Genomic DNA, 44,252 nt, shown 5'->3' with positions numbered 1-44,252 from the left:
CGTGGTGCCCACCGGGGTTGTCGTGTGGCTGTCCACCGTGGTGGTCGGCATGCTGCTGCGCAAGGCGTCCTCAGCGGGCGTGGCGGCAAGCTTCGTGGTGGTGGCGACCACGGTCACCGCGCTGTTGTTGCTCGGCTGGCGGGTGGCCGCCGGGGTGGCCCTCCGGCGTCGCTCCGGCGTCTGAAACGACCATGGCGCACACGGCCGATGTTGCGGTGACCGCGACCTTCGGTGCGGCCGCGCGGGCGGTGGCCACCAACAAGGGGTTGCTCCACGATCCGTTCGCCGAGCCGCTGCTGTCCGCCGTCGGAATCGACTACCTCACCCGGGCGATCCAGGATCACGTGTTCGCGGCCGACGACGGCGACGACCCGGCGATGACCGCGCTGATGGATGCACTCGCAGCGCATACGCGGTTCGTGGACGAGTTTCTTGCCGACGCGGCCCGCGCGGGCATTCGGCAGGTGGTGATCCTGGCGTCGGGTCTGGACACTCGGCCCTACCGGCTGTGGTGGCCGCGGGGGACCACGGTCTACGAGATCGATCAGCCTCAGGTGCTCGATTTCAAGTCCGAAGTGCTGGGCGGGCTGGACGCCGAATTGGCCACCCACCGGTGTGCGGTCGGCATTGACCTGCGCCAGGATTGGCCGGCGGCGCTGCGCCGGGTCGGATTCGACGCCACCCAGCCCACCGTCTGGGTGGCCGAACAATTGCTGGTCGGGTATCTACCGCCCGACGAGCAGAATCAATTGCTGCACGGCGTCACCACCGCGAGCGCACCGGGCAGCCGGTTCACCGCCGATCACATGCCCACCTGGAATCCGTTGCAGCTCGGGGCCGAGCGCGCCTTCGTCGACGGCTGGCGGCAGCGCGGACTGGACGTCGATCTGGCCAGCCTGACCTACCCCGGTGAATACCATTATGTACCAGAGTATTTGGCGTCGAACGGCTGGAAAACTGCTGGGCGCAGCATCACCGAGCTACTGGGTGCGATGGGGCTGGGCAGGCGGCGACGGAGCGGGCCGGGCGACTCGGAGTTCATTCCGGAATACGTCACCGCGACACGCGTTTGAGTGTTGGTGATGCCGCAATCAAGCCCGCCACCCGGTGAACTGCGGTTCGTGTCGGCGACTCACGACGATCCGCTGGCCCAACCGCTGCTGGCCGAGCTGGCCGTCGAGTATGCGCAGCGATACGGCGGCACACCGAGCACCCACCTGACTTGGCTGCCCGTACCCGCGGCCGAGTTGGCGGCGCCGGACGGCGGACTGCTGATCGGTGTGGTGGACGGCGTGCCGGTGACCGGCGGGGCGTTTCGCCGCTACGACGCCGACACCGCCGAGCTCAAGCGGATCTGGACCCACGGCGCTCATCGGCGTCGCGGTTACGCCCGGGCGCTGCTGGCCGCGCTGGAGGCCGAAACCCTGGCGCGTGGCTACCGGCGGCTCTACCTGATCACCGGCAATCGGCAGCCCGAGGCCGAGGCCCTCTACGACGCGACGGGATATGTCCGGGTCCCGCCGGATCCGCTGCCGTCCTGGGGGCCGTTTATTCCGATAGCCTTCGAGAAGTGGCTGGTGTGATTTAACCGCCGTTGGCTTCGCGCTTCGCGACGATGCGGCCTCTCACGTCAGCTAGCGGATGTGCTAACACGTTTGAGAGTCACACAATAGGAGCCTACGCGTTGCCAATGTGGTTGATGTGGCACTGATTTCGGTTGAGACTACCCGCTAGCCAAGGAGATCGCCCGCGCGGTTGCTTCCCGGATCGGGCCGCGCCACACGGCGCCGTGGCCGGGCAGCAGGATCTCGGTGTCGAGCAGGGCCAGCGCATCCAGGCTGCGCAGCGAATTCTGCTGGCTGTGGCTGAACACCGCCGGCAGCAACTGCGGCCCGCCACGGCGCAGCAGTGGATGCCCGGTGATCAGCGCGTCGCCGCTGACCAGCACACCGTCGACCACATATGAGCAGTGCCCGCTGGTATGTCCGGGGGTGAACACCGCGCTCGGGTGACCGGGTAGCCCGGCGGCAACGTCGGCGGTCAGCGGCCGGGTGGACGGGATACCGTCGCGGATCAGGCCGCCGCTGCGCAGCACGTGCAGGCCCCACGCCGCCCAGCGCGGCCGCCAAAAGCGCAGGGCCACATCGAAAACCGATGCCTGCTCCAGGTACTCGCGCTTGGCGTGGCCCACCTCCTCGGCATGGCAGTACACGTCGGTGCCGTACTCGTTGGCGAACCAGATCGCCGAACCCAGGTGGTCGATGTGGGCGTGCGTCAGCAGGATGGCGCGCACGTCGCCGGGGCCGTAACCCAGCTCCCGCAGCGACGACAGCACATCCTCGCGGTCCCCCGGATATCCGGCGTCGATGAGCAGCACGCCGGTGCCGTCGACCACCAGCGTCCAGTTAACGGCTTCGCCCTGGGCGAGGTACACCGTGTCGGTCACTTGAACAAGAGTCGCCGCCGATCCCATGCCCGCGAGTGTAGAAGCGGCGACAGGAGCGATCGCAAGCGCGGCGTAGCCGGGCGCGGCGGGTCGCGACCATCAAGACAGGAGCGATCGCAAGCGCGGCGTAGCCGGGTGCGGCGGGTCGCGACCATCAAGACAGGAGCGATCGCAAGCGCGGCGTAGCCGGGCGCGGCGGGTCGCGACCATCAAGACAGGAGCGATCGCAAGCGCGGCGTAGCCGGGCGCGGCGGGTCGCGACCGTCAAGACAGGAGTAGAAAGAACGAGTGGCTGAACTGAAACTCGGATACAAAGCGTCCGCCGAACAATTTGCACCGCGCGAGCTCGTCGAACTCGCTGTCACCGCCGAAGGGCACGGCATGGACAGCGCCACCGTCAGTGACCACTTCCAGCCGTGGCGGCACGAGGGCGGACACGCCCCGTTCTCGCTGGCCTGGATGACCGCCGTCGGCGAGCGCACCAAGCGGTTGGTGCTGGGCACCTCGGTGCTCACCCCGACTTTCCGGTACAACCCCGCCGTCATCGCGCAGGCGTTTGCCACCATGGGGTGCCTTTACCCGGACCGCATTTTTCTGGGCGTCGGCACCGGGGAGTCGCTCAACGAGATAGCCACCGGATACGAGGGCGAGTGGCCGGAGTTCAAAGAACGCTATGCCCGGCTGCGCGAATCGGTGCGGCTGATGCGTGAACTGTGGCTGGGCGACCGGGTCGACTTCGAGGGCGAGTACTACCACACCAAGGGCGCCTCCATCTACGACGTGCCCGAAGGCGGCATCCCGATCTACATCGCGGCCGGGGGTCCGCAGGTGGCCAAGTACGCGGGTCGCGCCGGCGACGGTTTCATCTGTACCTCCGGCAAGGGCGAGGAGTTGTATAAGGACAAGCTGATGCCCGCCATGAAGGAGGGCGCGGAAGCGGCCGGTAAGAATCCCGACGACATCGACAGGATGATCGAAATCAAGATCTCCTACGACACCGACCCGGACAAGGCGCTGGAGAACACCCGCTTCTGGGCGCCGCTGTCGCTGACGGCCGAACAGAAGACCAGCATTCATGACCCGCTGGAGATGGAGAAGGCCGCCGACGAGCTGCCCATCGAGCAGGTGGCCAAGCGTTGGATCGTGGCGTCCGACCCCGATGAGGCGGTCGAAAAGGTCGGCCAGTACGTGAAATGGGGCCTCAACCACCTGGTGTTCCACGCTCCCGGCCACGATCAGCGGCGGTTCTTGGAGCTTTTCGAAAAGGACCTGGCGCCGCGGCTGCGGCGGCTGGCCTGAGGGGCGGGCGAATGGTTTCCGGCTCCGCGTTTGTCCAGTGACAGCGATCTACGTTGCCGCCCCTGAGCCGGAGACCGGCAAGTCGACGATCGCGCTGGGGCTGCTGCACCGGCTGACCGCGACGGTCGCCAAAGTTGGTGTGTTCCGGCCGATTACGCGGGCCAATGAGGATCGCGACCACATCCTGGAACTGCTCCTGACGCGAACCACCGCGGGGCTGTCGTATGAGCAATGCGTTGGTGTCACTTACCAGCAGTTGCACGCCGACAGTGATGCGGCGATCGCCGGCATCGTTGAGGCCTATCAGACGGTGGCCGAGGCGTGCGACGTGGTGGTGATCGTCGGCAGCGACTACACGGACGTGACTACGCCCGCAGAGCTTTCGACCAACGCACGGATCGCGGTCAACCTCGGGGCGCCGCTGCTGCTGGCGGTCAGCGGCAAGGGGCGCACGGCCGCCGAGATCGCCAGCGTCGTCGAGGTCTGTCTGGCCGAACTGCGCGCCCAGCACGCCCACACCGCGGCTGTGGTGGCCAACCGCTGCGAACCGGGCGAGATGGCCGACGTGGCCGAGGCGCTGCGCAAGTTCACTCAGCGCAGCTACGTGCTGCCCGACGAGCCGCTACTGTCCGCGCCGACGGTGGCCGAACTGGAAAAGGCGGTCGGTGGAACGCCGGTCAGCGGCGAACAGTCCCTGCGCGAACGCGAGGTCACCGGTGTGATGGTTGCCGGCATGACCGCTGACCATGTGCTGGAACGGCTGCGCGACGGCATGGCGGTCATCACCCCCGGTGATCGTTCGGATGTGGTCCTCGCCGTTGCCAGTGCCCATGCTGCGCAAGGCTTTCCGTCGCTGTCCTGCATTGTGCTCAACGGCGGCTTCGAGCTGCATCCGTCGATCGCGGCCCTGGTCGCCGGACTGCGGCTGCGGCTGCCCATCGTCGCCACCGCACTGGGTACCTATGACACCGCCAGCGCGGCGGCATCGGCCAGGGGCTGGGTCACGGCGACCTCGCAGCGCAAGATCGACACCGCGCTGGAGCTGATGGACAAGCACGTCGATGTGACCGATCTGCTGGCGCAGCTTGCCATTCCGATTCCCACCGTCACTACGCCGCAGATGTTCATCCACCAGCTGACGCTGCGGGCCCGTTCGGATCGCAAGCACATCGTGCTGCCCGAAGGCGACGACGACCGCATCCTCAGGTCGGCCGGACGGGTGTTGCAACGACGCGTCGCCGACCTGACCATCCTGGGCGACGAAGCGCAAATCCGGCAGCGTTCCGGAGAACTCGGGGTGGACCTGGACGGCGCGCGGATCGATCCGCGCGCCAGCGAGCTGCGCTCCGAGTTCGCCGAGCAGTACGCCGAATTGCGCAGGGCCAAGGGCGTTACCGCGGAGCAGGCCCGTGAGGTCATGTGCGACGCAACCTATTTCGGCACCATGCTGGTGTACAACGGCGCCGTCGACGGCATGGTGTCCGGCGCCGCACACACCACCGCGCACACCGTTCGGCCGGCATTCGAGATCATCAAGACGGTCCCGGACGTCTCGACGGTGTCCAGCATCTTTCTGATGTGCCTTCCCGATCGGGTGCTCGCATACGGTGACTGCGCGATCATCCCGAACCCCACGCCCGAGCAGTTGGCCGACATCGCGATCTCGTCGGCGCGCACCGCAGAGCAGTTCGGCATCGAACCGCGGGTGGCGATGCTGTCGTACTCCACCGGTGATTCGGGCACCGGTGCCGACGTCGAGAAGGTAAGGACTGCAACGGAATTGGTGCGCAAGCGAAACCCCGACCTGCCGGTCGAGGGGCCCATCCAATACGACGCCGCGATCGAACCGTCGGTCGCCGCCACCAAGTTGCGTGACTCGCCGGTGGCCGGTCGCGCCACGGTGCTGATCTTCCCCGACCTCAATACCGGCAACAACACCTACAAAGCGGTACAGCGTAGTGCCGGCGTGCTGGCCATCGGGCCCGTGCTGCAGGGATTGCGCAAGCCGGTGAACGACCTGTCCAGGGGTGCGCTGGTCGAAGACATCGTGAACACTATTGCCATTACCGCGATCCAGGCGCAGGGATAGCCGTGACGGGAACTCGCGGCGCGCGGCTGGTGCTGGTGATCAACTCCGGTTCGTCGTCTCTGAAGTATCAACTGGTCGACCCCGATTCGGGTACTGCCCGAGCGACGGGTCTGGTGGAGCGGATCGGAGAGGAGTCCTCTCCGGTTCCCGACCATGATGCCGCCTTGCGCCGCGCGTTCGATGCGCTGGCCGACGACGGTATCGACCTGGAGACCAGCGGCATCGTCGCGGTGGGCCATCGAGTGGTGCACGGCGGCAACGCTTTTTATCAGCCCACACTGCTCGACGACGCGGTGATCGGCCAGCTGCACGAATTGTCGGAGTTGGCCCCGCTGCACAATCCGCCGGCGCTCAAGGGAATCGAGGTCGCGCGAAAACTGCTGCCGGACATCGCCCACATCGCGGTGTTCGACACCGGATTCTTCCACGACCTGCCCGCCGCGGCGGCCACCTATGCCATCGATCGCGAGCTGGCCCAGCAGTATCAGATCCGCCGGTACGGTTTCCACGGCACGTCGCATCGCTACGTGAGCGAGCAGGCCGCCGCATTCCTGGATCGACCCGTGGAGGGTCTGAAACAGATTGTGCTGCACCTGGGTAACGGCTGCTCCGCCTCGGCGATCGCCGGGACCAGGCCGCTGGACACCTCGATGGGGTTGACACCGCTGGAAGGGCTGGTGATGGGGACCCGCAGCGGCGATATCGACCCTAGTATCGTCGGGTATCTGTCGCACGCGGCCGACATGGGCGTCGACGACATCGAGTCGATGCTCAACTCGCGGTCCGGGGTGCTGGGACTGTCCGGAGAGCGCGACTTTCGCCGGCTGCGGACGATGATCGAATCCGGTGACGAGTCAGCCCAATTGGCGTACAGCGTGTTCACCCATCGGCTGCGCAAGTACGTCGGCGCCTACCTTGCGGTGCTGGGGCACACCGATGTCATCAGCTTCACCGCGGGGATCGGCGAGAACGACCCGGCGGTGCGTCGTGACGCGGTGACGGGCATGGAGGAACTGGGCATTGTGCTCGATGAGCGCCGCAACCTCGGCGGCGGCAAGGGTGCGCGTCAGATCTCCGCCGACGATTCACCGATCGCCGTGCTGGTGGTTCCGACCAACGAGGAATTGGCCATTGCCCGTGACTGCGTGAACGTGCTGGCGTCGTAGCCGATAGCCCGACGAGTCGGGCCCTGTGCACAGATGCACTCGGTTACCGTGTTCGCCGTGCGATGGTCGCGGCATGGGAGACGTGCCGTTGATCGGAAGCGAGGCGCTGTCGTCCGGACGGCTGAGCCGCCATCGGCTGAGAATGGCCTACCGTCCGGTGTTTCCGGACGTCTACGTGCCTGAGCACGCGCAGCTCTCGCTTGAGATGCGTATCCGGCTGCCTGGTGATGGTCGAGGCGAAGGGCGGTCATCGGGGGAGCGGCCGCGGCGGCGCCGCACGGTGCCGAGTGGATTCCCGATGGCGTTCCGGTCGAGTTGATACACAACAACGCTCGTCCTCCCGACGGGGTTCTGACGCGTCGGGAAACATTGTGTAGCGGCGAGACTCAGCTCCACGATGGCCTTGTTGTCACCACACCGGAACAAACCGCCTTCGACATCGGGCGGCGGGGTGCCATCCGCTCGGCTGCCGTCCGACTCGATTCGCTCGCCCGGGCAACGGGTTCAAGGTAGATGACATGCTGCGTGTCGCCATGGTGCATCCACGCTCGCCCGGATCGCTGCGATTAGAGGCCGCGCTCGAGTTGGTCGACCCCGGTGCGCAGTCGCCCCGCGAAAGCTATCTGCGGCTGCTTCTCATTGACGCGGGTCTGCCTCGCTCCCAGACCCAGATTCCGGTGTTGGCGGCGGATGGTCTTCCGCTCGCATACCTCGACTTGGGCTGGCAGGCGTCTATGGTCGCCGTGGAGTATGACGGGGACCAACACCGCAGCGACCGACGTCAATACGTCAAAGACATTCAGCGTATGGAGATGCTCGAGCAGCTGGGGCGGACCATCGTCCGAGTCGTCGCGGAGGACCGGCCGGAACGCATCATCCAGCGGGGGTGCGGGCGGCGCTCACGAAATCGGCTGTGAATTCACGGCTTCGAGTGTGAGTCGACGGAAACGAGGCGCGCGAAACGCCCGTAACGCAAATCGTTAGAACGTGCTGGTGGGCCGCACCGCGTTCGCCATGTCCACCAGCGCGTAGCGGTGCCGCTGGGTCGGGGCAACGCGGGCCAGGTTGCGCAGCGATGCCTCGACGCCCAACCGTAGACCGTGGTCGGTGAACGGGAAACCGAGGATGTGGTTGGTGCTGGCCTTGTTGTCTTCCAGCCAGTCCATCGCACAACCCAGCACCAGGGCGCGGATCTGCAGCACGCGTGGCTCGGTGGGCGGCAGCGCCTCCACCCGCCGGGCCGCGTCGCGGATGTCCTCCTCGGTGATCTCGCTCTTGGTCCGTCCGGACAGCAGCGTCACCGCGCTGGTCAGTCGCGCGGTGGTGAAGTGCCGGGAGGTGGCCGGCACCTCGTCCAGCGTGCGCACCGCGGCTGCCCGATCTCCTTCCGCGGACAGCGTTCTGGCCAATCCGAACGCCGCCGAGATCACCCCGTCGTTGGTCTTCCACACCGTCTCGTAGAACCTGTGGTCGTCGACATCGCCGGCCAGTTCGGCGGTGGCGGCGAGCGCCAGCTTGGGTGCCAGCTCGCCGGGGAACGTATCCAGCACTTCGGTGAAATGCACTGTGGCCGAATCGTAGTCGCCGGTGAGCAGCTCGGCGACGGCCTTGTACCAGACCAATCGCCATTGCCAACCGACCCGCTCGGCCAGGTCGTCGAGCTTGCGGGTGGCCTTGGCGACGTCGCCGAGATCCAGCAGCGCGCGGACCTCCATCAGCGGCAACTCCACCGACTCGGACACCTCGACGCCGTCGGCGTCCAGCGTCCCGTGCCGGGCCGCGCGCAACGAGTCCAGGGTCTGCACCGGCTGCGACAACACCGTCGCCTGCAGAACCGGGGCCGCGACATCGGTCGGATCGACCAGCGGCACTTGCAATGCCGTCACGATCTCGCGGGCGGTCAGCTTCTCCGAGTGCACCTGCCCGTCCAGGTACACGTCGGTGTGCGCGACCAGCAGGTCCACCCCGAACGTCGAGCGGCTGGGACTGAAGATGGTCGACAGGCCGGGCCGGGGCACCCCGCTGTCGCGGGCGACCACCTCGCGCAGCACACCCATCAATTGGGCGGACATCTCCTCGGTGCTGGAGAACCGGCGCCGCGGGTCGGGGTCGGTGGCGCGGCGCAACAATCGGTGGAAAGAGTCGTAGGTGGTCAACACCGGGTCGTCTGCGGGCAGGCCGTCGACGTAGCGGCCGTTGCGGGTCTGCAAGTTGAGCGTGAGTGCGGCCAGCGTGCGGCCCACCGTGTAGATGTCGGTGGCGACGGTCGGTCCGGTCCGCACGATCTCGGGCGCCTGGAAACCCGGTGTGCCATAGAGATATCCGAACGAATTGATCCGCGACACCGCGCCCAGGTCGATCAACTTGAGCTGCTCTTCGGTGCGCATGATGTTCTCCGGCTTCAGGTCGTTGTAGACCAGGCCGATGGAATGCAGATAGCCCAGCGCGGGCAGGATTTCCAGCAGGTACGCGACGGCCTCGGCGACGGGGAGCTTTTCGCCCTTCCCGTGCTTGAGCGGCTGCCCGCCGACGTACTCCATGACGATGAGGCCGACCGGATTCCCGTGCTGGTCGACATGCTCGACGAAGTTGAAGATCTGCACGATCTGCGGGTGGACCACCTCGGCCAAAAACTGACGCTCCGCCATCGCGATGGCCTGGGCCTCCGCATCGCCGGAGTGCACCAAACCCTTGAGCACCACCGGCCGGTCGTTGACGTTGTGGTCGACGGCCAGATACACCCAGCCCAGACCGCCGTGCGCGATGCAGCCCTTCACCTCGTACTGATTGGCGACGATATCGCCTGGATTAAGCTGCGGCAGAAAGGAATACGGGCTGCCACAGGACGGGCACCAACCCTCCGACGTGCCCTTGGCTTTCTTGCTGGAACGGCCCACCGGTTTTCCGCAGTTCCAGCAGAATCGCTTGGACTCCGGCACCACCGGACTGGTCATCAGGGCTTCGCGCGGATCGATATCCCGTCCCCGCGGAATCTCGACCAGGCCGCCGCCGAGTTGCCGGACCGCCGGCAGCGCCCGCGTCGCAACCGTCAAGCGGTCCTGAGAGTCGGTATCCAGGGCATCCAGCGAGATATGCGGAAAGTCATCGTCATCGTCATCGTCGTCGAAGTCGGGCCGGAACAGTGCCTGGGTGGCCTGCAGACGCCCCGTCGCCGCACCGCTTTGGACGTCGGCCGGCTGGGTGCCCGGGCCAACGTCTTCCGAGCCGGCTTCCGGCTGCTCGATGTGCTTATCCGGCTCGGCCATCAGTCCAGATACCTCGGCGTGGGCGGGGCAGGCGCGGGACCCAACACCGTCAACCACTTGCGGTACAACGTGTTCCACGTACCGTCCCGGCGGATGCGTTCCAGGGTGCCGTTGACGAACCGCACTAGTCCAGGGTTGTTCAGGTTGATCCCGATGCCATAGGGCTGGGTGGCCATATTGGGTCCGACGATGTGCAAGTAGGGGTCCTCTTCGACCAGCCCGGCCAGGATCGAATCGTCCGTGCTGACGGCGTCGATCTCGCGCTGTTGCATCGCCACCAGGCAATCGGCCCAGTTCACCACCGACACCACGATCGGTGGCGGATCGATCTGCTGGATGCGGTGTAGCGACGTCGTGCCCTTGGCCACGCACACCCGCTTGCCGGACAGGTCGGCGACCTTGGTGATCGGCGAGTCGCGTGGGGCCAGGATGCGCTGATTGGCGTCGAGGTAGACGGTCGAGAAGTTCACCTGCTTGCGCCGGTCGCAGGTGATGGTCATGGTCTTGACCACCACGTCGACCTCGGAGCGCTCCAGCGCGGTGACCCGCTCGTCCGACGACAGGATCCGGTACTCGACGTGGGACGGCGCCCCGAAGATGTCGCGCGCGATCTCGCCGGCGATGTCGACGTCGAAACCGGTTATCTCGCCGGTGATCGGGTCGCGGAAGCTGAACAGGTTGCTGCCGATGTCGAGTCCGACGATCAGCCGGCCGCGGGCGCGGATGTCGGCAACCGCGGCGTCCGCCTCCGCCTTGGTGGCAAAGGGCCGCAGGCTGGCCGTCAGGTCGCAGTTCTGGTTGGGACCGTCGGGCGGCAGCGGCCGCTGGGGCGGCAACTGCTCCATGCCCACCGGTGTCGGCGGCGGCAACGTCGGCACGCTGGCCACCCGCAGCGATTCCGTGTGCCCGCAGCCTGCCAGTGCGACAACCGCGGCCACGGCGCACGCCCGGCGAAGCAGAGGCAGGCGGGTCATTATCGATACTCTTTCAGCCTCGGCCACAGGCCCAGCGCCACCGCGATGGCGGCACCGAGACTGAGCACCACCCCGCCCACCTGGGCGCCGGAGAGCCCGCTGCGCGCGTTGATGACGTCGTTGCGCAACCGGATTCGGCCCTGGTCCATGGCTTTGGCCAGCTCGTCTTCCAGCTTGTCGAACGCCGGGGTGGAATCTTCTTCGCTGCTGCCCAGCGCCACCTGGGTGGCGGCCCGGTAGTTACCCACCGAGATGTATGAAGTGATCCGGTCGTTCGCCTGCCGCCAGCGCAGCAACAGCTGATCGGCGCCTTCCAGGTCCGGTTTGTCCACCGCATCGCTGCGGGACATGTACTGGTCGAGCTGGCGGTGCATCGAATCGATGCGCTGATAAAACGACTGCTTGCGCTTCTCTTCGTCGCCGCGACGGATCAGCGACAGCGTCTCGTCGGCGCGCGCCTGCTGGGCGGTGATCGCCACATTGGTGACGGTCTTGAGGGATTCCGCGGCGGTGTCCTTCGCACTACGACTCGCTGTCGTAGAGATGGTTAGCGCAGTTCCGACCCAGACCACCATGACGAGAATAGCGAGTGCGCCCACCACCAGGCCCGGGTTGATTCGGCGCCGGGTGCGCCGCGCCAGCCAGCGGTGCGAGAACGCGCCGAAGATGACGGTGGCGCCGACCACCGTGATGACCGGCGCCGGAATCTGGGTCGACGCCGTGGTTTCTGCGTCCACCCGCTCCGACGTCGCCTGATAGAGCCGCGCCGCGTCGGGCAGGATCGTCGATTGCATCAGCCCCGATGCCTCGGACAGATACGACGAGCCGACCGGGTTGCCTTCCCGGTTGTTGGTTCGGGCGATTTCGATCAGGCCGGTGTAGACGGCCAACTCGGCGTTGAGCCGGCCGAGCAGCTGCACCAATGGTTCGTCGGTAAGCCCGCTCGAGGCTCGGGTCACGGCCACCGACGCATCGGTGATGGCCTGCTCGTAGCGCTGCCGAACGGGTTGCGGCTCGGCCTCGGCGATGAATGCGGTGGCCGCTGCGGCGTCGGCCACCGAGAGCGTGGTGTAAAGCCGGCCGGCGGCGAACGACAGCGGCTCGGTGTGGTTGAGCACCGTGGTGAGCACTTGCTGCCGATGGTTGATGGTGGTCGAGGTGGCGAAGGCGCTGATCCCGCCGAGCACCGCCAGCACGATGCCGATGGTCAGGATGCGGCCCGGTGTGGTCGAGATGAACCACCAGCGTGGATGGGCTGGTTCGGCCGGTGACCGCGATCCTTGCGGCTCGGTCGACGGGTGCGCCAGCTCAACCGTCACGTCTGATCAGCCCTCATCTCTCGGCCACTTGATTCGCTGCACGGACCTCTATAAGCGAAGTCTAAGAGCATGTTCGGGTGGATGGGTGGAGGCAGACGCAATTGACGACGCCCCGAAGAACCAAGTCTGCATATCCTGATTCCGTGCGGGGCGACGGTGACGGGTGGGTGATCTCCGACAGCGGCGCCCATTATTGGGGTCGCTACGGCGCGGCCGGATTGCTGCTGCGGGCGCCGCGAGCCGACGGTACGCCCGCGGTGCTGCTGCAGCATCGGGCGGTGTGGAGTCATCAGGGCGGCACCTGGGGGCTGCCGGGCGGCGCCCGGGACAGCCACGAAACCCCGGAGGAGACGGCGGTCCGCGAAGCGAACGAGGAGGCCGGACTGTCCGCCGAGCGGGTCGCGGTGCGCGCGACCGTGGTCACGGCCGAGGTCGCCGGCATCGCCGGCACCCATTGGAGCTACACCACCGTCGTCGCGGACGCCGATGAGCTGCTGCACACCGTGCCCAACCGGGAAAGCGCCGAGATGCGCTGGGTGGCCGAGCACGAGGTGGCCGAGCTGCCCCTGCATCCCGGCTTCGCGGCCAGCTGGCAGCGGCTGCGCACTGCGCCGGCCCTGTTGCCGCTCGATCACGGGGACGAACGGCGGCAATACCTGCCGCGCACCATCGAGATCGAGACCGGGGTCTTCGTCTGGTGCATGCCCGGCCCGGGCGACGAGGAGCCGTCGCAGCTGACCCGCCGGATCAGCTCGCTGCTGCCAGCGCCGAACTGAGCCGCTGGGCCGCGGCCCGCGGATCGGCGGCCGCGGTGATGGCCCGCACCACCACGATCCTGCGGGCACCGGCGTCCAGCACCTCGGGCAGCCGTTGCTCGTCGATGCCGCCGATCGCGAACCACGGCTTGTCGCCGCCGTGCTCGGTGTCCAAGCCCGCGGCCACCCGCACCAGCGGCAGGCCCGGTGCCTCGCGATCCGGTTTGGTGGGCGTGGGCCAGCACGGGCCGACGCAGAAGTAGTCCGCTTCGCTGAGTGCCGCCGCTTTGGCCTGATCAGCGCTGTGGGTGGACGAGCCGAGCAGCACGTCCGGCCCGACGATGTCGCGGGCGATCGCCAGCGGTAGGTCGCCCTGGCCGAGGTGCAGTACGTCGGCGCTGGCCGCACGGGCGATGTCGGCGCGGTCGTTGACGGCGAACAGGGCGCCGTGCCGGCGGGCCGCGTCGGCCAGGATCTGGCACGCCGCCAGCTCGTCGCGTGCCTCGAGCGGCCCGAACCGCTGCTCACCGGCCGAACCCTTGTCGCGCAGCTGGATGATGTCCACCCCGCCGGCCAGGGCGGCGTCGGCGAACTCGGCCAGGTCCCCCCGTTCACGGCGCGCGTCGGTGCACAGATACAGCCGTGCGGCGGCCAGAGCGGCGAGTCGTCTATCAAAGGAGCGCTGCACACCGAGACGCTAGCGCGCTAGCGTGGAGCCGAAGAAAACTACTAGACACGGGAGTCCCGGGTAGTCGAATGACTGCGGGGCTGAGAGTGGGCACAGCCGGAGCCAACCGGACCTGCCCTTACCGTCACACCTGATCCGGATCATGCCGGCGAAGGGAGGCTTGCGAATGACCGGGATGCTGTCGGAGCCACCCCTTGGGTCTCTGGCCGTCATCGGTGGCGGCGTCATCGGGCTTGCGGTGGCACGCCGCGCGGCGCAGGCCGGGTGGTCGGTGTGGGTGCATCGTGGTGACCAGAAGGGCGCGTCCTGGGTCGCCGGGGGCATGCTGGCGCCGCACAGCGAAGGCTGGCCCGGCGAAGAGCAATTGTTGCGGCTGGGCCTGGAATCGCTGCGGCTGTGGCGCGAGGGCGGTTTCTTGGACGGGCTGCCAGCCGAGGTGGTCACCGCGCGCGAGTCGTTGGTGGTGGCCGTCGACCGCGCCGATGTCGCCGACCTGCACACCGTCGCGGAGTGGTTGTCCGCCCAAGGTCATCCGGTGGTCTGGGAGTCGGCCGCCCGCGACGTCGAGCCCCTGTTGGCGCAGGGCATCCGGCACGGGTTTCGGGCGCCCACCGAACTGGCCGTGGACAACCGGGCGGTGCTGGACGCGCTGAGCGCGGAGTGTGAGCGCCTCGGAGTGCGCTGGGCGCCGCCGGTGCACGACCTGTCGCGCGTCGAGGCGGACGCGGTGGTGATTGCCAACGGTATTGACGCACCGACGTTATGGCCCGGCCTGCCGGTGCGCCCGGTGAAGGGTGAAGTGCTGCGGCTGCGGTGGCGAAAAGGTTGTATGCCGCTGCCGCAGCGTGTTGTTCGTGCCCGCGTACACGGACGGCAGGTGTACCTGGTCCCGCGAGCGGACGGCGTGGTCGTCGGTGCCACCCAGTACGAACACGGCCGCGACACCGCCCCGGTCGTGACAGGAGTGCGTGACCTGCTCGACGACGCGTGCGCGGTGCTGCCCGCGCTGGGTGAGTACGAGCTGGCCGAGTGCGCCGCCGGGCTGCGCCCGATGACTCCCGACAATCTGCCGTTGGTGCACCGCCTGGACGAGCGCACGCTCGTCGCCGCCGGGCACGGCCGATCGGGTTTTCTGTTGGCGCCCTGGACGGCAGAACAGATCGTTTCCGAACTGGCCCCGGTTGGAGTACACCAATGATCGTCGTGGTCAACGAGAAAAAAGTCGACGTCGACGCACCCATCACGGTCGCCGCGCTGCTGGATTCCCTGGGTTTTCCGGACCGCGGCGTAGCAGTTGCCATGGACGACGCGTTGCTGCCGCGATCTCGTTGGGCCACTGAGCTTTCCGACGGTGCCCGGCTCGAGGTAGTGACGGCGGTGCAAGGTGGCTGACTCGAAACTGACCATCGCGGACCGCAGCTTCGCGTCCCGGCTGATCATGGGGACCGGGGGAGCGAGCAACCTCGCGGTGCTCGAAGAGGCGCTGGTGGCCTCCGGCACCGAACTGACCACCGTCGCGATCCGCCGGGTGGACGTCGAGGGCGGCACCGGATTGCTCGATCTGCTCAACCGGCTGGGTATCACGCCGCTGCCCAACACCGCGGGGTGCCGCGGCGCGGCCGAGGCGGTGCTCACCGCACAGTTGGCTCGGGAGGCGCTGAACACCAACTGGATTAAGCTCGAGGTGATCGCCGACGAACGCACACTGCTGCCCGATGCGGTCGAATTGGTGCGAGCCGCAGAGCAATTGGTCGATGACGGGTTTGTCGTCCTGCCCTACACCAACGACGATCCGGTTCTGGCGCGGCGGCTCGAGGACGCCGGATGCGCAGCGGTCATGCCGCTGGGTTCGCCGATCGGCACCGGACTTGGCATCACCAATCCACACAACATCGAGATGATTGTCGCCGGGGCCGAAGTCCCGGTGGTGCTCGACGCCGGCATCGGAACCGCCAGCGACGCCGCCCTGGCAATGGAATTAGGCTGCGACGCCGTGCTTTTGGCCACCGCGGTGACCCGGGCCGCCGATCCGGCCGCGATGGCCGCCGCGATGGCGGCCGCCGTCACCGCCGGGTATCTGGCCCGGCGGGCCGGACGGATCCCGAAGCGGTTCTGGGCGCAGGCTTCGAGCCCGCAACGATGAGTCGTTATGTCGCGCTGGGCAGTTCGATGGCCGCCGGCCCCGGCATCCGGCCCCGCGCCCCGGGGGCTCCGCGCTGGTCGGGCCGATCCGCACGCAACTATGCGCACCTGATCGCGCAGCGCTACCACTACGACCTGGTCGATGTCACCTTCTCCGGGGCGACGACCGCGAACGTGCTGGCCGAGGAGCAACACGGCGCACCACCGCAGATCACCGCGCTGGACGGTACCGAGAGCCTGGTCACCGTCACCATCGGCGGCAACGACGTCGGCTACATTCCGCTGTTGATGGCCGCGTCGCTGCCGCGTTCACTGCGTCACCTGCCGATGCTGGGGAATCGCATCGGCGAACTGCTGGATCGCGACGCGCGGGATCGGGCCCTGGACTCGGTGTTCGAATCGCTGTGCGAACTCGGCCGTACAGTGCGGCAACGGGCCACGCGCGCACGGATTTTCTTCGTCGACTACCTGACCGTGCTGCCGCCCGCCGGTGTACCGGCCGAACCGCTGTCGGCCCGCGATGCCGACCTGGGTCGGCACGTGGCCGCCACGCTGGAAAGGATGACGGCCGACGCCGCTGCGGCGACCGGCTGTGAAATCATTCGCGCCGGTGCGGCCGGTCGCGAACACCACGCATGGTCGGCAGAGCCCTGGACGACGCGGCCGGCCCGCTTCGGCGTACCGCTGCCGGGACGTCCCGCCCCGTTGCACCCGAACGCCGCCGGGATGCGCGCGGTAGCGGATTTGATTGCGGCCGCGCTGTAGACGTCAGCCGTTGGTGCGCCACCACTGGTAGAGCGCATTGACATCGGTATTGGCCGAGGTGAGGTGTCCCAGCACGTTCTTGGCGTCGGTGGTCCAGGTCAATGTCGCGTAGTTCTTGTAAGTGCCGCAGGCGATCTGGCCGCCGGTCTGGCCGTTCTGCTTCCACGTTCCCGGTGACTGCCCGGCGTCCCCACACGCGGCCAGCGACACGTCTTTGATGGTGGCACTGAACGCGGAGGCCAGATTCGTGCTGTCGGAGAACAGGGCGTAGACGCCGGAGCCTGGTCCGCTGGAGTCGGGGTTCTGCCCGCAGATGAGTTCGGCCAGTTCCCCGGCCTCGGTCAGCTCTTGCGACTTGCAGTTGTTCAGGCCGTAGCCCTTCGACAGTGAGGCGGCCAGCCTGTTCATGTCTGCCGCGTTACCGGTGTTGGGTTCGGCGTTCGCGGTCGCACTACCCGCGAAAGCCAAACCGCATGTGAAAGCCGCAGCCGACGCGACTCGCAGTGCGGTGTTGAAATATGACATTTTCCTGACTCCCTGCGGTTGTTGGAATTAAAGAGGGGCGAACGTCTTTGGGCTGCCTGTTGAGGAATCTGTCGCGGCTGGTGCGGAAAGGTCACCCGTTGGCGCGCCACCATTGGTAAAGCGCCGCAACGTCGGTGTTGGACGCGCGCAGGTAACTCAGCGTGTTCTTGGCGTCAGTGGTCCAGATGATCTCGGCACGGTTTTGGTACGTGCCGCACGCTGCCTGCCCGGCGCTGGCGTCCGAACCTTCCTTGTGCCAGTTGGAAGGCGACTGGTTGGCATCGCCGCACGGGGTCAGCACGTCTTCTTTGATGGTGGCCCTGAACGCGGTGGCCAAGTTGCCGGCATTGGTGTACAGGACGTACTTAGCCTGAGCCGGTCCCTTCGGATCGGGGCTCTGTCCGCAGCTGAGCACCGCCAGTTGGGTGCTGGGGTCGATGTTCTGGGCGGTGCAGTTGTTCAGGCCGTAACCCTTCGACAGCGAGGCCGCAAGCGCGTTGATATCCGATGGGCTGCCCGTGGTGGCTGGATCCGCGCTCGCGGTGACGCCGCCCGCTAAAACCAACCTGCCCGCGAGTACCGCTGCCGTCGCCGCCTTCAGCATGTTGCTGAAATCGGACATGAATGGCTCCTTAACGGCGACCGCTAAATACGGATAGTAGGGCTATGTCGTGGTAATGCAATACGTTCCGCGGGCAATTATCTGTGTGGGCATCGTTTTTGGATCAATCCACAGCGTCCCAGGCAAATCGTAATGCTGCGCCGCTTGTTGCGTCGGAAATCGAATTATGTTGACGCTCGGCCCTAATCCGGCGTTCAAGGAACGTGCTGGTACGGCCGAGAGATGCACGGCAGCCGGCCCAAAGAGGATTTTTTCATTGCTGGTGCCGATCAGAGTCCACTCGGGTATGGTTAGCACCGCTTTACGTCAGCTAACTTCTCTTGACTGGAGAATCCATGACACAACCCCCTCCGCCCCCGCCTGGTTATCCACCTTCGACTCCGCCCGGATATCCGCCGCAGCCGCCGGCCGGCCAAGCGCCGAATAACTATCTGGTGTGGTCGATTTTGGTGACGCTCTTTTGCTGTCTTCCGTTCGGGATCGTGGCGATCGTCAAATCCAGCCAGGTCAATGGGTTGTGGGCGCAGGGGCGCTACGCCGAGGCGCAAGCGTCGGCCGACAGCGCCAAGAAATGGGTAATCTGGTCGGCGGTCATCGGCATCGTCGTGGGCGTCATCTACGGCATCTTGATGGCGTCCGGTGCGCTGAACACGAACACCAACGCGGCACTTGCCGCGATGTTCTAATCGCAGGTCTCAATGATGGTGACCCGCTGGGGGGCGGCACACGCGAATCTCGGTGCACCACTGGTGGTGGCTGCATCCACGACACTGATGTGCGCCGCCGTCTGGGCGGGTGACCCGACCACTCCGAACGGCCCGCTGCCGGTATGCCCCACCAAGGCTTTGTTGGGGATCGACTGTCCCGGATGCGGCAGCTTACGCATGGTGTATTCGCTCATGCACGGCAATCTGTTGGCGGCCGCCAGGTTCAATGCGTTGGGCCTGGCGGCTGTCGTGCTGTTGGCGTGGGCGTACTTCTCCTGGACCTACGGGCGGTTGGTCGGTCGGCGCGTGCGCAGTTGGCAACACCGACGCTGGGCGGCGCCGGTGACGCTTGCGCTGGTGCTGGCCTGGTTCGTGGTGCGCAACATTCCCGTTGCGCCCTTCAGCGCGCTGTATGTCTGATACCGCCGTGTCCTGATCCCGGCCGGTTGGGCCGCGGTCTAACCTGGGGCGCGATGGCGAACAAATCCACGACGATTCCGGCGGTGCTGGTGGTGATCACCCTGACCGCATTCTCAACCGGCTGCTTCCATCGATCATCTGACTCGCAGCAAGCAGCTGGTAACCCGGCCGCGGACAAGTTTGCTTCCGCGTTGCGCGACAAGGTCACCACCGACGCGATGATGGCCCACCTGGTCAAGCTGCAAGACATCGCCAACGCGAATAACGGCACCCGTGCGGTGGGTACGCCCGGATACGAAGCCAGCGTCGACTACGTGGTGAACGTCTTGCGCGGCAGTGGATTTGACGTGCAGACTCCCGAATTTTCGGCACGGGTGTTTCATGCGGAAAAGCCGGTGGTCACTGTCGGCGGCAATGCGGTGGAGGCGCGCGCACTGGACTTCAGTCTGGCCACCCCGCCGGACGGGGTGAGCGGGCCGCTGGTCGCCGCACCGTCGAACAACTTGGGTTGTGCGGCCTCCGACTACGCCAGCCTGCCCGTGCAGGGCGCCGTGGTGCTGGTGGACCGCGGCACCTGCCCGTTCGCGCAGAAGGAGGAGGCCGCGGCACAGCGCGGCGCCGTGGCGATGATCATCGCCGACAACGTCGACGAACAACAGATGGGCGGCACGCTCGGGCCCGACACCGAGGTGAAGATTCCGGTGCTGAGCGTGACCAAGTCGGTGGGAGTGCAGTTGCGCGGGCAGCCAGGACCTACCACGATCAAGCTCGATGCCAGCGCCCGAAGCTTTCGGGCCCGCAACGTCATCGCGCAAACCAAGACCGGGTCGGGAACCGACGTGGTGATGGCCGGGGCGCACCTGGACAGCGTGCCCGATGGGCCAGGAATCAACGACAACGGATCGGGCGTAGCAGCGGTGCTGGAAACCGCTGCGCGGCTGGGGAGTTCGCCACAAGTGCACAACGCGGTGCGATTCGGCTTCTGGGGTGCAGAGGAGCTCGGATTGATCGGGTCGCGCAACTACGTCGAGTCGCTGGATCTGACCGCGCTGAAAAACCTTGCGCTGTACCTGAACTTCGACATGCTCGCATCGCCGAACCCCGGCTACTTCACCTATGACGGCGACCAATCACTGCCCATGGAAGCCCGCGGCCAGCCGGTGGTGCCCGAGGGATCGGCCGGTATCGAACGCACACTGGTCGCCTACCTGAAGTCGGCCGGCAAGACCGCGCAGGACACTTCGTTCGACGGCCGGTCCGACTACGACGGATTCACCTTGGCGGGCATTCCCTCCGGTGGCCTGTTCTCCGGCGCCGAGGCCAAGATGTCGGCCGATCAGGCCAAGTTGTGGGGCGGAACCGCCGATCAACCGTTCGACCCCAACTACCACCAGAAGACCGACACGCTTGACCACATTGACCGCACCGCGCTCGGAATCCACGGTCGCGGTGTGGCTTACGCCATCGGCCTGTACGCGCAAGACATCGGCGGGCATAACGGCGTTCCCGCCATGGCAGACCGCACCCGGCACGTGCTCACCAAGTCATGATCTCGCGGCCGAGCGCGACACTGCTGCTGATCGCCGCGCTGGTGGCCGGCTGTTCGGCCACCCGTCCGGGGCCGCCGACAGCGACCCCGGACCTTGGACACAGCCTGGCCAAAAAAGTGAACGCCGAGGGCATGCTGACCCACCTGCGCGCCTTGCAGAAGATCGCCAACGCCAATGGCGGCAACCGGGCGGACGGGACGCCAGGGTTCAACGCCAGCGTGGACTACGTTGCTAAAGCTCTGCGCGACAAAGGGTTCGACGTACAGACACCACAGTTCGACCGGCTCTACACCGTGTCTTTGGGTAAGCCGGCACTGACTGTTTCGGGCCGCACCTACCCCGTTGACCAAGCCTCGCTGCTGGTTCATACGCCGCCCGGCGGATTGACCGGACAGCCGATCCGGCCGACACAGCCGTCGGGGTGTGCACCCAACGATTACCCGGCGACCGTGCCCAAGGGTGCGATCGCCGTCGTCGACGATGCGCACTGTTCGGTGGTCGACAAACAGAACAGCGCGGTGGCCAGGGGCGCGAGCGCCGTGATCGTGCTCAGCTCCCCGACCGGGCGCGGGGCTCCGCCCACGCTGTTCACCACCGGCTATTTCAAGCAATTGACCGTGCCCGTCGCCGTGCTGGGTTCGGCCGGCGCCGCCGCGCTGACCGGCTCCACCGCACCGATACGTCTGGTGCTGGACGCGCAAAACGTCAAGATCACTTCCCGAAACATCGTGGCGCAGACTAAAACCGGGTCGTCCCATGAGGTCGTCGTGGTCGGTGCGCATCTGGACGGCCCGCGGGCCGGGCCGGGGATCAACGACGACGGTTCCGGTGTTGCCGCGGTGCTGGAGACGGCGCTGCAGCTGGGTCCGCTGGCGCCGGTGACCAACGCGGTGCGGTTCGTGTTCTGGGGTGCCGAAGAGGACGGCCGCAACGGCGTCATGGATTACGTGTTCGGCATGGACCGTGAACAACTCAACGACATCGCGATGTACTTGAACTTCACCATGCTGGGTTCGCCCAATGCCGGATTCTTCACCGACGACGGCGATCAGTCCGGCCCGCCCGGGGCCGGTGTCTCCGCCGCCGATGTGCCCGAGGGCTCGGCTGGGATCGAACGCACCCTGGCCGGTTATCTGAACCTGGCCGGCAAGCGGGCCGCCGACATGCCGTTGGATACCAGGGCCGACTACCACCCCTTCATGGTGGCCGGCGTACCCGTCGGGGGAATGACCACCGGAGCCTCGCAACCGAAAACCCCGGTGCAGGCTCGGTTATGGGGCGGTCAGGCAGGTGTGGCGTTCGACCCGAACTTCCAAAGCCCTCGCGACACCGTCGACAACATCAACCGGGAAGCCTTGGCGGTCATGGGTTCTGGCGTCGGATTCGCCGTTGGCAGCTACGCGGAGTCCATCGGTGGGGTCAACGGTGTGCCGCCGCACAACAAGAGGCATCGCACCCGGGTGCCGTGACGGTGGTCGCGGCCTCTCGAGGCTGGCGATCAGCAAGCCGAACAGGTCGGTGCGACGCTCACCGCGTTCGTACTCAATCCAGATGACCTGCTTGCCCTGTCGGCTATCAAGGACACTGTTGACTGGGAGCAGCCCTTGCTTGGCAGGGCAATTGTCAATACCTGTGGACTAGGTATTCCTGATGGGGAATTCCTGGGGCCCGAGGGCTGGTGCTGCTAAGCATGAGCGCAGCCGGCGGTGACGTGGCGTGGTTCGGTCCGAACGCACCGGGATACACATGGAAATCGTTGTGCGAGGTTGAGCCTGTTGAAATCTTTCCCGGGATCACCGTTCAACGGCTGTGGCGAGGTGAAAACGGCGCCAATGCGATTGTCACGACCATTGCTGCCGGCGCGGTCTGGGGCGACGAAGACCACCACAGTCCGGGGCCTGAGGAGATCTACGTCGTCTCCGGTGTGCTCAACGACGGCGTAAATAACTATCCTGCGGGGACCTTCCTGCACGCTCCGGCAGGGTCATGGCACATTCCGCAATCGCCGACGGGCTGTGTGTTGTTTCTTTTCTATCCAGAGGGCTAGGACTGGGTCCGCGCGTGCATGGCCCCGCCCGTGAAGAATCCCCGGGCTGCCGGCCTTGCCGGGCCAACCGGTCTGTCACGACCGGACGAAGAGCCGCCGCCCTTTTCGTTGTTTGCTGGCTCGCCCGATTGCTGCTGCCGGGTACCGGAATGCCTTTAGAATGAGTTTCCTTGCTTGCTGCCCTGTAGCCGGATGAGGTGGTTATGAATCGCCATGCGCTCAGGTCGGCACTCATATGGGCGACCACCGTCCTGGTGGTGGCGGGGTGCTCGACGTTGGTCGAGGGACGCGCGCTGTCGATGCTCAACGACCCGTTCCTGGTCGGCGGTCTGCCCGCGACCAACGGGCCCAGCGGGATACGTTCGAACGCGCCCAGTCCCACCGGCAAAGTGCTCAACACCGACAACGGACCCATCGACACTTTGGCGCTGCTCTCTCTCAACGACATCGAGGACTACTGGCAATCGGTGTACAGCCAGTCGCTGCAGGGCAAGTTCGTCCCGGTCAGCAAGATGGTGTCTTACGACTCCACCGACCCGAGCAGCCCGATCGTGTGCCACAACGAGACCTACAAGCTCGTCAACGCCTTCTATACCTCCCGCTGCAACCTGATCGCTTGGGACCGCGGGGTATTCATGCCGATGGCGCAGAAGTATTTCGGCGACATGTCCGTCACCGGTGTGCTGGCACACGAATTCGGGCATGCGCTGCAACAGATGGCGAAGCTGGTGACCAAACGAGACGCGACCATCATTCGCGAGCAGCAGGCCGATTGCTTCGCGGGTGTCTATCTGTTCTGGGTCGCTGACGGCAAGTCGCCGCGTTTCACGCTGAGCACCGCAGATGGACTCGACCACGTGCTGGCCGGGATCATCACCACGCGTGACCCGGTGATGGACAGCGAGACCGAGAGCGACGATGCGCACGGGTCTGCCCTGGACCGTATCAGCGCGTTCCAAATGGGTTTCCTCAGCGGCGCCTCGGCCTGCGCGACGATCAACCGCAACGAAATGGAGCGGCGTCGTGGCGATCTGCCCAACGCCTTGCGGGTCGACAGCAGTGGACGAGCGGAGACCGGTGAGGTGCCGATCAACCAGGACACGTTGTCGAACCTGATGGAGCTGCTGGGAAAGATCTTCGCCCCTAGCAGCCCGCCGGCCCTGTCCTACCAGCCGGGCCACTGCCCGGACGCCAAGGCCACTCCGCCGGCGTCCTATTGCCCGGGCACCAACACCATTACCATCGACCTGCCCGGACTCGCCGCCATGGGCGCGCTCGCCGACGAGAAGGAACACGCGCTGCCGCAAGGCGATGACACCGCCCTATCCGTCGTGATATCGCGGTACGCGCTGGCGGTGCAGCATGAACGCGGGCTGCCGATGCAAAGCCCGTGGACCGCGCTGCGAACCGCATGCCTGACCGGTGTGGCGCATCGCAAGATGGCCGAGCCGATCGATCTGCCGTCGCACAACCAATTGTTGCTGACCGCAGGCGATCTCGACGAAACGGTCGCCGGCCTGCTCACCAACCGTCTGGTGGCCAGCGACGCGGACGGCACCAGCGTGCCGGCCGGTTTCACCCGGATCGCGGCGTTTCGCGGTGGGGTGACGGGCAACGCGGACGCCTGTTATTCGCGCTATCCCGGATAGCGACACCGGGTCAGCCTATCTCGGCGAGCCGGGGGATCACCTCGTCGCCCAGGCGGCGAACGAAACCGACCGGGTCCGGATTGCCCGGGAACGGGCCGGCGTTGACCAACTCGATGCCGAGCTCGGCGTAGCCCTCCACGGTCTTGAAATATCCGTCCAGATCCTCGAACGGATCGACGAAATAGCCGACCGTCTTGCGGATCTCGCCGGGGTCGCGTCCGACCGCCTCGCAATGACGGTGCAGCACCTCGATCTTGTGCTTGATCGCGTCGACTTCGGTCACCGTCGAATTCCAGATGTCGGCGTATTGCGCGACCAGGCGTAGCGTCTTCTTCTCACCGTCGCCACCGATCAGCACCGGGGGACGCCGAATTGGTTGTGGCACACAGATTGTCTCGGCCAGCTGATAGTGCTTGCCCTCGTAAGGGCCGTTGTTGTCGCTCCACATCTGCCGGCAGATCTGCAGCGTTTCCTCGAGCATCTCGAAGCGCCGGCTCACCGGCGGATATGGAAAGCCAAGGGCGGCGTGTTCCCGCTCATACCAGGCCGCGCCGAGTCCCAACATCGACCGGCCCTGCGACACGACGTCCAGCGTCGTGACCGCCTTGGCCAGCAGGCCCGGATACCGGTAGGTGACGCCGGTGACCAACAGGCTCAAGTCGATTCTCGCCGTCTGTCCGGCCAGAAAGCCCAATGACGTGTACCCCTCGAGGAACGGATCCTCCGCCCGTCCCATGGCTTCCATCTGGAAGAAGTGGTCAGCCAGGGTGAATAGCGTGGCGCCGCCCTGCTCGGCTGCCTTGGCCGCGTCGGTGAGCGTCGGGCCCAGCCTGGCCGGGTCTCCCGGTAGGAAGTCGATGAAGTGCAGTCCCAATTCCATTGCTGATCAGGTCCTTTCGTGTCCTCATTGCTCGGTCAAGCGCTCGAGTAGCGACAATGCGTCGACGATGACGCGCCGCTCGGCCTCGGTATAGCGCTCCTGAATGGCTCGGGCCAGCCACTCCTCGCGGGCGCGCCGGTCGCTCTCGGCACGCCGTTTACCCGCCAGGGTCAGGGAGACCACTTGGCGCCGGCCGTCATTCGGGTCGGGCGCGCGCTCGATGAGCCCGCGTTGGCCCAGGGCGGCCAGGATGGTGGCCATCGACTGCGGCCGCACCTGCTCGGCACCGGCCAATGCGCTGGCCGACGACGGCCCCTCTTTCCACAGCCGGGTGAGCACCGCGGTCTGCGACGGCGTCAGACCGTCGCCTGCGATGTCCTTGAGCCGGCGCCGCAACCGGCTGAACACCACCCGAATATCGCGGGCCGCCGCCACGGCGTTGTCGCTGATGCCATCCACGACACCACCCTAAATTAGACAGCTGAGGCTGTCCAGTTTTGGCTGTCTATTTCCGCCCGAGCAGCTGTAGCGCCGCATCGACGGCCAGCGCCGCTACGTTCAACGTCTTGGACCGCAGATCGTGGCGGGCACTGGCGATCTCGACGACGGCTGTCGTTCCGGTGATCAACGCGGCCGCGGCGCGCAGTTCGTCGGGTGTGCCGAAGGGATCCGAAGTCCCATGGGTGAACACCGTCGGCACCGTGATGTCGGGCAGGTGCTCGGTACGGGGGCGTTCGGGTTTTCCCGGGGGATGGACCGGATAGGAGAACAACGTCAAAACGTCCACGGCGGCGTCGCCCGCGGCAACCACCATGGACGTCTGCCGGCCGCCATAGGAATGCCCACCGGCGATCAGTGGGCCGTCGGCAAGGCCCCGGCACAATGTGATCGCCTCGACGATGCCGGCCCGGTCGGCCGTGGCGGAGCCGGAGGGCGGGCCGGTCGGCCGGCGTCGCCGGTAGGGCAGGTTGTAGCGCACCGCAAGCCATCCGCGTTGTGCCCACTCGTCGCAGACCTGTTGCAACAGAGGCGAATCCCGGTTGCCTCCGGCGCCGTGAGTCAACACCACTATTCCGTTTGGGTCGCCCCTGTGGTCACCCGCCGGTTCGTGCGCGATGCCGGCAATCTGATCGAGATTCATGACAACCGAAACAGCGGAGAGACGGGACCGTGGCCACGGCCCAATGGGTAGGCGGCGCGCAGACATTCGGTGACCCACCGCTTACCGAACTCGACGGCGTCCGGCACGGTGAAGTCGTGCGCCAGCGCGCACGCGATGGCGCTGGCGAGCGTGTCGCCACCGCCGTGGTCGTTGCCGGTGGGCAGCCGCTCGGAGTCGAACTCGTAGCAGGCGGCGCCGTCATACAGCAGGTCGCAGCTGCGATCCGACGACCGCAGGTGACCGCCCTTGACCAGCACCCACTGCGGGCCCAGCGCATGCAGCGCCTTGGCCGCCGCGCGCTGCGACTCGGCGTCCACCACATCGATGCCGACCAGCAGCCGCACTTCGTCCAGGTTAGGTGTCACCAGCGTCGCCAATGGAAACAATTGCGTCCGAAGGGTTTCCAGAGCCTCTGTGGCCAGCAGCTGATCGCCGTGCATGGATGCGCACACCGGATCGACCACGAGTGGAACGCTCAACTGCAGCTTCCGCCAGCTGGCCGCCACTGCCGCGATGATGGCCGACGATGCGAGCATCCCGGTCTTGGCGGACTGGATGCCGATATCGCTGACCACGGCTTCCATCTGACCGGCGACAACCTCACCGGGCACTTCGTGAAAGCTCTGCACGCCCAACGTGTTCTGCACGGTGACCGCGGTCACCGCAACGCACGCGTGGACGCCCAACAGCGCCATCGTGCGCATATCGGCTTCGATGCCCGCGCCGCCGCCGGAGTCCGACCCGGCGATGGACAGCACGCGGCGCGGCGTCGTGCCCGGCGCGGGCAGCGGCAGGAACGTCACTGGGCCAGCGGCAGATACACCCGGTTGCCGTGCTCGGCGAACTCGCGCGACTTCTCCGCCATGCCCTCGGTCATGGCCGCCTCGATCGCTTCTTCGCTGTCCAGGCCGTGTTTGGCGGCGTAGTCGCGGACATCTTGGGTGATGCGCATCGAGCAGAACTTCGGCCCGCACATCGAGCAGAAGTGCGCGGTCTTGGCCGGTTCGGCCGGCAGTGTCTCGTCGTGGTAGGCCCGTGCGGTGTCCGGATCGAGCGACAGCGCGAACTGGTCGTTCCACCGGAACTCGAACCGGGCGGTGCTCAAGGCGTTGTCGCGCTCCTGCGCGTGCGGATGTCCCTTGGCCAGATCGCCTGCGTGCGCGGCGATCTTGTAGGCGATCACCCCGTCCTTGACGTCCTTGCGGTCCGGCAGCCCCAGATGCTCCTTGGGGGTCACGTAGCACAGCATCGCGGTACCGGCCTGGGCGATGATGGCCGCGCCGATCGCCGAGGTGATGTGGTCGTAGGCCGGTGCGATGTCGGTGGCCAGCGGACCCAACGTGTAGAACGGGGCCTCCTCGCACCACTCCTCTTCCAGCCGCACGTTCTCGACGATCTTGTGCATCGGGATGTGGCCTGGGCCTTCGATCATCACCTGTACGCCATGGGATTTCGCGATCTTGGTCAACTCGCCCAGGGTGCGCAGCTCGGCGAACTGCGCCGCGTCGTTGGCGTCGGCGATCGAGCCCGGCCGCAGGCCGTCACCCAGGGAGAAGGTGACGTCGTAACGGGCGAAGATTTCGCAGAGTTCGTCGAAGTTGGTGTACAGGAACGACTCCCGGTGATGCGCCAGGCACCACGCGGCCATGATCGAGCCGCCGCGCGACACGATGCCGGTGACCCGCTTGGCGGTCAGCGGCACGTAGCGCAGCAGCACGCCGGCGTGCACGGTCATGTAGTCCACGCCTTGCTCGCACTGCTCGATCACGGTGTCGCGGTAGAGCTCCCAGGTCAGCTCGGTCGGGTCGCCCTTGGTCTTTTCCAGCGCCTGATAGATGGGCACGGTGCCGACCGGCACCGGCGAGTTGCGCAGGATCCACTCACGAGTTTCGTGGATGTTCTTGCCGGTGGACAGGTCCATGATGGTGTCGGCGCCCCATCGGGTGGCCCACACCATCTTGTCGACCTCCTCGGCGATCGACGACGTCACCGCCGAGTTCCCGATGTTGGCGTTGACCTTGGTCGCAAATGCCTTGCCGATGATCATCGGCTCGATCTCGGGGTGGTTGTGGTTGGCCGGGATGACGGCGCGCCCGCGGGCCACCTCGTCACGCACCAACTCGGCAGGCATGCCCTCACGGGCGGCGATGAACGCCATCTCCGCGGTGATCTCACCGGCGCGGGCACGCTGCAGCTGGGTGCCGCGGTCGCGCACCAGCCCGGCACGCGCGGGCAGTCCGGCGGCGAGGTCGATCGTCGCGTCCGGATCGGTGTAGGGCCCCGAGGTGTCGTACAGGTCGAAGTCCTCGCCGTTGGACAGATGCACCCGGCGTAGCGGCACCCGCAGGGACACCCCGTCGGGACCCTCGATGTCGCGATAGGCCTTGCTGCTGCCCCAGATCGGTCCGGTGGTGACGGATGGTTCGACGGTTACGGTCATCTTTTTTCATCTCCCTACGCCGGCATTACCCGGTCAGGTTCGTACGGTCGACGGCCCCGAGCCGTCCTCTCAGCACACTCGGCGTGCGCTCCCGCGTCGTATGGATGGGTCCGCACGCGACGTTACCCCCACCCGGGACCGCATGGCAGAGTGACGGGCTATTCCCCGGGGCGGTGGCCGAGGGCATTCCCCGAGTGGAAAAATGCAAACGTGCAACAGCGCAGGCGAACAGGTGGTGAATCCGATGGGGGCGGCGCGCGATTTTCCGAGCCGACAGAGCCGACCCCTGGATACCTGAATATCGGCGACTTCAGGTTCTGGTTCGTGGGCCAACGCTGGGAATGGTCCGACGAAGTCGCCAGGATGCACGGCTACGAACCGGGCGAGGTGGTCCCGACGACCGAACTGCTCTTGTCGCACAAGCATCCCGACGACCGCGCGCACGTCCAGGAGCTGCTCGACCACGCCCTGCAGTCCGAAGAGTCGTTCTCCAGCCGGCACCGGTTCATGGATACCGCGGGCAGGGTGCACGACGCGATCGTGGTAGCCGACCGCATGCTGGACGAGTCGGGCGCCGTGCTGGGCACCGAGGGTTATTACATCGACCTCACCGACACCTTCGACGAAACCCGGCAAGAGGTGCTCGACACCGCATTGCCGGACCTGTTCGAGAGCCGCGCCGCCATCGAACAGGCCAAGGGCGTGCTGATGTTCGTGTACCGGGTCAGCGCCGAGCAGGCGTTTCGGGTGCTGCAGTGGCGGTCTCAGGAAACGAACGTGAAGCTGCGTTCGCTGGCGAAGCAGCTACTCATCGAAGTGGCGACCCTGCCGTCACCGGCAGCCACTCTGCAGAGTCAGTTCGACCATTTGCTGTTGACCGTGCACGAGAAGATTCCTCCCGAGCCCATCGGGTAACCCACCAATCGGTAAACGAGCAGTTCGGGAACGGGTTAATCTCTGGTGATCTGCGATGCGCGAGCGCGCATCCCCGCCGCTCATCGGGCTTAGCGGCCGCAGATCTCAACATTGGCTGTGGCGAAAGGCATGAAGTTGTTGGCGGTCGAACACGAGGCCCACGAAGATGCAGTGATCGTGAGCGTCAAAGGCGATATCGACTCCCGTACCGTCGGTGAGCTCGCCGCTCACCTGAACACCGCTCTCGAGCTTGCGACAGCGCAGCCGGCCCGACCGGTGGTGATCGACTTGCAAGCGGTTGATTTCTTCGGAAGCGCGGCGTTGAACGCGGTGCTCGACTGTCACGAGGACGGAAAAGCCGCCGGCACATCGGTTCGAGTGGTCGCCGACCATGACCAAGTGCTTCGACCGATCCAGGTCACCGAATTGGATCGGGTCTTCGACGTTTATCCGACGCTGTCCGCGGCGTTGCAACGCAGACGACAGCCATGAACGCGCGCCTGCCGGCTGACCTGGCCGCCGCGGTTTCCTTGGGCGGAGAGATGGGCCGGCGGTTCGCCGAATACGACTGGGACGCTCATCCGCTGGGATCGCCCAGCGGCTGGTCCAGCGCGATGCGCGCTGCGGTGCAACCTGCGGTTCGATCACGCGGTCGTGGGCGACTCAGCGGCGAGCTGAGCGGCTAGGCATCCTCCATCGCTTCGCCCAGCTCCTCGAGGAGCTTGTTGTGATGGTTGCTGGCCAGGAAGTGTCCGGCGGCGATCACCACTGCCACCGGCCAGTCGATGAGTTCAAGGGCGGCCAGGGCGGCCAGCCCGCCGAAATAGGCCAACTGCTCTGGTCGGGGGATTTCCACCTGGCCCATGACCGGCAGGTTCACCGCGAAGGTTTCGCCCTCCCGGATTTTTTGTACCGCCTCGCGCTGGGACGTCCCGCGCCGCGTCTTCTTTTCGGCCATCATTTGCCTTTCGGTAACGAAGGGTTTCCCGTCTCGCTGGGTCGCGCGTTCACCGTCGGACTTATGTCGACGATGACCCACGCCGGGGGCGATCCGCTAGTTTCATCGGTTGCTTCGGTGCTGAGGGTGCCGCTAGTCGAACTCTATGCGCTGTTGTGGCGGGTCGGAGTTGTCGAGATTCGGCAAAATGACCGGGCGCCTCATCGGAGCGCGAAAGCGCCGTCCCGGGTGGTACGAGGCCCAATCTGTCCGGATCCGTCCGCCCACCGGGCAGACCGTACGGTGCGCTGGACGTCGCAACAGTTGGCTTCGGCGGGATACCGCCGAGCGACCGGCTGAGCTGCAGCGGTTCGCCTAATTGGTGCTGCGCAACCCCGTGGTGCCCGCGCGGCGTCCTGCCGTCTTCTTTGCCGTCGACTTGCTGGCGGTCTTCGCGGGCGCGGATTTCTGTGGCGCAGATTCCGCCGGTACCGCTTTGAGGTTCGCTTTGGCCGCGGGGGGCTCGGTTCCCTGTTTGCGGCTCAACCTCTGCAACAGCAGTGCGCTGCCGCCCACTGCCAGCAACACCGGCCACTCGACCAATCCGGCTACGCCGAGTGCGCCGAACGCCAAAGCAGCCGCGGGCGCCGAGTGGCTGCCGCTACTCATTCCGCGTTTGACGCCCTCCGCGGCTCCGGTGACGCCGCCGATGACTCCGTTGACCGCCGCGCCACCCACGGCACCGGCGGCGGCGGTCGTAGCGGTCGCCGCGCGGTTCACCGCCTGACTCACGCCTCGGACTGCTCCGCCGATGACACCCATGATGACTCCCTGGCTGCTATTTGCTTCTAATTTTTTAAAGCCTGCCACCTTGCAAACGCGCAGACAACGAGAAGCCGCATCAAATTTCCCTGAGCTTAATGTGCGTCTGGTGTGCACCGGTCCGGTATGAACGCGGCTAGTCAGGCCTGACATCGACGAGGACCGGTGCGTGATCGCTGGCCGCCTTGCCTTTGCGTTCTTCGCGGACGATCTGCGCGTCGGTCACCCGGCCGGCCAATGCCGGTGAGCCCAGGATGAAATCAATCCGCATGCCTTGCCGCTTCGGAAACCGCAATCGGGTGTAATCCCAATACGTGTAGACGCCCGGCCCCGGGGCGAAAGGGCGCACCAGGTCAGTGAATTGCGCCTCGACAATGGCGCCGAACGCGCGGCGCTCCGGTTCGGAGACGTGCGTGGCCCCGGCGTAAAACTCCATACTCCAGACGTCGTCGTCTTGCGGAGCGATGTTCCAGTCGCCCGCCAGCGCGATCGCAGCCGCGGGATCGTCGCGCAACCAAGACTGTGCTGAATCACGCAGTGCGGCAAGCCATTCGAGTTTGTAGGTGTAGTGCGGATCGCCCAGCGCCCGGCCGTTGGGAACGTAGAGGCTCCAGATCCGGACGCCACCGCATGTCGCGGCCAGGGCGCGGGCTTCCGCGGTGGCGGCGACTTCTGGCTTGCTACTCCAAGTGGGTTGGCCGTCGAATCCGATTTGCACATCGTCGAGACCGACGCGCGAGGCGATTGCCACACCGTTCCACTGATTGAAACCGACGTGGGCCACCTCGTAGCCGAGTTCGAAGAACGGCAGGGTGGGGAACTGGCTGTCCGAACATTTGGTCTCCTGCATGGCCAGTACGTCGACGTCGGCGCGGGCCAGCCAGTCGACGACGCGGGGGAGCCGGGAGCGGATCGAATTCACATTCCAGGTGGCCAGCCGCAGCCGTCGCGCTTCGCCGTCATCAACCGAGCCGTCATCAACCGAGCCGTCGGGCATGGCTAGACGCTATCCCAGCCGCCCGGGCGGACCGGGACGTAGCGGCGGCGATGGTGCAGCCGGAATCCCAGCGCCGCGGCGAGTGCGGTCGCGCCGGTGTCGGGCACCAGCAGGTAACCGCGCGTCGCACCGCGATCGGCGCCCCACGCCAACAACGCCTCGCACAACTGCGCGCCGGCGCGATCGTCGCAGTCGTTTTCGGCGGAGCGCACAGCCGAGATGCCCACCCACATCGCACCATCGGGCGTCCGAGTCACCGCGGCGCGCGCGACCGTGGCGTCGGAGTGTGTCCCGAACATGAGTTCGCCGTCGATGACCGCGGTGAGCACGTCGACGGGAACATCGCCTCCGTGGATGCGCAGCCACGTGTCGTCGGGGCGCGGTGACAGGGTGATGGACGGGCCGGCGTCGCCGGCGCGAGGACCTGAAAGATCGCGCACCACAACTTGTTCCGTGTGTTCGGCGTTTAGCCCGGGCGGCAGCGTCAGCACTCGCTCGGGCAGGGCCAGTCGTGGTGTCAGGCCGCGGCGCTCGTACCAGTCGACGATCGCCGGGATGGTGCCGACTTGGGCGGAAAGATCCAGTGGTACGGCCGAATTGGCGGCAATCCCGGCACCGTGCCCGGCCCGCAGCAGCCAGCCGTCCAGCCACTCATGCTCCGCGCCCGGCCAGGCCGCGGCGGCGGCATGTTCGAGTGCGCGGATCTGCGAGTTGCGGATGGGGGTGTCGGTGAGCACCCGAAGCGCCACCGCGTCGGAGGCCGCGAACTCGACGACCGCGCCGGTCTTCGTCTTTACCCGCACCATCGGCTCGATCGCCAGTAGGTGCCCCACCGCATCGGTCAGCGGCGGCACCGAACCGGCCGGGCGCCGGAAGCGAACCGTCACCCGGGTGCCCGGGTCAGGCCACGAGAACATCAGTGACCGAACGGATCCGGTCCCTCGCCGGGCATCCAGGAGAGACCGGGCACGCCCCAGTTGTGGGATTTGACAGCCCTTTTCGCGCTGCGCGCGTGCCGGCCGATGAGGCGGTCCAGATAGAGAAAGCCGTCCAGGTGTCCGGTTTCGTGCTGCAGCATGCGGGCAAACAGGTCGTTGCCTTCGATGGAGATCGGCTTGCCCTCGGCATCGAGTCCGGTGACGCGTGCCCACTTGGCACGGCCGGTGGGGAACGACTCGCCCGGCACCGACAGGCACCCCTCGTCGTCGTTCTCCGGGTCGGGCATGGTCTCGGGTATCTCCGAGGTTTCCAGCACCGGGTTGACGACGACTCCGCGCCGGCGCTCGGTGAGGCCCCGTTCGTCGGCGCAGTCGTAGACGAAGACCCGCAAGCCGACCCCGATCTGGTTGGCCGCCAGCCCCACCCCGTGCGCGGCGTCCATGGTGTCGTACATGTTGGCGATCAACTCGGCCAGATCCGCCGGCAGTGAACTGTCGGCAGCGACCGGTACCGGTTGTGTCGGGGTATGCAGAACGGGATCTCCAACGATGCGAATCGGAACCACTGCCATGATCGGCTAAGCTACCGCACGCGCGTGGGCTGCTCAGCCGCCGATCGGAGTCCGGCAATCTAGGTCAATCCGCCGACTCGCGGGTCTGGATGACGGCTTGAGGGTTTGGCGCGTGTTTCAATATTCGCCGAAACACGCCCTTAGCTAAGTCAAGTCATTCGAGCAGTTCGGAATTCGCCGAAAGGGTCCAGGGGAAGCGATATGGACAGCGCCATGGCGCGGGCAAATCGATCGGGGGACGACTCTGAGATCGCAGATGGGCTGACCCGCCGCGAGCACGACATCCTGGCGTTCGAGCGCCAGTGGTGGAAGTTCGCCGGCGTGAAGGAAGACGCCATCAAGGAGTTGTTCTCGATGTCGGCGACGCGTTACTACCAGGTGCTCAACGCGCTCGTTGACCGGCCCGAGGCGCTGGCGGCCGACCCGATGCTGGTGAAACGGCTGCGCCGGCTGCGTGCCAGCAGGCAGAAGGCGCGTGCGGCGCGGCGCCTCGGCTTCGAGGTGACCTGACTCGTTACAGTAGGGCTCGATGAAAGAACGAGTTCCCGACTCCACCGGGCTGCCCCTGCGGGCCATGGTGATGGTGCTGTTGTTCCTTGGCGTCATTTTCCTGCTGCTCGGTTGGCAGGCCCTGGGTTCATCCGGGAGCTCTGACGACGACTCGGCGTCGCCGGTATCCAGCACCACCAGTTCGGCGTCGGCGTCGCCCACCAACAAGCCGGCGTCCACCCAGGCCGAGGTGCAGATCTACAACATCTCCTCGAAAGAGGGTGTCGCTGCGCGCGCCAAGGACCAGCTGACGTCCGCCGGATTCAAAGTCACCAAGGTCGACAACATGGCCGTGCCCGACGTCTCGGCCACCACGGTCTACTACACCGACGCCGGCGACGAACACGCCACCGCCGATGCGGTGGGCAAAAACCTCGGCGCACCGGTCGAACCACGGATTCCCGCGCTCAGTGGCGAACCGCCGGGTGTCATCGTCCTCGTCGCGGGCTGACCGCCGGGCTTGATCGCCCGACTCGTCTGTGAGCCGTTCCGGCGAGCCTCGTCGCGGGGCTAGGCTTTTGGCTATGCGTACGCTGCCTCCGCTGGTGCTGGCGGGTTGCGTCGTGCTGCTGGGCGCCTGTTCGGCGCCCGAGCACGTGGCGTCAGGTCCCGGTACCACCCCCGCGATTTGGACCGGATCACCATCGCCGGCGTCGAGCGCCGAAGCCTCGGAGCCCGGGCCCGCAACGACACCGAACGTCGGCACTCACCTCAAGGCACCAAACGGCACCCAGGTCGCCACAGCCAAGTTCGAGTTCAACGACGGCTATGCCACCGTCACGATCCAAACGACCGCGGGCGGGGTACTCACCCCGGGCTTCCACGGAGTGCACATCCACAAGATCGGCAAGTGCGAGCCCAATTCGGTCGCCCCGACCGGGGGTGCGCCGGGCGACTTCCTGTCCGCCGGTGGCCACTTCCAGGCACCCGGGCACAACGTCGAACCCGCCAGCGGCGACCTCACCTCGCTGCAGGTTCGCAAGGACGGCTCCGGAAACCTGACGACCACCACGGACGCATTCACCATGCAGGATCTGGTCTCCGGGCAGAAGACCGCGCTCATCATTCATGCCGGTGCCGACAACTTCGCCAACATCCCCGCGGAGCGCTACAAACAGTCCAACGGAACGCCGGGCGCCGACGATATGACGATGACTACCGGTGACGCCGGCAAGCGAGTGGCGTGCGGTGTCATCGGTGCCGGCTAAAGCTGCCTTGAAGCGAGGCGAAGCGCACATCGATTTCGCCCGCTCACCCCGGCCCACCCTCGGGGTCGAGTGGGAGTTCGCGCTGGTCGACGCGCACACCCGCGACCTGAGCAACGAAGCCACCGCGGTGATCGCCGAGATCGGCGAAAATCCGCGCGTGCACAAGGAATTGCTGCGCAACACCGTCGAAGTGGTCACCGGCATCTGCGGTTCGGCGGGCGAGGCCATGGAGGATCTGCGGCAGACCCTGGGGCCGGCGCGCCGCATTGTGCGGGATCGCGGCATGGAGTTGTTCTGCGCCGGCGCACACCCGTTCGCGCAGTGGACTTCTCAGAAGCTCACCGACGCTCCGCGCTATGCCGAACTGATCAAGCGCACCCAATGGTGGGGACGGCAGATGCTGATCTGGGGTGTGCACGTGCACGTCGGCATCTCCTCGCCGTACAAGGCAATGCCGATCATGACGTCGTTGCTCAACTATTATCCGCACCTGCTGGCACTGTCGGCGTCGTCACCGTGGTGGGCGGGCGTAGACACCGGATACGCCAGCAACCGCGCGATGATGTTCCAGCAGTTGCCCACCGCCGGGCTGCCCTTTCAGTTTCAGACCTGGGCGGAATTCGAAGGCTTCGTCTACGACCAGAAGAAGACCGGCATCATCGATCACGTCGACGAAGTCCGTTGGGACATCCGGCCTTCCCCGCATTTGGGCACGCTCGAGATGCGGATCTGCGACGGCGTGTCCAACCTGCGCGAGCTGGGTGCCCTGGTCGCGTTGACGCACTGTTTGGTGGTCGATTTGGACCGCAGACTGGAAGCCGACGAGTCGTTGCCGACCATGCCGCCCTGGCACAACCAGGAGAACAAGTGGCGCGCCGCCCGCTACGGCCTGGATGCGGTGATCATCCTGGACGCCGACAGCAACGAGCGATTGGTCACCGAGGATCTCGAGGACGTGCTGAACCGGCTGGAGCCGGTGGCCAAGAAGTTGCATTGTGTCGACGAGTTGGCCGCGGTGGCCGACATAGTCCGGCAGGGCGCCTCCTATCAACGACAGCGCCGGGTGGCCGAAGAACACGACGGGGACTTGCGCGCGGTCGTCGACGCACTGGTGGCCGAACTGGAGATCTGACGATGGAATCCTTTGAGCTGGCGATGTTCCCGCTGGAGTCAGCGCTGCTGCCCGATCAGGACCTGCCATTGCGGATCTTCGAGCCGCGCTACGGTGCGCTGGTGCGGCACTGCCTGGACACCGCGGACCCATTCGGAGTGGTACTGATCTCGCGTGGGCGCGAGGTCGGCGGCGGCGATGCGCGTTGCGATGTGGGCGTGTTGTGCCGGATCATCGACTGCGCCGACCACGGCACCGGCCGGTATTCATTGAATTGCCGTACCGGGGAACGGATTCGAGTGTCCGAATGGCTGCCCGACGACCCCTATCCGCGGGCCAGGGTCGCGCTGTGGCCCGACGAGTCCGGGGATGGGGTTTCGGACGCCCAGTTGCTCGACGTGGAGGACCGGGCCATGGCGCTGTTCGAACGCATCGCGCAGGCACGCGACATCAAACTTCCCGACCGCGAGGTGATCCTGGGCCACGACCCGGCCGAGGAGGCCGGGAAACGGCTGTACGCGTTGGCGTCTCGCATCCCGATCGGCACGGCCGACCGCTACGCGGTGTTGTCGGCGCCGACGGCCGCCGGCCGTCTCGCCGCGCTGCGCGAAGCGGTGGATGCGGTCGCCGAGGTGGTGGAGTTTCAGCTCTCCGAATAGCGGTCGCGGGCTTCGTGGTTGCGGCTGCGCTCGCCGATGCGGTAGAAACACAGTGTTTTCCTAACGAACGGTGGGCGCATGAAGGTACAGCTTCAGGTCAGCGGTTCACCGGCGCACGCGGCGGCAAGCGCCGCCGAGATCGCCGCGACCGGGGCAGATGGGCTGTTCACCTTCGAGGGCCAGCATGACGTCTTCTTTCCGCTGCTGATCGCCGCCGAAACGACCAGCCTGGACTTGACGACCAACGTGGCGATCGCCCCGCCGCGCAGCCCGTTACACATGGCGCATTCCGCCTACGACCTGCAGTTGTACAGCGGCGGCCGGTTCCGGCTGGGCCTGGGCTCGCAGATCAGAGTCCACATCGAAAAGCGTTATGGCAGCACATGGGGCAGACCCGCGCCGCGAATGGCCGAAGCCATCACCGCGATCAAGGCCATCTTCGCCGCGTGGGAAGGCCAGAGCCGCTTGGACTTTCGCGGCGAGTACTACACGCACACCATCATGGCGCCCAACTTCAACCCCGGACCCAACCCGTTCGGGCCACCGCCGGTGCTGCTGGGTGCCCTGGGTCCGGTGATGACGCGGACCGCCGCCGAGGTGGCCGACGGTCTGCTGGTGATGCCGTTCAACAGTGCCCGCCACTTCGCCGAACGCACCGTGCCGGCCATCGGGGAGGGGCTGCACCGCTCGGGGCGGACGCCGGGTGAGTTCCAGATCATCGCCCAGGCCATGGTCGCCGTCGGCCGCGACGAGGCCGACCTGGCGACCGCGATCAACGGGGTAGCGTCCCTGATCGCGTTCTACGGTTCCACGCCTGCGTATCTGCCGGTACTGCAGGTCGAGGGGTGGGCCGAGGTCCACCCCGAGCTCAACGTGTTGTCCAAGCAGGGCCGTTTCGCCGAGATGCGCCGACTGATCACCGACGAGATGGTGGCCCGAATCGGGGTGGTCGGTACACCCGAGCAGTGCGCACAGCAGATCGCCGCGCGGTTCGGCGAGCACGCCGACGAGGTGTGCTGCTACTTTCCCGGCTACACCCCCCGCCCAGCGGACGTCGCGGACATGATCGGCGCACTGCACCGGGTACCGGCCCTGCCATGAGCCCTCACCTGACAATCGAAATCGATTCGGGCGTAGCGGTTCTCACGCTGAACCGGCCCGAACATCTCAACGCCTACACCGCCGAAATGGGCACGCTGCTGAGCCGCGCCTACCGGGACTGCGACGAAGACGACGACGTACGGGCCATCGTCGTGACCGGCGCCGGACGCTCCTTTTGCGCCGGGGCTGACTTCTCCGGCGGCACAAGCCCGTTCGACGCACCCGCGGACAACGGCACGTTCTCGGCCGCCCCGATCAGCCCGGCGGCTTTCGAATTACGCAAACCCGTAATCGCCGCGGTCAACGGCCACGCCATCGGCATCGGGCTGACCATCGCATTGCAGACCGATATCCGCATCGTCGCCGAGGACGCCAAATACGGTGTGGTGCAGGTTCGCCGGGGCGTCATGCCGGACTGCATGTCGCATTGGACACTGGCCCAGCTGACCACCCTGGGCGTGGCCGCCGACATCCTGCTCACCGGGCGCACATTCGGCGGGACCGAGGCCACCGCACTCGGTGTCGCCAACCGGGCATTGCCGGCCAGGCAGGTGTTAGACCACGCCGTGGCGATGGCCCGCGATATCGCCGTCAATGTCGCCCCGATGTCGGCGGCGCTGTGTAAGCGCCTGCTGTGGGACAGCGCGATCAATCGCTACACGCCGCGACAGGTCGCATCGCTGGAAACCCAGTTGCACGAGCGGCTGATGGGTGGCGCCGATGCCGCCGAAGGAGTCGCCGCCTTCCTCGAACGCCGGTCACCGCACTTCACCTCGCGGCTGTCCCACGAGTGGACACCGCTTCCCGAGCCATGAGCGGCCGGTAGCCCTCTCATGCCCCGGCCGCTGATTCCGGTGCAGGACATCTACGATCGGGCGCTGGCGCTGCTGGACGCCGAAGGCGCAGGCGCGTTGAACGCTCGGCGGCTGGCCGCCGAGCTGAAGATCTCGACGCGGACGCTCTACCAACAGGTCGGCACCCGCGAGCAGCTCATCCGGGAGCTGGTAGCACAGCATTTCTCCCGGCTGCGACTGGACTTCGCGGAGTACGACACCTGGGAGTCCACCGCGTGGCACTGGTGTCAGGCCTTGCATGCGGCCTTGCGTGCGCACCCGTTCCTGACCGAGCTGATGACCATCGACGACCGCCAAGCGGTGGCCGGTTACATTGATGATCTGCTGAACGCGACTGTGCGTGACGGCATTCCGCGAGCTCTGGCGCGTGAGTGCTGCCGGTCGCTGGTCACCGTGACGATCAACCACACCATCATCGAGGTGCGGGCGCTACGCGAGCCGCAACACTCGCCCCGAAGCGAGGCCGAGACCGGCAAAATCGCCAAGAACTTCCCGATGACTATCCGCTGGATCCTGGCCGGCGTGCGCGCCGACGCAGCGGGCTAACTTATCCGCGCCAGGTCACCTCGCCGGCCGGCGCTGCGTTCCATCAGTCGCGGTGCCACGATCCGGTGCAGCGGGCCGACCACCGCCCAGACCGCCCGGGCAGCGAACCGGTGCCGGTAGTGCAGGCGAGTGGTGAGCACGGCGCGGCGACCGTCCAGGCGCCGCAACGTCAGTTCGCCGCGCAGCAACGATCCGCGCGTCGCCAACACCAGTTCGTCTGGATCCGAACGCATGATCGACCAGCCGATCAGGTGATTCGGCGAGGAGATCGGACCCAGCCGAAATCTCAAGACGTGCCGGTGAATCCACAACACAGCGCCGCCCCCGGGTCCATCCCGAAGTCCGTCACGAAACATCTGTTCGGCGGTGCGCACGTCACCAGCGGGGATCGGGACTTCGAAGACGTCAGCGTAATCGGCGGCCGTCTCGCCGGTCTGCGCGCGTTCGTCGAGCGCCGTTGTGGCAACACGTTTCAGCGTTCGCTGCACCACGATTCGGTGCCCGCCGGTGCCGATCACCAGCGCCCGATAGACCTTGCCGTGCACACCGGGGAAGTCCGCCCAGGTGGCCGCCCGCAGCCGGGTGCGCGCGGCGCCGTCGAGTTCGTCCAGCTCGAACACCCACCGGTAGACCGCGAACCAGTGCCGGCCCTTCAGGGCGAACCGCTGCGGTGGCCGGGCTTCGTCCACGGTGAAGCCGATCGGCACGGTCGACGGGTCGTGCGGGTCGCGACACATCACCCGCAGCAGCGCCGACCACGTGTCGGCACGGCTCGCATCAATGGATATGGCATGCTCATCGATATAGGGTAATCGTTCCATATAGAAGGAATGTACTAGATCATGGCACCTCCGCGGAAGCATGAAACCGATGTGATCCTGGACGCAGCCCGAGCGCTGGTGCTCGACGGCGGACCGCGGGCGGCCGGCGTCGCCGCGATCGCCAAAGCCAGTGGGGCACCGGCGGGCACCTTGTACCACCGGTTCGGCAACCGCGACGGCATCCTGACGGCGGCCTGGCTGCGCGCCCTTGAGCGCTTCCAGGCGCTCGCGCTGGCCGCCGACGGTGAGACCCCCGCGGACACCGCCGTTGCGATGGCCTTGGCCGCCGTGAGGTTCGCGCGTGCCCACCCCGAAGACGCCCGATTGTTGTTGACGATCCGGCCGGGCGACCTGCTGGACGGCGAACCCGACGCGTCGTTCCAGCAGACCCTGGCCACGATGAACGCCCCGCTGACCGAGCGCGTCGCGATGCTGGCCCGCCAACTGTATGGCAACAACAAGCCGCGATCCGTCGACGCCGTCGCGCGAGCCGTCGCCGACCTGCCCTACGCAGTGGTACGGCGCCACGCACACGACGAGCCGATGCCGTCCTGGCTGGAAAACGACGTAGCGGCGTCGGTGCGGGCCGTACTACAGAGCTTTGGCGAACGCCCGTAGCGACTCGACCTGGATGGGATCCAAAGAGGGACGGACGTTTTCGTGCGCCACCGCCAGGTCGGCGGCCGTCACGTCGGTGGCATCGATGGATCGGCGCATGGCGGTCAGCGCGGCCTCCCGCAACAGCGCCACGCAATCGGCGGCGCTGTAGCCGTCGAGTCCGGCCGCGACCTCGTCGAGATCGACGTCGGCGCTCAGCGGAATCGATTTGCCTGCGGTGCGCAGGATTTCGCCGCGCGCGGCGGCGTCGGGCGGCTCCACGAACACCAACCGCTCCAGCCGGCCCGGGCGCAGCAGCGCGGGGTCGATGAGATCCGGCCGGTTTGTGGCGCCCAGCACGACAACATCGCGCAGCGGGTTGACACCGTCAAGCTCGGTCAGCAGCGCGGCGACCACACGATCGGAGACGCCCGAGTCGAAGCTCTGCCCGCGCCGCGGCGCCAGCGCGTCCACCTCGTCCAGGAAGATCAGCGAGGGTGCCGAATCACGGGCGCGCCGAAACAGTTCGCGCACCGCCTTTTCCGAGCTGCCCACCCATTTGTCCATCAGCTCGGATCCCTTCACGGCGTGCACGGATAGTTGCCCGGTGCTGGCCAGTGCGCGCACGATGAAGGTCTTGCCGCACCCGGGCGGTCCGTACAGCAGCACCCCGCGCGGCGGGTCGACCCCCAACCGGGCGAAGGTGTCCGGATGTTGCAACGGCCACAACACGGCCTCGGTGAGGGCCTGTCTGGCCTCGACCATGTCGCCGACGTCATCAAGGGTGATGTTGCCAACGCTGACTTCCTCACTGGCCGAGCGGGACAGCGGTCTGATGACGGTCAGCGCGCCGACCAGGTCATCCTGTTTCAGCTCGGGTGGCCGGCCGTCGCTACTGGCCCGCGATGCTGCTCGCAGCGCCGCCTCACGTACCAGAGCGGACAGGTCAGCGACAACGAAACCCGGTGTACGGGAGGCGATTTCGTCGAGACCAAGATCGCCGGTGGGCACGTTTTTCAGCAGTGACTCCAGCAGTGCTTTGCGAGTGGCGGCATCGGGCAGCGGCAGGCTCAGCTCGCGGTCGCACAGATCGGGCGCGCGCAGCCGGGTATCGAGCTGGTCGGGTCGTGCCGAGGTGGCGATCAAGGCGACGCCGTCGCTGGCAACGGCGGTGCGCAGCTCGCCAAGGATCAGCGAGGCCACCGGCTCGGCGGTGGCTGGCAGTAGGGCATCGACGTCGGTGATCAGCAGCACGCCGCCACCGTCGCGGACCGTCTGCACCGCCGAGGCCACCGCCTTGACCCGGTCTTCGGCGCTCAGCGCGCCGACCTCCGGGCCGTCCAGCGTGACCAGCCTGCGGTCGCCGCACACCGCGCGCACCAGGGTCACCTTGCCCACGCCGGCCGGACCCGATACCAGCACGCCCAGGTTGGCCCCGGCGCCCAATGCCTTGAGCAGGTGCGGTTCATCGAGCGCGAGCTTGAGCCATTCGACGAGCTTGGCGGCCTGCGGCTGAGTGCCTTTGAGTTCCTCGACGACCAACTGCGGCCTGGCGAGTTCAACCGATATCCGCGTCCCGGCGCCGGCCGCAACACCGGTGCCCCAGGTGACCAGCGAGTTGGGCTGCACGCTCACCGGCCCCTCGGGATCGACCCCGGTGACGGTGAGCAGCTCCGAGGTCCAGCTGATGCCCACCGCGGTGGCCAGCGCGCGGGTGGCTTCCGACGTCGAGGTGCCCGGGCCCAGATCGCGGGGCAGCAGCGACACGGCGTCGCCCACGGTGATCACCTTGCCCAGCAAGGCTTGTCGCAGCGTCACCGGGGTCACCGACTGGGTGGCCAACGTCGAGCCGGACAACGTCACCGTGCGTGCGCCGTAGACGGTGACCGCGCTGACGATCACCGCGGTTCCCTCGCGCAGCCCCGCGTTGGACAGGGTCACGTCGTCGAGCAGCACCGTGCTGACCGGCGTGTCCGGACCGGCCAGGCCCGCGACCGCGGCCGTGGTCCGCGAGCCGATCAGCGACACCGCGTCCCATTCCCGAATACCCAGTGCGGCAACGGCACTCGGGTGTAACCGAATGACACCGCGGCGGGAGTCGACGGCCGAGGTGTTCAGCCGGGCGGTCAGGGTGAGCTGGCGGGCCGCGCCGGGGCTCACGGCACGCGCCTGCCCGGTTTGCGCAAGCCCAGCCGCGCCACCGACCGGCGGTTGGGCTGTGCCCGGCGGATCGCCCGCCGTGTGGCGCGACGCTGCTTGGGTGCGTGATCCCACGCCTCGGGATGCGCGGCCAACCAACGCTGGTTGCGGATGGCGAACGGCACGTGGCACAGGTAGGCGATGATGATGACCCAGATCAACACGTAGGGCGCCAGCACCGCCGCCGCCGCGCAGATCGCCAAGATCGCCAGCAGCGGTGCCGCCCAACTCGGCGGCACGGCGACCGCATGCATCTTGCGCATCGGAATCTTGCTGACCATCAGAATCGAGGTGCCGGTGATCCAGATGCACAGGAACAACGGTGAGGTCCACCAGCCGTCGCCGAACTGCAACTTGAGTCCGATGAGACCGATCATCGAGATCGCGCCGGCCGGCGCGGGCATGCCGACGAAGAATTCGTGCGCATAGGACGGCTGGCTGCCGTCGTCTTGCAAGGCGTTGAATCGGGCCAGCCGCAACACCACGCAGACCGCATAGAGCAGGATCACCACCCA

Annotated in this window: 50 protein-coding genes, 1 pseudogene and 2 riboswitches; of the genes and pseudogenes, 31 read left to right on the top strand and 20 right to left on the bottom strand. The window is 66.6% G+C overall.

Going from position 1 to position 44,252, the window contains the following annotated elements; all coding sequences use genetic code 11:
• The 3 genes from A5625_RS10240 to A5625_RS10230 all read left to right on the top strand — a co-directional run.
• The coding region (locus A5625_RS10240; protein ID WP_156748096.1) for a DUF3054 family protein at nt 1-184 on the top strand (184 nt) is incomplete at its 5' end.
• A gap of 7 nt (nt 185-191) precedes the next feature.
• Nucleotides 192-1,073: an SAM-dependent methyltransferase gene (locus A5625_RS10235; protein WP_066992443.1), complete on the top strand. Its 882-nt coding sequence runs from the start codon at nt 192-194 to the stop codon at nt 1,071-1,073.
• 6 nt (nt 1,074-1,079) lie between these two features.
• Nucleotides 1,080-1,583 carry a GNAT family N-acetyltransferase gene (locus A5625_RS10230; RefSeq protein WP_066992455.1) on the top strand — a complete coding sequence of 168 codons (504 nt, stop codon included), beginning with the start codon at nt 1,080-1,082 and terminating at the stop codon, nt 1,581-1,583.
• 140 nt (nt 1,584-1,723) lie between these two features.
• Here A5625_RS10230 and A5625_RS10225 read toward each other — a convergent pair whose 3' ends face one another.
• A complete protein-coding gene (locus A5625_RS10225) occupies nt 1,724-2,473 on the bottom strand; it encodes an MBL fold metallo-hydrolase (protein ID WP_066992440.1) in 750 nt (249 codons plus the stop codon).
• 261 nt (nt 2,474-2,734) lie between these two features.
• On the opposite strand from A5625_RS10225, the gene fgd reads away from it, so the two are divergent.
• From fgd to A5625_RS10205, 4 genes and pseudogenes are all read left to right on the top strand, one after another.
• Complete coding sequence (gene fgd / locus A5625_RS10220) at nt 2,735-3,745, top strand: glucose-6-phosphate dehydrogenase (coenzyme-F420) (RefSeq protein WP_066992437.1); 1,011 nt, start codon at nt 2,735-2,737, stop codon at nt 3,743-3,745.
• A 37-nt stretch (nt 3,746-3,782) separates the two neighbouring features.
• Nucleotides 3,783-5,834 (top strand): phosphate acetyltransferase, encoded by a 2,052-nt coding sequence (pta, locus tag A5625_RS10215; protein ID WP_066992434.1) that lies wholly within the window; start codon nt 3,783-3,785, stop codon nt 5,832-5,834.
• A 2-nt stretch (nt 5,835-5,836) separates the two neighbouring features.
• The gene (locus A5625_RS10210) at nt 5,837-7,000 is read left to right on the top strand and encodes an acetate kinase (RefSeq protein ID WP_066992431.1); all 1,164 of its coding nucleotides are present in this window, start codon (nt 5,837-5,839) and stop codon (nt 6,998-7,000) included.
• Nucleotides 7,001-7,073: 73 nt separating this feature from the next.
• A pseudogene (locus A5625_RS10205) lies at nt 7,074-7,937 on the top strand (hypothetical protein).
• A 43-nt stretch (nt 7,938-7,980) separates the two neighbouring features.
• Here A5625_RS10205 and A5625_RS10200 read toward each other — a convergent pair.
• Genes A5625_RS10200 through glnX form a run of 3 tightly spaced genes read right to left on the bottom strand, consistent with a single transcriptional unit; the run spans nt 7,981 to nt 12,559 of the window.
• Nucleotides 7,981-10,266, bottom strand: a complete 2,286-nt coding sequence (locus A5625_RS10200) for a serine/threonine-protein kinase PknG (RefSeq protein ID WP_066992428.1) — start codon at nt 10,264-10,266, stop codon at nt 7,981-7,983.
• Nucleotides 10,266-11,240, bottom strand: a complete 975-nt coding sequence (locus A5625_RS10195) for a glutamate ABC transporter substrate-binding protein (RefSeq protein ID WP_066992425.1) — start codon at nt 11,238-11,240, stop codon at nt 10,266-10,268. The genes A5625_RS10200 and A5625_RS10195 overlap by 1 nt, the downstream gene beginning before the upstream one ends.
• Nucleotides 11,240-12,559, bottom strand: coding sequence for a protein kinase G-activating protein GlnX (glnX, locus tag A5625_RS10190; protein WP_066992422.1), 1,320 nt, complete (start codon nt 12,557-12,559; stop codon nt 11,240-11,242). Before glnX ends, A5625_RS10195 begins: the two co-directional genes overlap by 1 nt.
• A gap of 143 nt (nt 12,560-12,702) precedes the next feature.
• Between glnX and A5625_RS10185 the strand changes: the two genes are divergently transcribed.
• Entirely contained in the window at nt 12,703-13,335 is a 633-nt protein-coding gene (locus tag A5625_RS10185; protein ID WP_066992418.1) for an NUDIX hydrolase, read from the top strand.
• Here A5625_RS10185 and thiE read toward each other — a convergent pair.
• On the bottom strand, nt 13,307-14,002 hold the full coding sequence (gene thiE / locus A5625_RS10180; RefSeq protein WP_066992416.1) for a thiamine phosphate synthase: 696 nt from the start codon (nt 14,000-14,002) through the stop codon (nt 13,307-13,309). The two genes, A5625_RS10185 and thiE, sit on opposite strands and share 29 nt — an antisense overlap.
• Nucleotides 14,003-14,039: 37 nt before the next feature.
• Nucleotides 14,040-14,176, top strand: a riboswitch (TPP riboswitch).
• Nucleotide 14,177: 1 nt separating this feature from the next.
• Between thiE and thiO the strand changes: the two genes are divergently transcribed.
• The 4 genes from thiO to A5625_RS10160 are packed head-to-tail and all read left to right on the top strand — an operon-like array spanning nt 14,178 to nt 16,909.
• Nucleotides 14,178-15,200, top strand: a complete 1,023-nt coding sequence (gene thiO / locus A5625_RS10175; protein ID WP_066992452.1) for a glycine oxidase ThiO — start codon at nt 14,178-14,180, stop codon at nt 15,198-15,200.
• Complete coding sequence (gene thiS, locus A5625_RS10170; RefSeq protein WP_066992413.1) at nt 15,197-15,394, top strand: sulfur carrier protein ThiS; 198 nt, start codon at nt 15,197-15,199, stop codon at nt 15,392-15,394. Before thiO ends, thiS begins: the two co-directional genes overlap by 4 nt.
• Nucleotides 15,387-16,145 carry a thiazole synthase gene (locus A5625_RS10165; protein ID WP_066992410.1) on the top strand — a complete coding sequence of 253 codons (759 nt, stop codon included), beginning with the start codon at nt 15,387-15,389 and terminating at the stop codon, nt 16,143-16,145. Before thiS ends, A5625_RS10165 begins: the two co-directional genes overlap by 8 nt.
• Nucleotides 16,142-16,909: an SGNH/GDSL hydrolase family protein gene (locus A5625_RS10160; protein ID WP_066992407.1), complete on the top strand. Its 768-nt coding sequence runs from the start codon at nt 16,142-16,144 to the stop codon at nt 16,907-16,909. Before A5625_RS10165 ends, A5625_RS10160 begins: the two co-directional genes overlap by 4 nt.
• Before the next feature lie 3 nt (nt 16,910-16,912).
• Here the strand turns inward: A5625_RS10160 and A5625_RS10155 are convergent, their stop codons facing one another.
• Together A5625_RS10155 and A5625_RS10150 are read right to left on the bottom strand one after the other, a co-directional pair.
• A complete protein-coding gene (locus tag A5625_RS10155) occupies nt 16,913-17,434 on the bottom strand; it encodes a serine/threonine protein kinase (RefSeq protein ID WP_066992404.1) in 522 nt (173 codons plus the stop codon).
• Nucleotides 17,435-17,525: 91 nt separating this feature from the next.
• On the bottom strand, nt 17,526-18,056 hold the full coding sequence (locus tag A5625_RS10150) for a serine/threonine protein kinase (protein ID WP_066992401.1): 531 nt from the start codon (nt 18,054-18,056) through the stop codon (nt 17,526-17,528).
• Between the two features lie 335 nt (nt 18,057-18,391).
• Here A5625_RS10150 and A5625_RS10145 point away from each other — a divergent pair, with 335 nt between their 5' ends.
• From A5625_RS10145 to A5625_RS10120, 6 genes are all read left to right on the top strand, one after another.
• Nucleotides 18,392-18,742: a CD225/dispanin family protein gene (locus A5625_RS10145; RefSeq protein WP_066992397.1), complete on the top strand. Its 351-nt coding sequence runs from the start codon at nt 18,392-18,394 to the stop codon at nt 18,740-18,742.
• A gap of 87 nt (nt 18,743-18,829) precedes the next feature.
• Entirely contained in the window at nt 18,830-19,183 is a 354-nt protein-coding gene (locus A5625_RS10140; RefSeq protein WP_232003577.1) for a DUF2752 domain-containing protein, read from the top strand.
• A 53-nt stretch (nt 19,184-19,236) separates the two neighbouring features.
• Nucleotides 19,237-20,733: a M28 family metallopeptidase gene (locus A5625_RS10135; protein WP_066992394.1), complete on the top strand. Its 1,497-nt coding sequence runs from the start codon at nt 19,237-19,239 to the stop codon at nt 20,731-20,733.
• A complete protein-coding gene (locus A5625_RS10130) occupies nt 20,730-22,202 on the top strand; it encodes a M28 family peptidase (protein WP_066992391.1) in 1,473 nt (490 codons plus the stop codon). Before A5625_RS10135 ends, A5625_RS10130 begins: the two co-directional genes overlap by 4 nt.
• A gap of 221 nt (nt 22,203-22,423) precedes the next feature.
• On the top strand, nt 22,424-22,780 hold the full coding sequence (locus tag A5625_RS10125) for a cupin domain-containing protein (RefSeq protein ID WP_066992389.1): 357 nt from the start codon (nt 22,424-22,426) through the stop codon (nt 22,778-22,780).
• 203 nt (nt 22,781-22,983) lie between these two features.
• Nucleotides 22,984-24,429 carry a neutral zinc metallopeptidase gene (locus A5625_RS10120; protein ID WP_066992387.1) on the top strand — a complete coding sequence of 482 codons (1,446 nt, stop codon included), beginning with the start codon at nt 22,984-22,986 and terminating at the stop codon, nt 24,427-24,429.
• A gap of 10 nt (nt 24,430-24,439) precedes the next feature.
• On the opposite strand, the gene A5625_RS10115 is transcribed toward A5625_RS10120, so the two are convergent.
• From A5625_RS10115 to thiC, 5 genes are all read right to left on the bottom strand, one after another.
• A complete protein-coding gene (locus tag A5625_RS10115; protein ID WP_066992384.1) occupies nt 24,440-25,309 on the bottom strand; it encodes an LLM class F420-dependent oxidoreductase in 870 nt (289 codons plus the stop codon).
• Nucleotides 25,310-25,333: 24 nt separating this feature from the next.
• Nucleotides 25,334-25,768: a MarR family winged helix-turn-helix transcriptional regulator gene (locus A5625_RS10110; RefSeq protein WP_066992381.1), complete on the bottom strand. Its 435-nt coding sequence runs from the start codon at nt 25,766-25,768 to the stop codon at nt 25,334-25,336.
• Between the two features lie 46 nt (nt 25,769-25,814).
• Complete coding sequence (locus A5625_RS10105) at nt 25,815-26,450, bottom strand: alpha/beta family hydrolase (RefSeq protein WP_066992378.1); 636 nt, start codon at nt 26,448-26,450, stop codon at nt 25,815-25,817.
• Nucleotides 26,447-27,274 carry a bifunctional hydroxymethylpyrimidine kinase/phosphomethylpyrimidine kinase gene (gene thiD, locus A5625_RS10100; protein ID WP_066992376.1) on the bottom strand — a complete coding sequence of 276 codons (828 nt, stop codon included), beginning with the start codon at nt 27,272-27,274 and terminating at the stop codon, nt 26,447-26,449. Before thiD ends, A5625_RS10105 begins: the two co-directional genes overlap by 4 nt.
• Nucleotides 27,271-28,911 (bottom strand): phosphomethylpyrimidine synthase ThiC, encoded by a 1,641-nt coding sequence (gene thiC, locus A5625_RS10095; protein ID WP_066992372.1) that lies wholly within the window; start codon nt 28,909-28,911, stop codon nt 27,271-27,273. Before thiC ends, thiD begins: the two co-directional genes overlap by 4 nt.
• A riboswitch (TPP riboswitch) is annotated at nt 28,906-29,016 on the bottom strand. It overlaps the preceding gene by 6 nt.
• Before the next feature lie 105 nt (nt 29,017-29,121).
• On the opposite strand from thiC, the gene A5625_RS10090 reads away from it, so the two are divergent.
• The 3 genes from A5625_RS10090 (at nt 29,122) to A5625_RS10080 (ending at nt 30,512) form a co-directional block, all read left to right on the top strand.
• Nucleotides 29,122-29,826, top strand: coding sequence for a PAS and ANTAR domain-containing protein (locus tag A5625_RS10090; protein ID WP_066992369.1), 705 nt, complete (start codon nt 29,122-29,124; stop codon nt 29,824-29,826).
• Between the two features lie 129 nt (nt 29,827-29,955).
• A complete protein-coding gene (locus tag A5625_RS10085; protein ID WP_066992366.1) occupies nt 29,956-30,318 on the top strand; it encodes an STAS domain-containing protein in 363 nt (120 codons plus the stop codon).
• Entirely contained in the window at nt 30,315-30,512 is a 198-nt protein-coding gene (locus A5625_RS10080) for a hypothetical protein (RefSeq protein WP_066992362.1), read from the top strand. Before A5625_RS10085 ends, A5625_RS10080 begins: the two co-directional genes overlap by 4 nt.
• Here the strand turns inward: A5625_RS10080 and A5625_RS10075 are convergent.
• Entirely contained in the window at nt 30,509-30,784 is a 276-nt protein-coding gene (locus A5625_RS10075) for a hypothetical protein (protein ID WP_156748102.1), read from the bottom strand. The genes A5625_RS10080 and A5625_RS10075 overlap by 4 nt on opposite strands.
• Before the next feature lie 72 nt (nt 30,785-30,856).
• Between A5625_RS10075 and A5625_RS30460 the strand changes: the two genes are divergently transcribed.
• Complete coding sequence (locus A5625_RS30460) at nt 30,857-31,123, top strand: Rv1535 domain-containing protein (RefSeq protein ID WP_082984354.1); 267 nt, start codon at nt 30,857-30,859, stop codon at nt 31,121-31,123.
• A gap of 15 nt (nt 31,124-31,138) precedes the next feature.
• Here A5625_RS30460 and A5625_RS10070 read toward each other — a convergent pair whose 3' ends face one another.
• The 4 genes from A5625_RS10070 to A5625_RS10055 all read right to left on the bottom strand — a co-directional run bounded on the left by A5625_RS10070 (nt 31,139) and on the right by A5625_RS10055 (nt 34,092).
• Nucleotides 31,139-31,585 carry a hypothetical protein gene (locus A5625_RS10070; protein WP_066992356.1) on the bottom strand — a complete coding sequence of 149 codons (447 nt, stop codon included), beginning with the start codon at nt 31,583-31,585 and terminating at the stop codon, nt 31,139-31,141.
• A gap of 136 nt (nt 31,586-31,721) precedes the next feature.
• Nucleotides 31,722-32,528 (bottom strand): exodeoxyribonuclease III, encoded by an 807-nt coding sequence (locus tag A5625_RS10065; protein WP_066992446.1) that lies wholly within the window; start codon nt 32,526-32,528, stop codon nt 31,722-31,724.
• A gap of 56 nt (nt 32,529-32,584) precedes the next feature.
• Complete coding sequence (locus A5625_RS10060; RefSeq protein ID WP_066992354.1) at nt 32,585-33,499, bottom strand: GCN5 family acetyltransferase; 915 nt, start codon at nt 33,497-33,499, stop codon at nt 32,585-32,587.
• A complete protein-coding gene (locus tag A5625_RS10055; protein WP_066992351.1) occupies nt 33,499-34,092 on the bottom strand; it encodes a peptide deformylase in 594 nt (197 codons plus the stop codon). Before A5625_RS10055 ends, A5625_RS10060 begins: the two co-directional genes overlap by 1 nt.
• Before the next feature lie 201 nt (nt 34,093-34,293).
• On the opposite strand from A5625_RS10055, the gene A5625_RS10050 reads away from it, so the two are divergent.
• The 8 genes from A5625_RS10050 to A5625_RS10015 all read left to right on the top strand — a co-directional run bounded on the left by A5625_RS10050 (nt 34,294) and on the right by A5625_RS10015 (nt 40,120).
• Nucleotides 34,294-34,602: a DUF3263 domain-containing protein gene (locus A5625_RS10050; RefSeq protein ID WP_007768412.1), complete on the top strand. Its 309-nt coding sequence runs from the start codon at nt 34,294-34,296 to the stop codon at nt 34,600-34,602.
• A gap of 19 nt (nt 34,603-34,621) precedes the next feature.
• Nucleotides 34,622-35,092 (top strand): LytR C-terminal domain-containing protein, encoded by a 471-nt coding sequence (locus tag A5625_RS10045; RefSeq protein ID WP_066992348.1) that lies wholly within the window; start codon nt 34,622-34,624, stop codon nt 35,090-35,092.
• Nucleotides 35,093-35,165: 73 nt separating this feature from the next.
• The gene (locus A5625_RS10040) at nt 35,166-35,849 is read left to right on the top strand and encodes a superoxide dismutase family protein (RefSeq protein WP_066992344.1); all 684 of its coding nucleotides are present in this window, start codon (nt 35,166-35,168) and stop codon (nt 35,847-35,849) included.
• The gene (locus tag A5625_RS10035; RefSeq protein ID WP_197516043.1) at nt 35,830-36,981 is read left to right on the top strand and encodes a glutamate--cysteine ligase; all 1,152 of its coding nucleotides are present in this window, start codon (nt 35,830-35,832) and stop codon (nt 36,979-36,981) included. Before A5625_RS10040 ends, A5625_RS10035 begins: the two co-directional genes overlap by 20 nt.
• Nucleotides 36,982-36,983: 2 nt before the next feature.
• Entirely contained in the window at nt 36,984-37,619 is a 636-nt protein-coding gene (locus A5625_RS10030) for an LON peptidase substrate-binding domain-containing protein (protein ID WP_066992338.1), read from the top strand.
• 78 nt (nt 37,620-37,697) lie between these two features.
• Nucleotides 37,698-38,720: a TIGR03617 family F420-dependent LLM class oxidoreductase gene (locus A5625_RS10025; protein WP_066992335.1), complete on the top strand. Its 1,023-nt coding sequence runs from the start codon at nt 37,698-37,700 to the stop codon at nt 38,718-38,720.
• Nucleotides 38,717-39,535 (top strand): enoyl-CoA hydratase-related protein, encoded by an 819-nt coding sequence (locus A5625_RS10020; protein ID WP_066992332.1) that lies wholly within the window; start codon nt 38,717-38,719, stop codon nt 39,533-39,535. Before A5625_RS10025 ends, A5625_RS10020 begins: the two co-directional genes overlap by 4 nt.
• Before the next feature lie 18 nt (nt 39,536-39,553).
• Nucleotides 39,554-40,120 carry a TetR/AcrR family transcriptional regulator gene (locus tag A5625_RS10015; protein WP_066992329.1) on the top strand — a complete coding sequence of 189 codons (567 nt, stop codon included), beginning with the start codon at nt 39,554-39,556 and terminating at the stop codon, nt 40,118-40,120.
• Here the strand turns inward: A5625_RS10015 and A5625_RS10010 are convergent.
• Nucleotides 40,117-40,941, bottom strand: coding sequence for a DUF2867 domain-containing protein (locus A5625_RS10010; protein ID WP_066992326.1), 825 nt, complete (start codon nt 40,939-40,941; stop codon nt 40,117-40,119). The two genes, A5625_RS10015 and A5625_RS10010, sit on opposite strands and share 4 nt — an antisense overlap.
• Nucleotides 40,942-40,962: 21 nt before the next feature.
• Between A5625_RS10010 and A5625_RS10005 the strand changes: the two genes are divergently transcribed.
• Nucleotides 40,963-41,559 (top strand): TetR/AcrR family transcriptional regulator, encoded by a 597-nt coding sequence (locus tag A5625_RS10005; RefSeq protein WP_066992325.1) that lies wholly within the window; start codon nt 40,963-40,965, stop codon nt 41,557-41,559.
• Here A5625_RS10005 and A5625_RS10000 read toward each other — a convergent pair.
• Nucleotides 41,533-43,698 carry an AAA family ATPase gene (locus A5625_RS10000; RefSeq protein WP_066992322.1) on the bottom strand — a complete coding sequence of 722 codons (2,166 nt, stop codon included), beginning with the start codon at nt 43,696-43,698 and terminating at the stop codon, nt 41,533-41,535. The genes A5625_RS10005 and A5625_RS10000 overlap by 27 nt on opposite strands.
• A partial coding sequence (locus A5625_RS09995) for a phosphatidylcholine/phosphatidylserine synthase (RefSeq protein ID WP_369829999.1) occupies nt 43,695-44,252 on the bottom strand: 558 nt, incomplete at its 5' end. The genes A5625_RS10000 and A5625_RS09995, both read right to left, overlap by 4 nt.

The organism is Mycobacterium sp. 1465703.0, from assembly GCF_001672975.1.
In the GTDB taxonomy this organism is placed as follows: Bacteria; Actinomycetota; Actinomycetes; order Mycobacteriales; family Mycobacteriaceae; genus Mycobacterium.
Note: the sequence above shows the minus strand (reverse complement) of the source record. Positions and strands in the feature narration are given on the sequence as shown.

Bases quoted from the DNA above. Each gene is read 5' to 3' on its own strand.
- A5625_RS10145 (WP_066992397.1), top strand. From the start codon at position 18,392: ATGACACAACCCCCTCCGCCCCCGCCTGGTTATCCACCTTCGACTCCG.
- A5625_RS10125 (WP_066992389.1), top strand. From the start codon at position 22,424: ATGAGCGCAGCCGGCGGTGACGTGGCGTGGTTCGGTCCGAACGCACCG.
- A5625_RS10075 (WP_156748102.1), bottom strand. From the start codon at position 30,784: ATGGCCGAAAAGAAGACGCGGCGCGGGACGTCCCAGCGCGAGGCGGTA.
- A5625_RS10080 (WP_066992362.1), top strand. From the start codon at position 30,315: ATGAACGCGCGCCTGCCGGCTGACCTGGCCGCCGCGGTTTCCTTGGGC.
- A5625_RS10130 (WP_066992391.1), top strand. From the start codon at position 20,730: ATGATCTCGCGGCCGAGCGCGACACTGCTGCTGATCGCCGCGCTGGTG.
- A5625_RS10015 (WP_066992329.1), top strand. From the start codon at position 39,554: ATGCCCCGGCCGCTGATTCCGGTGCAGGACATCTACGATCGGGCGCTG.
- thiC (WP_066992372.1), bottom strand. From the start codon at position 28,911: ATGACCGTAACCGTCGAACCATCCGTCACCACCGGACCGATCTGGGGC.
- A5625_RS10115 (WP_066992384.1), bottom strand. From the start codon at position 25,309: ATGGAATTGGGACTGCACTTCATCGACTTCCTACCGGGAGACCCGGCC.
- A5625_RS10160 (WP_066992407.1), top strand. From the start codon at position 16,142: ATGAGTCGTTATGTCGCGCTGGGCAGTTCGATGGCCGCCGGCCCCGGC.
- A5625_RS10055 (WP_066992351.1), bottom strand. From the start codon at position 34,092: ATGGCAGTGGTTCCGATTCGCATCGTTGGAGATCCCGTTCTGCATACC.
- A5625_RS10105 (WP_066992378.1), bottom strand. From the start codon at position 26,450: ATGAATCTCGATCAGATTGCCGGCATCGCGCACGAACCGGCGGGTGAC.
- A5625_RS10200 (WP_066992428.1), bottom strand. From the start codon at position 10,266: ATGGCCGAGCCGGATAAGCACATCGAGCAGCCGGAAGCCGGCTCGGAA.
- A5625_RS10070 (WP_066992356.1), bottom strand. From the start codon at position 31,585: ATGGGTGTCATCGGCGGAGCAGTCCGAGGCGTGAGTCAGGCGGTGAAC.
- A5625_RS10030 (WP_066992338.1), top strand. From the start codon at position 36,984: ATGGAATCCTTTGAGCTGGCGATGTTCCCGCTGGAGTCAGCGCTGCTG.
- A5625_RS10225 (WP_066992440.1), bottom strand. From the start codon at position 2,473: ATGGGATCGGCGGCGACTCTTGTTCAAGTGACCGACACGGTGTACCTC.
- A5625_RS10025 (WP_066992335.1), top strand. From the start codon at position 37,698: ATGAAGGTACAGCTTCAGGTCAGCGGTTCACCGGCGCACGCGGCGGCA.
- A5625_RS10020 (WP_066992332.1), top strand. From the start codon at position 38,717: ATGAGCCCTCACCTGACAATCGAAATCGATTCGGGCGTAGCGGTTCTC.
- A5625_RS10060 (WP_066992354.1), bottom strand. From the start codon at position 33,499: ATGTTCTCGTGGCCTGACCCGGGCACCCGGGTGACGGTTCGCTTCCGG.
- A5625_RS10195 (WP_066992425.1), bottom strand. From the start codon at position 11,240: ATGACCCGCCTGCCTCTGCTTCGCCGGGCGTGCGCCGTGGCCGCGGTT.
- A5625_RS30460 (WP_082984354.1), top strand. From the start codon at position 30,857: ATGACCCACGCCGGGGGCGATCCGCTAGTTTCATCGGTTGCTTCGGTG.
- A5625_RS10050 (WP_007768412.1), top strand. From the start codon at position 34,294: ATGGACAGCGCCATGGCGCGGGCAAATCGATCGGGGGACGACTCTGAG.
- thiS (WP_066992413.1), top strand. From the start codon at position 15,197: ATGATCGTCGTGGTCAACGAGAAAAAAGTCGACGTCGACGCACCCATC.
- A5625_RS10085 (WP_066992366.1), top strand. From the start codon at position 29,956: ATGAAGTTGTTGGCGGTCGAACACGAGGCCCACGAAGATGCAGTGATC.
- A5625_RS10045 (WP_066992348.1), top strand. From the start codon at position 34,622: ATGAAAGAACGAGTTCCCGACTCCACCGGGCTGCCCCTGCGGGCCATG.
- A5625_RS10140 (WP_232003577.1), top strand. From the start codon at position 18,830: ATGTGCGCCGCCGTCTGGGCGGGTGACCCGACCACTCCGAACGGCCCG.
- A5625_RS10235 (WP_066992443.1), top strand. From the start codon at position 192: ATGGCGCACACGGCCGATGTTGCGGTGACCGCGACCTTCGGTGCGGCC.
- A5625_RS10150 (WP_066992401.1), bottom strand. From the start codon at position 18,056: ATGTCCGATTTCAGCAACATGCTGAAGGCGGCGACGGCAGCGGTACTC.
- A5625_RS10135 (WP_066992394.1), top strand. From the start codon at position 19,237: ATGGCGAACAAATCCACGACGATTCCGGCGGTGCTGGTGGTGATCACC.
- thiO (WP_066992452.1), top strand. From the start codon at position 14,178: ATGCTGTCGGAGCCACCCCTTGGGTCTCTGGCCGTCATCGGTGGCGGC.
- A5625_RS10040 (WP_066992344.1), top strand. From the start codon at position 35,166: ATGCGTACGCTGCCTCCGCTGGTGCTGGCGGGTTGCGTCGTGCTGCTG.
- A5625_RS10120 (WP_066992387.1), top strand. From the start codon at position 22,984: ATGAATCGCCATGCGCTCAGGTCGGCACTCATATGGGCGACCACCGTC.
- A5625_RS10005 (WP_066992325.1), top strand. From the start codon at position 40,963: ATGGCACCTCCGCGGAAGCATGAAACCGATGTGATCCTGGACGCAGCC.
- A5625_RS10010 (WP_066992326.1), bottom strand. From the start codon at position 40,941: ATGGAACGATTACCCTATATCGATGAGCATGCCATATCCATTGATGCG.
- A5625_RS10155 (WP_066992404.1), bottom strand. From the start codon at position 17,434: ATGTCATATTTCAACACCGCACTGCGAGTCGCGTCGGCTGCGGCTTTC.